Below are 57,031 nucleotides of genomic sequence, written 5' to 3' on the forward strand. Positions count from 1 at the left end.
GGACGCCACCACCGGCGAGGTCCTGCGAAAACTCACCCTCGACACCACCCACAAGTACCAACCCCAGACACCACGAAACCCCCAAACCTGACGGTTCGGGGGTTTCCGATGTCCTGAGACATCACACGGTCGGGCTGACAGGATTTGAACCTGCGACCCCTTGACCCCCAGTCAAGTGCGCTACCAAGCTGCGCCACAGCCCGTGGCTCGCCCCCTCGCGGGAGCGGTCGAAACCATATCCCACCGCGGCGGGGCCGACCCAATCGGCCGCACCCGACCACTGGGCGGGGTCAGCGCCGCGCGCGGCGCTTCTCGCGTACCCGCACCGAGATCTCGATCGGGGTCCCCGCGAAGCCGAACTCCTCGCGCAGCCGGCGTTCGACGAAGCGCCGGTACCCCGCCTCGATGAACCCGGACGCGAAGAGCACGAAGCGAGGCGGTCGGGTACCCGCCTGCGTCGCGAAGAGGATGCGCGGCTGTTTGCCGCCACGGACCGGGTGCGGATGGGCCGCGACGACCTGGCCGAGGAAGGCGTTGAGGCGCCCGGTCGGGATGCGCGAGTCCCACGACTCCAGGGCTGTGTCGAGGGCCGGTACGAGCCGCTCCAGGTGCCGGCCGGTGCGCGCCGAGACGTTGACCCGGGGGGCCCACGTGACCTGGACGAGGTCGCGCTCGATCTCTCGCTCGAGGAAGTGCCGCCGCTCCTCGTCGGTGAGGTCCCACTTGTTGTACGCGATGACCAGAGCGCGTCCGGCGTCGATGACCTGCTGGACGACCCGCACGTCCTGCTCGGCCAGCACGTCGCTGGCGTCGACGAGGACCACAGCGACCTCGGCCTTCTCCAAGGCCGTCTGGGTCCGCAGCGACGCGTAGAAGTCGGCCCCCCGGGTCTGGTGCACGCGCCGCCGGATTCCTGCGGTGTCGACGAACCGCCACGTACGCCCGGCGAGCTCGACGATCTCGTCGACGGGGTCCCGGGTCGTTCCCGCGACGTCGTCGACGACGACCCGCTCGTCGCCGGTGAGCTTGTTGAGCATCGAGGACTTGCCGACGTTCGGACGTCCGAGCAGTGCGACCCGCCGTGGCCCCCCGGGGCGGTACGCCGCGACCTGAGAGACGTCGGGCAGGACCTCCAGGAGCGCGTCGAGGACGTCCCCGCTCCCCCGGCCGTGCAGCGCCGAGACCGGCCAGGGCTGGCCGAGCCCGAGGTTCCACAGGGCCGCGGCGTCCGCCTCGGTGCGCTGGTCGTCGACCTTGTTCGCGACGAGCACCACCGGCTTGCCGGAGCGGCGGAGCAGCTTGACGACGGCCTCGTCATCGTCGGTCGCGCCCACCGTGGCGTCGACGACGAACAGCACGGCGTCCGCCAGGTCGACGGCGATCTCGGCCTGCTCGGCGACCCGCAGGTGGATGCCCGTGGCGTCGACCTCCCAGCCACCGGTGTCCACGAGGGTGAAACGGCGGCCGGCCCACTCCCCGTCGTACGCGACCCGGTCGCGGGTCACACCGGGGACGTCCTCGACGACGGCCTCGCGGCGGCCGAGGACCCGGTTGACCAGCGTGGACTTGCCGACGTTCGGACGCCCGACGACCGCGACGACCGGAACCGCAGCGGCCTGCGCCTCCTCCGCGTCGGGACCACCGTCGAGGTCGAGCAGCGAGCGGTCCTCGTCGCTCAGCTCGAACTCCTCGAGGCCGGCACGCAGGGCGCGCTCGACGGCGTCGGGGTCCTGGGTGCGGGTGGGGTCGTCGGTGCTCATCCCGCCATTCTCCCGCATCCGCAGAGATGCTCCGTCACGTCACCGGGGTCGCACCCACCGATCCGGCCCGGAGTCAGCCCTCGTCCACGGTGCTCGCCGCGACGACGTCGAGCACGGCCTCGACGCTCTCGTCGAAGCCGAGGTCGGAGGTGTCGACGAGGCTCACCCCCTCGGCGGCCTCGGTGAAGCGCGAGACCGTGGAGTCGTCCCGGTCGCGGCGGAGCACCTGGTCGCGGGTGGCCTCCACCGCGGCGGCGTCGGCAGAGCCGTGCAGCTCGGTGGACCGGCGGCGCAGCCGGGCCTCCTCGGAGGCCGTGAGGAGGACACGGACCCGGGCGTCCGGTGCCACGACCGTCGTGATGTCGCGTCCTTCGGCGACCACCCCGCCGGTCTCCTCGGCTACCCGGGCGATGAGGTCCCGCTGGAGCTGCTGGAGCACCGGGCGGACCCCCTGGTTGGTCGCGACGGCGGACACCGCGCTGCTGACCTCGGTCGTGCGGATCGCGGCGCCGACGTCGGTGCCGTCGACCGTGACCGTCGGGTCGGCGGGGTCGGTCCCCATGGCCAGGGGGAAGTCCCGGGCGGCCTGCGCGACGGCATCGTGGTCGGCGAGGTCCAGCCCGCGCTCCAGGCACCACCAGGTGAGGGCCCGGTACATCGCGCCCGTGTCGAGGTAGCCGATGCCGAGCCGCCGCGCGACCGCCTTCGCGACGCTGCTCTTGCCGGATCCGGACGGGCCGTCGATGGCGATGGTCAGCGGTGCGGTCATGGCCGATCAGCCTAGTGCCGTGGTCACCCGTGGATCCGCCAGCCCCGCTCACCCAGGGCCTCGGCGAGGGCGGCGGCGGCCGCGGGCACGACGTCGACCTCGGCGACCCCGAAGTCCTGCCCGAGCCCGTGGTCCAGCCGGAACTCCTCGACGTTGGTCCCGATCTCGCCGATGTCCGCGAACAGCCGCCCGAGCTGCCCGGGCCGGTCGGGAATGAGGACCCGGACCGTCTCGAAGGCCGTCGGCGCGGCGCCGTGCTTGCCGGGGATCCGGGCGTGGCCGGCGTTCCCCGCGGCGATGGCACCGGCGATGGCGCCCCGGGCCCCCGGTGCGTCCTCGCCCGCCTCGAGGGCCGCCAGGGCCCCGACGACGGCGCCGAGGTCCTCGGCCAAGCCGCCGAGGACCTCGCGGACCGCCGCGGCGTTGCCGGCGAGGATCTGGGTCCACAGGTTCGGGTCGCTCGCGGCGATCCGGGTGACGTCGCGCAGCCCCTGCCCGGCCAGCGCGACGGCCTCGTCGTCGAGCACCTCCAGCCGGGCGGCCACGAGGCTCGAGGCGAGCTGGGGCACGTGCGAGACGGCCGCGACGGCGCGGTCGTGCACGTCGGGGGCCAGCGCGCGGACGGCGGCCCCTGCGGACCGGGCGACGTGAGTGACCAGGGCCGTGACCTCGACGCGGGTCTCGGGTGAGGGGGTGACCACCCAGGCGCGGCCGTCGAAGAGGTCGTGGCGGCCGGAGACGGCACCGGCACGCTCCCGGCCCGCCATCGGGTGCCCACCGCAGTACCTCGTGAGATCCGCCCCCGCGGCCCGCACGGCGGCCAGGACCACCCCCTTGACCGATGCGACGTCGGTGACCCCGGCGTCCGGGAACCGCTCCAGGGCGGCGACGACACACCCCGCGGTGACGTCCGGCGGGACCGCGACGACGACGAGGTCGGGCTCCGGCTCCTCCTGCGCGCCGAGCAGCCGTCCGGCACCGAGGTCGCGCGCCAGCGCCGCGTGGGTCGGTACGGCGTCCTCGAGCGTGACGTCGTCGCCGTGCCGGGTGAGCGCCAGGCCGAGGCTCGTCCCGACGAGCCCGGTCCCGACGACGTGGACCCGCGTCACAGGCCCGCGGCCTTGTAGAGCGCGGCGACCTCCGCGGACGACAGCGCCCGCCACTTTCCCGGCTTGGTGTCGCCGAGACGGATCGGCCCGACCTGCGTACGCACCAGCGAGATGACGGGATGCCCGACCTCGGCGAGCAGGCGGCGGACGATGTGCTTGCGGCCCTCGTGGAGCACGACCTCGACCAGCGCCTTGCCCGGCTGGGAGTCCACGACCCGGAAGGAGTCCACCGCGGCCGGCCCGTCCTCGAGCTCGACCCCCTCGCGCAGTCGCTTCCCGAGGTCGCGCGGCAGTGGTCCGGGAACCTGCGCCAGGTAGGTCTTCAGGACGCCGTAGCGTGGGTGCTGGAGCCGGTGCGCGAGATCGCCGTCGTTCGTGAGGAGCAACAGCCCCTCGGTGTCGGCGTCGAGCCGCCCGACGTGGAACAGCCGCTCCTTGCGGGCACCGAGGTAGTCGCCGATGTCGACCCGGCCGAGGTCGTCGCTCATCGACGTCACGACGTTCAGGGGCTTGTTGAACGCGAGGTAGACCCGCGACTCGTCGAGCTGCACCCGCTCGCCGTCGACGTGGACCACCTGGGTCGCCCGGATCCGCACGCCCAGCTCGGTGACGGTCTGGCCGTCGACCTCCACCCGGCCCTGGGCGATGAGGTCCTCGCACACCCGGCGCGACCCGACCCCGGCCGCCGCGAGGAGCTTCTGCAGCCGCACGCCCTCGGGGTCGTGGACGTCGACGACCGGTCGCTGGGGCTCGCGCTTGGGCTGGGTGGGCTGGCTCCGGCGGGTGTTCCCTGCGCCGCGCTCACGCTGCTGGCGGCCTCCGGCACGGCGTCCACCTCGCCCCTTCGGCGGGGTCATCCGCGGCCTCCTTCGGCGATCTCGTCGAGGACGTCGACCTCGGGCAGGTACGGAGCGAGGGCAGGCAGCTCCTCGATGGACCGCAGCCCCAGCCGCTCGAGGAAGTAGGAGGTCGTCCCGTAGAGCGTGGCCGTGGACTCCTCGTCCTGCCCGACCTCCTCGACGAGGCCGCGGGTGAGCAGCGTGCGGATCACGCCGTCGACGTTGACCCCACGCACGGCCGCCACCCGGGAGCGGGACACCGGCTGCCGGTAGGCGATGACGGCGAGGGTCTCGAGCGAGGCCTGGGTGAGCCGGGCCTGCTGCCCGTCGAGGACGAACTTCTCGACCACCGGCGCGTACTCGTGCCGGCTGTACATCCGCCACCCACCGCCGACCTGGCGCAGCGTGAACCCGCGGCGCTGCTCCTCGTAGCCCGCCTCGAGGTCGGCGAGGGCACTCTCGACGTCCGCGACCGGCTGCTCGACGGCCGACGCGAGGGAGGTGGTCGTCACGGGCTCGTCGACGACCATGAGGACGGCCTCGAGCGCGCCATGGATGCCGCCCGGGAAGTCCGCGACGTCGAAGGCGAGCTGGTCCTCGGGGCCGGCGGTCTCCGGGGTGTCCGGCGCGCTCTGCTCCGGCTCACTCATCGGGGGTCTCCTCGGGGGTCGGTGGGGTCTGGGGGTCGTCCGGCGCTGCGGTGCCCTGGGCTGCCGCGCCGTCGTCCGGGACGGGCAGTGGCTCGTCGAACTCGTCGGTGACCTCGATCTCGCCCTCTTCGGGGCCGGTCCAGCGCACCGTGAGCTCGCCGAGGGCCTCGGCCTGCTCGAACCCGATGGCGGCCTCACGGAAGAGCTCGAGGAGGGCGAGGAAGCGGGCGACCACCACGAGCGTGTTGTCGGCGTCCGCGACGAGGCTGCGGAACGACGCCACCCGGTCCCGTCGGAGGCGGGCGCCGATGACACCCGCCTGCTCCCGCACGCTCACCTGCGGGGCGTGCAGGTGGGTGAGCCCCACCGTGGGCGGTGCCTTGGGCGTCATCGCGGTGGCCGCGATCATCGCGAGCTGCTCGGGCGTGACGGTCATGACGAGCTCGGGCAGGAGCGCGGCCAGGTGCGGCTCGAGCGCCACCGAACGGGGCTGACGACGGCCGGCGGTGGCCATCCGCTGCCCGAAGGTGTGCGCGATGTCCTTGAAGGCGCGGTACTGCAGCAACCGCGCGAAGAGGATGTCCCGGGCCTCGATGAGCGCGAGGTCGTCCTCGTCCTCGGGCCCGCTCTGCGGCAGGAGCCGCGCGGCCTTGAGGTCGAGCAGGGTCGAGGCCACGACGAGGAACTCGGTGGCCTGGGAGAGGTCCCATCCGCCCTCGGTGCCACGGGCGGCCTTGATGTGGGCGACGAACTCGTCGGTGACCGCCGCGAGGGCGATCTCGGTGATGTCGAGCTTGTGCTTGCTGATCAGGCCGAGGAGCAGGTCGAACGGGCCGGAGAAGACGTCGAGATGGACCTCGAAGGGGGTCGCGGCCGCCCGTCGGGTGATGACCCCGCCCGGGACCATCTCGGTGTCCGGGGCGGCCACCGCTCCCCCGGTGGCGTCGGGGGACGTCGTCACCGGATCAGGCCGCCCCGCCGCGGGCCACGAGCTCGCGGGCGAGCCGGCGGTAGGAGTCCGCGCCCTTGTGGCTCGACTCGTACGTCGTGATGGGCTCGGCGGCGAGCGTGGCGTCCGGGAACTTCACCGTCCTCGAGATGACCGTGTGGAAGACGCGGTCCCCGAAGTGGTCGACGACGCTGGCCACCACCTCGCGGGAGTGCAGCGTCCGGCCGTCGTACATCGTCGCGAGGATGCCGTCGACCTGCAGGCGGGGGTTGAGCCGGTCGGTGATCTTCTCGATCGTCTCGACGAGCAGCGCGACACCGCGCATCGCGAAGAACTCGCACTCGAGAGGGATGATGACGCCGTGCGCCGCCGTGAGGGCGTTCACGGTGAGCAGCCCGAGCGAGGGCTGGCAGTCGATGAGGACGACGTCGTAGTCGTCCATGACCGGCCGCAGCACCCGGGCCAGGATCTGCTCGCGGGCGACCTCTCCGACGAGCTGCACCTCGGCGGCCGAGAGGTCGATGTTCGCCGGGATGACGTCCAGGCCGGACACCCGGGTGTGCTGGACGACCTCACGGACGTCGTGCCCGCGCTCGGTGAGGAGGTTGTAGACGGTGACGTCGAGGTCGTGCGTGGGGATCCCCAGACCCACGGACAGCGCGCCTTGGGGGTCGAAGTCCACCAGGAGGACCTTGCGACCGAGCTCGGCCAGGGCTGCACCGAGGTTGATGGTGGTCGTCGTCTTGCCGACGCCCCCCTTCTGGTTGCACATGGCGATGACCCGGGCCGGGCCGTGGGAGGTGAGCGGCGCGGGCTCGGGGAACTCGGGCATCGGCCGACCGGTGGGTCCGACCTGCCCGTCCGTGCGGATATCGAACGCCGCCTCGGTCTCGCCCAACTCTCTACTCCCGGTGCCTCTCGTGCGTCGGTCGGCCTCGCGCCGATCGCGGACGACCTTATCAGCGCGGCACCCCCGCTTCGGGGTCAGCGGGCCCGCGGGTGGCTGTGGGCGTAGACCTCACGCAGCTGCTGCACGGTGACCCTCGTGTAGATCTGCGTGGTCGTCACGGAGGCGTGGCCGAGGAGCTCCTGGACCACCCGCACGTCCGCCCCGCCCTCGAGCAGGTGGGTCGCGAAGGAGTGCCGCAGGGTGTGCGGCGAGACGTGCCCCGAGAGGTCGGCGCGCTCGGCGCCCGCGCGCAGTACCGCCCAGGCGCTCTGCCGCGACATCCGGGCACCACGGACGCCGAGGAACACCGCCGGGGTCCCCCGGCCCGCGGCGGCGAGCTCCGGCCGTCCACGGACGAGCCACGTCTCGAGCGCGCGGCCCGCGTAGGACCCCAGCGGCACGATCCGCTCCTTACCGCCCTTCCCCCGCAGCCGGACGACCGAGGCGTCGTCGTCGAGGTCGTCGACGTCGAGCCCCACGGCCTCGGAGATGCGCGCGCCGGTGCCGTACAGCACCTCGAGGAGCGCCCGGTCGCGCAGCGAGACCGGTGTGTCGCCGAGCGAGACCGCCTCGAGCAGGCGCTCGACGTCGCCGAGCGGGATGGCCTTCGGGAGTCGGTCCGGGGTGCGCGGCGGGGCGACGTCGCGCGCGGGGTCGGCGTCCAGGACACCCTCGAGGGCGAGGAAGCGGTGCAGCCCGCGCACCGCGACGAGGGTCCGTGCGGCGGACGACGCGGCGAGCGGCCGGTGCTCGTCGTCGCCCTCCCGCAACCGAGTGAGGAACTCGGTGACGTGGGCCGACGTGACGTCCTCGGGACGCCCGACCTCCTCCGTGGCGAGGAACGCCTGCCAGCGGCCGAGGTCGCGCCGGTACGCGGCGAGCGTGTTGGCGGACACCCCGCGCTCGACGTCCAGGTGGGTCAGCCACGCGTCGACGGCCCGGCCCACGGCGGTGGGGCGCGCGGTCGACCGCCGGCCCGCCTCGCTCAGGACAGCGCCTCGTCGAGGGGGATGCTCTCCAGGTCGAAGGCGTCGGCGACCCCGGCGTGGGTGATCCGCCCGGCGTGCGTGTTGAGGCCGCGGGCCAGCGCGTCGTCGGCTCGCAGTGCAGCCTGCCAGCCCTGGTCGGCGATCTTCGTCGCGTACGACAGCGTGGCGTTGGTGAGCGCCCAGGTGCTCGTGTGCGGCACCGCACCGGGCATGTTGGCGACGCAGTAGTAGATGGAGTCGTGGACCTCGAAGATCGGGTCCGCGTGGGTCGTCGGCCGGCTGTTCTCGAAACAGCCGCCCTGGTCGATCGCGACGTCCACGAGCACCGACCCGGGCTTCATCCGGCTCACCATCTCGTCCGTGACGAGCTTGGGCGCCTTCGCCCCCGGGATGAGGACGGTCCCGATGACGAGGTCCGCCTGGAGCACCTGGTCGCGCACCGACATCGCCGACGAGGCGATCTGGGCGACCCGGTTGTCGTACCGCCAGAAGCTCATCCGCAGCTTGTCGAGGTCGGTGTCGAGCAGCGTGACGTCGGCGCCCATGCCGAGCGCGATGTTCGCGGCGTTCTGCCCCGCGACGCCGGCACCCAGCACGACGACCTTGGCGTTCGCGACACCGCCGATGCCGCCCATGAGGACGCCGCGCCCACCCTGCGCGCGCATCATCGAGTGCGCACCGACCTGGGGCGCGAGGCAGCCCGCGACCTCGGACATCGGGTAGAGCAGGGGCAGCAGCCCGGACGGCAGCTGGACGGTCTCGTACGCGATGGCCGTGACCCGCTTGTCGACGAGCTCGGTGGTCAGCGGCTCGTCCGCGGCGAGGTGCAGGTACGTGAAGAGGGTCAGCCCTTCGCGGAGCCGGTGGTACTCCTCGGCGACGGGCTCCTTGACCTTCATGACCATGTCGGCCTCGCCCCACACGTCGTCGGCGTGGCCGACGATGCGTGCCCCCTGGGAGACGTACTCGTCGTCGGAGATGGACGACCCGAGCCCGGCGCCCTTCTGGACGAGCACCTCGTGACCGCGCCGCGTCAGCTCGTTGACGCCGACCGGTGTGATGCCGACCCGGAACTCGTTGTTCTTGACCTCGGTGGGGATGCCGACCTTCACGGATATCAGTCCTGTCTGGAGTCGAGGTCCGGGGCGCCGTCGCCCACGGGAGCCCCTCCGGGTGGAGGGCGATGGAAGTCTAGTGTCGGCCCGACACGTGCCCGATCCAGGGAGGACCTCCGTGAAGCTCTACAGCGACATCCCGACGCGCCGCGTCGCCCAGGTCGTCGCGGACCTCGGCGTCGTCCTGTGGGTCTGGCTCTGGGTCGAGGTCGGGACGCGGGTGTACGACACGACCCTCCGGCTGGCCGAGCCGGGCCGACAGCTGGAGTCCGCGGGCACCGGCTTCCGGGGCAGGATGACCGAGGCGGGCGACTCCGTGGACGACCTCCCGCTGCTCGACGACCGCATCGCCACCCCCTTCCGCAGCGCCGCCGGGGTGGGCACCGACATCGAGGCGGCGGGCCGCGACCTCGTCGACGCGGTGGAGCGCACCGCGCTGGTCCTCGGAGTCACGCTGGCCGCCGCACCGATCCTCCTCGTCGCCGGCACGTGGCTGGTCCTGCGCTGGCGGTTCGTCCGCAGGGCCACCGCGGCCCGGCGGTTCGTCGACTCCGCCCCGGACCTCGACCTCTTCGCGCTGCGCGCCATGGCGAACCAGCCCATGCCCCGGCTCGCCCGGATCAGCGACGACCCGGCCGGTGCGTGGCGCCGCGGGGACTCCGAGGTCGTGCGCGCGCTGGCCGTCCTCGAGCTCAAGGAGTCCGGGCTGCGTCCGCCGCCGGTGGACGACGGCCGGGAGGTCAGCCCGCGCGGGTGACGACCGCGGGCCGCAGGTCGTCCGCCGGGCACTCCCACGTCGTGGCGTCCGCATCGAGCTGCTCCCCGGACCGGATGTCCTTGACCTGGTCGCCACCACCGTCGCCGGCCCCCGGGAACCAGACGTACGGGATGCCGCGCCGGTCGGCGTAGCGGATCTGCTTGCCGAACTTCGCGGCCGACGGTGCGACCTCGCACGGCACCCCACGGGCCCGCAGCGCCGCCGCGACGGCACCGGAGCGCTCCCGCGACTCCTCGTCGACGACGGCGACGAGCACGGCCGCCGGTGTCGAGCGGGATGCGGTGAGGCCTCGCTTCGTGACGAGGAGGTGGACCAGCCGGGTGAGCCCGATCGAGATGCCGACACCCGGGTAGGTCGTGCGGCCGTCCGAGGCGAGCGAGTCGTAGCGTCCCCCGGAGCACACCGACCCCCAGTCCTCGGAGCCGACGAGCTGGGTCTCGTAGACGGTGCCGGTGTAGTAGTCGAGCCCCCGCGCGACCGAGAGGTCCGCGACGAGCGTGCCGGGAGCGCGCCGCGCGCCGGTGTCGATGACCGCCGCGAGCGACTCCAGCCCGGCGTCGAGGGTCGGGTGGGAGATGCCCAGGGCGCGCACCTGCTCGACGAACGACACGTCGTCGGTGCGGATCGCGGCCAGGGCGAGGGCCTGGGCGGCCTGCTCGTCGGTGGCGCCGGCCTCGACGAGCTGGGCGGCCACCTTGTCGGGTCCGATCTTGGCCAGCTTGTCGACGATGCGCAGGGTTCCCGCGACGTCGGTGAGGCCGATCCCGAGGTAGAACCCCTCCGGGATCCTGCGGTCGTTGACCTGGATGCGGAACTCCCCGACCGGCAGGCGGCGGAACGCCTCGGCGATGACGAGCGGCATCTCGGCCTCGACGTGCGGGGCGAGCTCCCCGATGTCGACGACGTCGATGTCGGCCTGGGTGAACTCGCGGAACCGACCCTCCTGCGGCCGCTCACCACGCCAGACCTTCTGGATCTGGTAGCGCCGGAAGGGGAAGGAGAGCCGTGCGGCGTTCTCGAGGACGTACCGCGCGAACGGGACGGTGAGGTCGAAGTGCAGGCCGAGCTCGCCGTCGGACCCACCGCGCTCGTCGGCGCGGGCCGCGAGCCGGTGGATCCCGTAGGTCTCCTTGTCGGCGTCGCCACCCTGGCCGCGGAGCCGCTCGACGGGCTCGACCGCCCGGGTCTCGACCGGGGTGAAGCCGTGCAGCTCGAAGACCTCGCGGACGGTGTCGAGGAAGTGCAGCTCGACGAAGCGCTCGGTGGGCAGGAGCTCGGGGAAGCCCGAGACGGGGGTCACCTTGACGGCGGGAGGGGTCACGCCCCCAATCCTCTCAGGTACGGGTTCGTCGCCCGCTCCCGGCGCATCGTCGTCGCGGGGCCGTGGCCGGTGAGGACGAGGGAGCTGTCCGCCAGTGGCAGGACGACCTCCCGCAGGGACCTTTGCATGGCGGCGTTGTCACCGCCCGGGAGGTCCGTCCGGCCGATCGAGCCCGCGAACAGCACGTCGCCGGAGACCACCGTGCGGTCCAGCTGCTCCTCCTCGGGCAGGCCGTCCGGCACGGTCTCCAGGGCGAACATCACCGACCCCTCGGTGTGCCCGGGGGCGTGCAGGACGTCGAGGGCCAGGCCAGCCACCTCGAGCCGTTCGCGGTCGGCGACCTCGACGACCCGCTCGGGCTCGCGCCAGGTGGCGCGCTGTCCGAACTGCGCCTCCATCATGGCCAGCGTGGCGGGGTCGATCGTCGACAGCGGGTCGGCCAGCCGGTAGCGGTCGTGGCCGTGGACGTACGCCGCGGTGTCGCCACCGCAGACCGGCGTCACGGAGTAGACGTGGTCGAGGTGCCCGTGTGTGAGGAGCACAGCGGCAGGGCGGAGCCGGTGCTCCTCGAGGACCGTCCTCAGGGTGTCCTCGACCCCGATGCCCGGGTCGACGACGACGCACTCCTCCCCCGGAGCGGGCGCGAGGACGTAGCAGTTGGTCCCGAAGGCGGCGGCGGGGAAGGCGACGACGAGCACGCCAGCGAGAGTAGTCGGAGGTGGCGTGCCTAGACTGACCGGCGCCGGACGACCAGGAGGGACACCCGGGGTGACCAAGAAGCAGGAGCGGGCCCGCGCCCGCCGTCGCTGGGAGAAGCAGCAGGCGAAGATGGCCCGTCGCGAGGCCGACCGCGCACGCCTCCAACGGCTCGCAGCCGTCCTCGGGGTCGTCGTCGTGGTCGTCGGGCTCCTCGTCGTGCTGGGGCTCACCCTCCAGGACGACACCGACGACGACGCCGCGGCCCCGGACGCCTCGCCCAGCCCCTCTGCGTCCACGTCGGTGGAGGGGTGCGAACCCCCACCCGCCCCGCTCGGAACCAGTGCCGAGCTCGAGCTGCCCGACAAGGCCGTCGCCGAGGGGAAGACCTACGAGGCCACGATCGCCACCAACTGCGGCGACATCGTCGTCCGGCTCGACGGCACGAAAGCGCCGCAAGCGGTCGCGTCCTTCCTCGAGCTCGCGCGGCAGAGCTACTGGAAGGACTCACCGTGCCACCGGCTCACGGCGACAGAGGGCCTCAAGGTGCTCCAGTGCGGTGACCCGACCGGCACCGGGCAGGGCGGCCCCGGGTACGGGTTCGGGGTCGAGAACGCGCCGGAGGACGGCACGTACCCGCGCGGGACGCTCGCGATGGCCCGTACCTCCGACCCCGAGCAGGGCAACGGCGGCCAGTTCTTCGTCGTCTACGGCGACACGAGCCTCCCGGACCCCGACGGCTACACCGTGTTCGGCACGGTGACCTCCGGGTTGGATATCGTCGACAAGGTCGCCGCCGCGGGGATCGTCCCCTCCGACCGGGGCCCCGACGACGGCACACCTGCCGCACCGATCAGCATCCTCAGCGTTGCTGTCACCGAGGAGAAGTCCTGACCGTGTCCGAGGACCAGCCCACACCCCGCCCGCCCGTCCCCTCTCCCGCCTCGCTCGCCAAGCGCGTCCCGCCTCGCCCCACCGCCCCCGCGGTGCGGGAGTCGCACTCGGAGTCCGCCCGGTTCGGCCGCGTCGACGACGACGGCCGGGTGTTCGTGCAGGTCGGTGGCGTGGAGCAGGAGGTCGGCTCCTACCCCGGCGCCAGCCACGAGGAGGCGCTGCAGTACTTCGCCCGGAAGTACGACGAGCTGCACGCCTCGGCCGAGCTCCTCGAGGCGCGCCTGGGGAACCCGGAGGTCTCCGCCAAGGAGGTCTCCGACGGGTTGAGGACGCTCAAGGAGCACATCGCCGAGGCGCACGTCGTCGGCGACCTCCCCGCGCTGCACGCCATCGTCGAGCGGGTCGAGGCCGGCCTCGGCGAGAAGCGTGCGGCCGAGGCCGAGCACCGGCAGGCGGCCAGGCTCACGGCCACCACGGAGCGCGAGGCGATCGTCGTCCAGGCCGAGGAGATCGCGGCACAGCCGGCCGAACGCACCCAGTGGAAGCAGAGCGGGGAGCGGATGCGCGCCCTGCTCGACGAGTGGAAGCAGCACCAGCGGTCCGCGGCCAAGCTCGACAAGGCGACCGAGACCGAGCTGTGGCACCGGTTCAGCAAGGCCCGCAACACCTTCGACAAGGGCCGCCGCGCCTGGTTCGCCGAGCTCGAGACCACCCGGGCCGACGCCAAGCGCACGAAGCAGCGGCTCGTCACCGAGGCCGAGTCCCTCGCGTCGAGCACGGACTGGGGCCCCACCGCGCGGGCGTACAAGCAGCTCATGGACCAGTGGCGGGCCGCCGGACGGGCCAGCCGGTCCGACGACGACGCCCTGTGGGAGCGGTTCCGCGCGGCCCAGGACGCCTTCTTCACCGCCAAGGACTCCGCCGCTGCGGCCGAGGACGAGGCGTTCCGCGGCAACCTCGCCGTGAAGGAGGAGCTCCTCGTGGAGGCCGAGGCCCTGCTCCCCGTCCGTGACCTCGAGGCGGCCAAGACGTCGCTGCGCTCGATCCAGGACCGTTGGGACGCCGCCGGGAAGGTGCCGCGCGCCGACATCGACCGCGTCGAGAAGCGCATCCGCCGGGTGGAGTCCGCGGTCCGTGAGGCCGAGGACGCCAAGTGGCAGCGCACGAACCCGGAGGTCGCGGCCCGGGCCAGGTCGATGGTCGACCAGCTCGAGGCCTCCGTCTCCGCCATCGAGGCCGAGGTCGCGGCGGCCGAGGCCGCCGGGAACGAGACGAAGGCCGAGGCCGCGCGAGAGCGCCTGAGCGCCCAGCAGGACTGGCTGGCCCAGGCCCGGGCCGGGCTCGACGAGTTCGGAGGCTGAGCCCGGTCCGGTCGCCCACGCGCACGACACGACCCCGCGGGCGGGAGGACATCGTGCGTTCGGCCGTGGCCGCCCGCCGTACGGACTCCGCCACCTGCCTCGCCCCGACTCCCTGAGCACGGATCGTTCCACAATCGCCGAATCCAAGGCAGGATTGGGGCCGCTGTGGGCCGGCAGGGAGGACGTAACGTCATGGGCCGACAACAGGGTCGCGCGCGCGGTGCGCGAGTTCTCGTGGCGATCGCGGTCGTCGTCACACTGGCGCTGGGCACCGTCGCCTGGACGGTCATCTGGCCGCGGCTGAGCGGGCAGGTGCAGACCGTCTTCGTCAGTGAGCCCGACTGCGCCACGCCCCGCGAGGTCCTGGTGACCACGACCGAGGCCATGCGTGACGCGGTGCGCAACGTCGCGGAGACGGTGCCGGACCCGTGCGTCGTCTACGACGTCTCGGCCGAGGCGTCGTCGGTGACGACGCAGAAGATCCAGGACGGGGCCGAGGACGCTCCCAGCCTGTGGGTGGCCGACACCTCGCTCGTGGCCCAGGAGGCCACGACCGGCAACGACGCGGCTGCCGTCGGGGAGCAGCTCGCCTGGACGCCGCTCGTCGTCGCCGTCCCGGACGGCGCCACCGCTCCGGACCCACTGTCCTGGGCCTCGGTGATGCTCGACGACGACAGCAGGCTGCCCGACCCCAGCAGCTCCACCGTCGGACAGCTGGCGCTCGTGCTCGGGCTCGGCGAGGTCGACGCCCTTCCGGACGGGGAGCGCGCGACGGCCCTCACCGGCATTGGCGGGATGCTCAGCCGGGTCACCGACGAGGGTGACCTCCTCACCCGCTACGCAGGCCAGGAGTCCGCCGCGCTGTTCCCCACGACCGAGCAGCAGGTCTTCGCTGCCGACGTCGGGAACCTCACCGTCGCCGTCCCCGAGCCGGCCACCGGGGTGCTCGACTACACCCTCGTCACCAACGGCAGCACCGACGCCGAGCCGGTGGCCGCGCTCGTCGCGGCGCTGCGGTCGGAGGCCGGCCAGGCCACCCTGCGGGACGCGGGGTTCCGCACCCCCGGGGACCCCAGCCCGGTCGTCGCGGACGGCCCCCCGGCCGATGTCGTCCGGGCCACGGCATCCGCCCAGGACGTCCAGTCCGCGGAGGCCATGTGGCAGGCCATCGTCAGGCCGACCCGGCTGCTCAACATCGTCGACGTCAGCGGCTCCATGCGCCTGCCTGCCGTGGACGGGGGCGCCTCCAGGATCGAGGTCGCGGCGACGGCGTCGACCGGTGCGAACCGGCTCCTCGCCGACCACAACGCCGTCGGGCTCTGGACGTTCTCGACGGACGAGAGCGGCGGGCAGGACTACGCCGAGGTCGTCCCCGTCGAACCGCTCGGGGAGAGCGGCCAGCGGGACGCGCTCGCCGAGGCCCTGGCCGAGCTCCCCGGCCGGCTCTCCGGGGACACCGGCCTGTACGACACGATCGACGCCGCCTACCGCGCGATGCTGGGCTCCTACGACCCCGAGGCCGAGAACATCATGGTCGTCTTCACCGACGGCCTCAACGACGACCCCGGTGGCGGGCTCGACCTCGCGAGCCTGAAGTCGCGGCTGGACGGAGCGGCGAACGAGCAGCGCCCCGTGACGGTGCTGCTTATCGGGATGGGTGGCGTCGACGCCGAGCAGCTGAAACAGGTCGCGGCGGTCGTGCCGACCTCCGGCGGTGGTGGCGGAGCGGTGTTCACGATCGACGAGCCCCAGGACATCGGCGACGTGTACGTGTCGATGCTGCTGCGCCGGCTTCCGGGCCAGGGCTGAGGCCCACCCGCTCCCGACGAGACGCGAACCGCTCAGGCCGGCCGTCGACCGCCGGTGACCCGCTCGGCGTCCAGCACGCCGTTGACCTTGCGGACCGCGCGGATGACGTGGCCGAGATGGGCCGGGTCGCCCATCTCGAAGGTGAACCGCAGCACGGCGACGCGGTCGCGCGAGGTCTGCACCGAGGCCGACAGGATGTTCACGCCGTGGTCGGAGATGACCCGGGTGACGTCGGAGAGCAGCCGGGACCGGTCGAGGGCCTCCACCTGGAGCTGGACGAGGAACAGGCTGCCCGCGGTGGGTGCCCACTCGACGTCGATGATCTTGTCGGGCTGCGCGAGCAGGGAGGACGCGTTGGTGCAGTCGCGGCGGTGCACCGAGACGCCGTTCCCGCGCGTGACGAACCCGAGGATGTCGTCACCCGGGACCGGCGTGCAGCACCGTGCGAGCTTGACCCACACGTCCGCCATGTCCTTGACGACCACCCCGGGGTCGCCGGAGCGGCGGCGCGGCGGGCGGTCGAGGACCGGGCTGGCGGCCTCGGCGATGTCCTCGTTCGCGCCCTGCTCACCCCCGAGCGCGGCGAGCATCCGGGACACCACGTGCTGCGCCGAGACGTGGCCCTCCCCCACGGCGGCGTAGAGCGCGTCGATCCCGGGGTACCGGAGCTCCTCCGCGATGCCCGTGAGGCTCTCGACCGAGGTGAGGCGCTGCAACGGGAGGCCCTGCTTGCGCATGACCTTCGCGAGGTCCTCCTTGCCCTCCTCGATCATCTCCTCGCGGCGTTCCTTGGTGAACCACTGCTTGATCTTGTTGCGGGCCCGGGCCGAGCGCACGAAGCTCAGCCAGTCCCGGGACGGGCCGGCCGAGTCGGCCTTGGAGGTGAGGACCTCGACGAGGTCACCGTTGTCGAGCCGGCTCTCGAGGGGCACGAGGCGGCCGTTGACCCGGGCCCCGATGCAGTGGTGCCCGACCTCGGTGTGCACGGCGTACGCGAAGTCGACAGGGGTCGCGCCCGCGGGCAGCCCGACGAGCTGGCCCTTGGGGGTGAAGACGTAGACCTCGCTGGCGTTGATCTCGAAGCGCAGCGACTCGAGGAACTCACCGGGGTCGGCGGTCTCCTTCTGCCAGTCGAGCAGCTGGCGCAGCCATGCCATGTCGTTGACCGGGCCGGTCTGGCCGTCGCGCAGCTGCACGCCGGGGGCGCCGTCACCGCCCTTGCCCTGGCCGCCCTCCTCCTTGTACTTCCAGTGCGCGGCGACGCCGTACTCCGCCCGGCGGTGCATCGTGTGCGTCCGGATCTGGATCTCGACGGCCTTGCCGCCGGGGCCGATGACCGTCGTGTGCAGCGACTGGTACATGTTGAACTTCGGCATGGCGATGTAGTCCTTGAACCGCCCCGGCACCGGGTTCCACCGGGCGTGCAGCGCACCGAGCGCCGCGTAGCAGTCCCGGACGGTGTCGACGAGGACCCGCACCGCGACCAGGTCGTAGATCTGGTCGAAGTCCCGACCGCCCACGATCATCTTCTGGTACACGGAGTAGTAGTGCTTGGGCCGCCCGGTGACGGTGGCCTTGAGCTTGGCCGCACGCAGGTCGGAGCCGACCTCCTCGCGGACCCCCGCCAGGTACTCCTCGCGGGCCGGGGCGCGCTCCGCCACGAGCCGGACGATCTCGTCGTACACCTTGGGGTAGAGCGCCTGGAACGAGAGGTCCTCGAGCTCCCACTTGATCGTGTTCATGCCGAGCCGGTGGGCCAGCGGGGCGTAGATCTCGAGCGTCTCCTTGGCCTTGCGCTGGGCGCTCTCCTGGGAGACGTACCGCCAGGTGCGAGCGTTGTGCAGCCGGTCCGCGAGCTTGATGACGAGGACCCGGATGTCGCGGGCCATCGCGACGACCATCTTGCGCACGGTCTCGGCCTGGGCGGCCTGCCCGTAGGTGACCTTGTCGAGCTTGGTGACGCCGTCGACGAGCATCGCGATCTCGTCGCCGAAGTCACGCCGGAGGGCCTCGAGGCTGTAGGCCGTGTCCTCGACGGTGTCGTGCAGCAGCGCGGCCGCGAGGGTCGTGGGCGTCATGCCGAGCTCGGCGAGGATCGTCGTCACCGCGAGCGGATGGGTGATGTAGTCGTCGCCGCTGCGGCGCTTCTGACCCTCGTGGGCACGCTCGGCGACCGCGTACGCCCGCTCGACGAGGGCGATGTCGGCCTTGGGATGCGTGGAGCGGACGACCTGCAGCAGCGGCTCGAGGACGGGGTTGGTCGGCGGCTTGGAGCGCCCCACGCGCGCCAGGGCGGCCCGCGCCCGCGCGCGAGACCCCGCGCTCGGCGGCGGTGCCCCCGAGGCGGCGGTGGTCGAGTGCTCCGCCATGGACCGAGTCTAGTCTCGGCTCAGGCCACCCGGTGCAGCGACCGCACGGGGCGGTCGCCGAGGCGTGCCCGCCCACCCAGGGCGGTGAGCTCGACGATGCAGTCGAAACCCACGACGTCGGCACCGACGCGTCCCAGCAGCTCCCACGCGGCGTGCGCCGTGCCACCGCTGGCGAGGACGTCGTCGACGAGCACCACCCGCTCGCCCCCGGCCAGCGCGTCCTCGTGCACCTCGATGGTCTCCGCGCCGTACTCGAGCTCGTAGGACGCCGAGACCGTCCGGCCCGGCAGCTTCCCGGCCTTGCGGATGGGGACGAACCCGATCCCGAGGTGGTGGGCCAGTGCCGCGCCCACGACGAAGCCGCGGGCCTCGACCCCGGCGACGAGGTCGACGACACCGCGGCGGGGCGCCGCCAGGGACTCGACGACCGTGGCGAACGCCCCGGGGTCGGCGAGCAGGGGCGTGATGTCCTTGAACACGATCCCCGGCCGCGGGAAGTCCGGGACGTCGCGCAGCGTCCGGGCGACGACCTCGGCGACGGGCTCCACGGCCGCTACCGCTTCGACTTGGGCGTGCGCTTCGGCTGGTTCCGCGGACCCGAGCGGGCGTACTGGTGAACGGCGCGCCCCGTGAGCGTCGCACCCTCCTCCCGCGGACCCGCCTCGTCACGCGGTCCGGAGACCGCGGCGGCCCCGACGGGCTCGCCCGCCTCGAGCTCCCGGGCGGCATCGCGCTCCCGCTTGATCGCGCGGTTCTGGTAGGCCTGCGCCTTCTTCGCGAGGTCGACGACCCTGGCCTCCTTGCTGCGCAGCGAGACGAGCAGCGGCGTCGCGATGAAGATCGAGCTGTACGCACCGGCGAGCAGGCCGATGAACAGCACGACCGAGAGGTCGGTCAGCGTGCCCGGGCCGAGGAGCAGCACACCGACGACGAGGACGGCGGTGATCGGCAGCAGCGCGACGACGGTCGTGTTGATCGAGCGGACCATCGTCTGGTTGACCGCGAGGTTGGCGGCCTGCGCGTAGGAGCGGCGGCCGTTCGCGAAGGCTTCCGTCGTGTTCTCGCGGACCTTGTCGAAGACGACGACCGTGTCGTAGAGCGAGTACCCGAGGACGGTGAGGAAGCCGATCATCGTCGCCGGCGAGACCTCGAACCCTGTCCAGGCGTAGATGCCCGCGGTGATGACGAGGTCGTGGCCCAGCGCCACGAGGGCCGCGAGGGACATCTTCCAGGTGCGGAAGTACAACGCCATGACGAGCGAGACGAGCACGAGGAAGATGACGAGCGCCTGGAGCGCCTTCTGGCTGACCGTGGCACCCCACGACGGGCCGACGAAGGTGGCCGAGACGTCCTCCGTGGGAACCCCGAACTCCTGGGCGAGTGAGGCGCGCACGTCCGCCGAGTCGGCGTCGGACAGCCGCGAGGTCTGCACCCGGATGGTGTCCGCGCCAACGAGGGTGACGTTGACGTCGGCCCCCGACTCGAGCGTGGCGGCGTCCCGGGCGCGGGACTCGTAGCCCTCGGTGTCCGTCGTCCCGCTGACCCGGAACTCCGAGCCGCCCTTGAACTCGAGGCCGAGGTTGAGCTGCTGGATGCCGAGGCCGAGGAGCGCGACGACGATGACGGCGACCGAACCCAGGTAGAACCGGCGACGCCGGGCGACCACCGGGACGGACCGGGTGCCGCTGTAGAGGTCGTTACCCAGCTGGGCGAAGCTGAAGCTCATGCGTGGCTCCCTTCCGGCTCACGGGCCGCGGGCGGGGCGGAGGTGAACCGTCCGCGTCCCGCGTAGCGGGTGGTCTTCACACCGAGCCGGCGCGGGTCGAGACCGGACCACGGGTGGCCGTCGCGGAAGAACGGGCGGCGCGCGAGCAGCGCGACGACCGGGTGGGTGAAGAGGTACACGACGACGAGGTCGATGAGCGTCGTGAGGCCGAGCGTGAACGCGAAGCCACGGACGTTGGACGTCGCCAGCGTGTACAGGACGAGCGCGGCGAGGAAGTTGACGCCGTCGGCGGCAAGGATGGTCCGCCGGGCCCGTGCCCAGCCGGTCTCGACCGCGGCGGCGAGCGACCTGCCCTCGCGCAGCTCGTCACGCACCCGCTCGAAGTAGACGATGAAGCTGTCGGCGGTGAAGCCGATGGCGACGATCAGACCCGTCACGCCCGCCATGTCGAGCCGGTAGTTGTGCGACCAGCCGAGGATCGTCACGACGAGGTAGGTCATCCCCGCGGCGGTGGCGAGCGAGAAGATCGTGACGAACCCGAGCATCCGGTACTGGAAGACCGAGTACACGACGACGAGCAGGAGGCCGATGAGGCCCGCGATGAGGCCGTAGCGCAGCTGCTCGCTGCCGAGCGTCGGGCTGATGTCGGTGGAGGTCTGCAGGTCGAAGGACAGCGGCAGCGCACCGAACTTCAGCTGCTCGGCGAGGTTGCGGGCCTCCTCCAGGGTGAAGCCACCGGTGATGCTCGCGTTGCCGTCCGGGATCGCGGAGGTGAACCGCGGCGCCACGATGACCCGCGAGTCGAGGACTGTCGCCATCTGGTTCTGCGGCTCGGGCAACGCGACCATCTCGCGGCTGATGTCGGCGTACCTCCTCGTGCCCTCACCGTCGAAGCTCAGCGCGATCTCGACCTCGCTGGTCAGCGCGCCCTGCTGGTTGGTGCGGTAGCCCGCCGTGGCATCGCTGATCGACGCGCCGGAGACCGCGACAGGCCCGAGGACGTACTTCGCCACGCCGTCGTCGGAGCACGTCACGAGGGGCTTGGTGTCGTCGTCGACGAGGTCGTCGAGTGCGGCCGGGTCGGTGCACTCGAGCGCGTCGAACTGCTGCTGCACCTCGGGCGTGACCCACGCGAGGTCGGTGGGGTCGGTGGGCGTCCCGCCCTCGGCGCCGGTGTCGCCACCGTCGGTGTCCCCGGACGGCGACGGGCTCGGGGACGGCGACCCGCTCGGGCTGGGGCTCGGGCTCTCGGCGGTGAGGACCTCGTTGAGGGCAGAGCCGCTCGTGGACGTGGGCGTCGGGCTCGGCGAGCCGGACCCCTCCTGCGCGGTGGCCGTCGGGCTCGGGCTGCCGGCGCCCTCCCCACCCGATGCGGAGGCGCTCGGGGACGGCGAGGCGGTCGGGGCCGGAAGGCCGGAGCCGACCTGCAGCACCGGGCGGAACTGCATCTGCGAGGAGCGCTGGATGTTCTGCTTGGTCTCTTCGCTCGGTACCTCCGGGATGCTCACGACGATGTTCCGGTCGCCCTGCGTGGTCACCTCGGCACCCGAGACACCGCCGCTGTCGACGCGCTGGACGATGATGTCGCGCGCCTGGGCGAGCTGCTCCGGGGAGACCGTCTGGCTCCCGGTGAGGCGGGGCTCGAGAACGAGCTGGGTGCCGCCCTTGAGGTCGAGACCGAGCTTGGGGGTCAGGCCGCCCGAGGACCAGATGTTGGCGCCGGCGAGCAGCGCCCCCAGGCCGACGACGAGGACGACGAGCCCGATGAGCGACCGTGCCGCGACGGAGCGCTTGGCACCGCGAGCCATGTCAGCCCACCTCCGGGGCGCGCATGCCGACCGCCCGGCGGTCGAAGCGCAGGTGCGTGCCGTCGCCGGTGTCGAGGGTCACCACGCGTTCGTCGAGGGCGGTGATCGTCCCGTAGAGCCCCGAGGTCGTCACGACCTCCTCCCCCACCTGGAGGGACTCCTGCAGGGACTGTGCCTGCTTGCTGCGCTGGCGCTGGGTGAAGAACATCCAGGCCAGGAGCAGGAACGGGAGCCCCAGGATGAGGAGGTAGCCAAGGCCGGAGCCGGAGCCGTCTGACATCGGTGTGTGGTCCTTCGAGCGGGTGTGTCCCGCGGTGGCGGGCAGTGGTTCGGCCCGGACGCGCCGGGCCGAAGGACCACTGTAGGCGAGAGCGGGACACGTCACCAACGAAGGACGCGCCGCCGGAGTGCCCCCGTGCTCAGCCGAGACGCCCCGGACCGTCGTCGAGCGGCAGGGGCACCTGCTGGGCGTCCCGCGGCGGCGTGAGCCCCAGATGCGCCCAGGCGGTCGGGCTCGCGGCGCGGCCCCGCGGGGTCCGCACGAGGTAGCCCTCGCGGACGAGGTACGGCTCCGCGACGGTCTCGACGGTGTCGGACTCCTCCCCGACCGCGACCGCGAGTGTGGAGAGCCCCACCGGGCCGCCGGCGAACCGTCGGCACAGGGCGTCGAGCACGGCGCGGTCGAGCCGGTCCAGGCCCGCCTCGTCGACGTCGAACAGCGCCAGGGCCTCGCGGGCGGCATGGTGGTCCACGGCGCCGTCACCGTGGACCTGAGCCCAGTCCCGCACCCGCCGCAGCAGCCGGTTGGCGATGCGCGGGGTGCCCCGGGAGCGTCCGGCGACCTCGGCGACGCCGGCCTCGTCCGCCTCGACCCCGAGCAGCCCCGCAGAGCGGCGCAGGATGGTCACGAGGTCGGCCGTGTCGTAGTAGTCGAGATGACCGGTGAAGCCGAACCGGTCGCGCAGCGGCGCCGGGAGCAGCCCGGCGCGCGTGGTGGCTCCGACCACGGTGAACGGTGGGAGCTCGAGGGGGATGGCCGTGGCCCCGGGCCCCTTCCCGACGACGACGTCGACCCGGAAGTCCTCCATCGCGAGGTAGAGCATCTCCTCGGCGGACCGGCTCATCCGGTGGATCTCGTCGAGGAAGAGGACCTCCCCCTCGTCGAGGCTGGACAGCACCGCGGCGAGGTCGCCCGCGTGCTGGATGGCCGGGCCGCTCGTGACCCGGATCGGCCGCTCCAGCTCGGCGGCGACGATCATCGCCAGGGTGGTCTTGCCCAGTCCGGGTGGGCCGGAGAGCAGGACGTGGTCCGGCGGGCTGCCCCGGCGCCGCGCGGCCTCGAGGACCAGCCCGAGCTGGTCGCGGACCCGCGGCTGTCCCGGGAACTCGGCGAGGCGCCGGGGACGCAGCGCGGCCTCGACGACCCGCTCGTCGTCGGCGCCGCCGGCGTCGACGATCCGGGCGGTGGCGTCGTACGAGCCGTCGCCCTCGCTCACCTCGCTGCGGAAGCCCTCGGGCTGCGCCGCGCTCACCGCCGGAGCTCCCGCAGGGCGAGGCGCAGGTAGGCGGCGACGTCGGCGTCGGCGGGTGCGCCCCCGGCGACGGCCTCGACCGCGTCGCCCGCCTGCTTGGTCGTCCAGCCGAGGCCCACGAGGGCCTCGGTGACCTGCTCGCGCCAGGGCTCCGCGCTCGGCGCGGCGGGCCCGGCCGGCGCCGGGCCTCCCCCGGTGCCGTGGATCGCGGCGACCTTGTCCTTGAGCTCGAGCACGAGCCGCTGCGCGGACTTGGCGCCGATGCCCGGCACCGCCGTGAGGGCCTTGGTGTCGCCACGGGTCAGCGCCCCGGCGAGCTCGTCCGGCCCCATGACCGAGAGCATCGCGAGGGCGAGGCGTGGACCGACCCCGGAGACCGTCTGCACGGTCTCGAACATGTCCCGCTCGGACCGCTCGTCGAAGCCGTAGAGCGTGAGCGAGTCCTCGCGGACGACGAGGCTCGTCGCGAGCGTCGCCTCCTGGCCACGGTGACAGCCGGCGGCGGTGGCCGGCGTCGTGTGGACCAGCATCCCCACTCCCCCGACCTCGACGACGACGTGGTCCAGGCCCACGTGGCCCACCGGGCCGCGGACCGAGGCGATCACCGCCGGGCCCCCTCGGCGAGGGCGGCCAGCCGGGAGCTCTGCGCACCGCGCCACGCGTGGCAGACCGCCAGCGCGAGGGCGTCCGCGGCGTCGGCCGGCCGGGGCGCGGCGTCGAGGCCGAGGATGCGCGCCACCATCGCCCCCACCTGGGCCTTCTCGGCACGGCCCGACCCGGTGACCGCGGCCTTGACCTCGGTCGGGGTGTGGAAGGCGACGGGCACGCCGTGGCGGGCAGCGACGAGCAGCGCGACGGCGGTCGCGTGCGCGGTGGTCATCACGCTGGCGACGTTGACGTCGGCGAAAACGCGCTCGACGGCGACGACCTCGGGCTCGTAGCGCGTGACCCAGGCGGTCATCTCCTGCTCCAGGTAGAGCAGCCGTTCCCCGGGCTCGGCGCTGGTGGGGGTCCGCACGACCCCCACCGCGACCATCGCCGCGCGGCCGGGACGGCCGTCGACGACACCGAGGCCGCACCGGGTCAGGCCCGGGTCGACGCCGAGGACACGCACGCTGGGCTCCTTGCATCCGGACGACGGTTAGAACACCTGTTCGGTGGCCACGCTACGGGAGGAGGACGACACCCCTCCGGAGCGACACGCGCGGGTCAGGGCCGGGCGAGCAGGAGATAGCGCTCGTCGTCGGTCTCGCGCCCCCACAGCACGGGGTCGGTGAGCGGCCGGACCTCGACGTCCGCCGCGTGCGGTCGGACGAGCGCCCGCGCGGCGCCCGCGGTGAGGCCCGCGCCGGTGGACCAGTCACCCTCGACGAGCACGAGCAGCCCGCCGGGGCGCAGTGCCCGCACCCAGCGGCGCAGCGCGACGTCGGGCTCGGGCAGGGCCCACAGGACGTGACGGCACAGGACCGCGTCGAGGGACGCGTCGGCCAGGCCCGGGTCGGCGGCGTCACCGACCCGAGGCGTCACACCGGTGCGCCTCAGCTTGTCGCGGGCGTGCCGAACCATCTCGGGTGAGAAGTCGAGAGCGTCGACCCGGTGTCCGGCGTCGGCGAGCAGCAGGCTCAGCGTCCCGGTGCCACAGCCGAGGTCGGCCACGGCCGCGGGCGGCTCCGGCAGGAAGCCCGACAGCAGGTCGGCCCACGCCGCACGGGTGACGGGGTCGAGCAGACCGTGGTCGGCGGCCTCGTCGAAGGTGGGTGCCTCGGCGTCCCAGGTGGCGGGGTCGGCCGCCGCCGTCACTGGTCGACGCTCTCCAGCTCGGCGAGGACGTCGTCGGGGATGTCGCCGTTGGCGAAGACGTCCTGGACGTCGTCGGAGTCCTCGAGGGCCTCGACGACGCGGATCATCTTCTTCGCGCCCTCGGCGTCGAGCGGGACCTGGAGGTTGGGCACCCACGCGGCCTCGGCCGAGTCGTAGTCGACGCCGGCCTCCTGCAGCGCGGTACGCACGGCGACGAAGTCGGTGGCCTCGGAGACGATCTGCCAGGCCTCGCCGTAGTCGTTGATCTCCTCGGCGCCGGCCTCGAGAACGACCTCGAGCAGCTCGTCCTCGGACTTCTCGCTCTTGGGCACCATGACGACGCCCTTGCGGTCGAACACGTAGGAGACCGAGCCCGGGTCGGCGAGCTGGCCACCGTTGCGGGTCAGCGCCGTACGCACCTCGGCCGCCGCACGGTTGCGGTTGTCGGTGAGGCACTCGATGAGGATGGCGACGCCACCCGGCGCGTAGCCCTCGTAGGTGATGGTCTCCCAGTCCGAGCCGCCCGCGGTCGCACCGGAGCCGCGCTTGACGGCGTTGTCGATGTTCGTGTTCGGGACCGAGGACTTCTTGGCCTTCTGGATGGCGTCGTAGAGCGTCGGGTTGCCGGCGGGGTCACCGCCGCCGGTGCGGGCTGCGACCTCGATGTTCTTGATGAGCTTGGCGAACAGCTTGCCGCGCTTGGCGTCGATCGCCGCCTTCTTGTGCTTGGTGGTCGCCCACTTGGAGTGGCCGCTCATGAACGCTCCCTCAGACTCTGTCTCACGATGTCGACGAACAGCTGGTGGACCCGGTGGTCACCGGTCACCTCGGGGTGGAAGGACGTGATCAGCAGGTTCCGCTGACGCGCGGCGACGATCCTACCCGCGGCCGGACCGTGCTCCACGCGGGCGAGGGGCTCCACCGCGTCCCCGGCGTCCTCGACCCAGGGGGCGCGGATGAAGACCGCGCGTACCGGCTCACCCCCGAGCTCGCGGACGTGTAGGTCGTCCTCGAAGGAGTCCACCTGCCGCCCGAAGGCGTTGCGCCGGACGGTGATGTCCATCCCGCCGAGGGTCTGCTGGCCGGGGGCGCCGTCCAGCAACCGGTCGGCGAGCATGATCATCCCGGCGCAGGAGCCGTAGACCGGCAGGCCGGCCGCGATGTGGTCGCGCAGGGGCTGCTGCAGCTCGAAGATCCGCACGAGCTTGTCCATCGTCGTCGACTCACCCCCGGGAATGACGAGGCCGTCGACCGCGGCCAGCTCCGCGGGTCGACGAACGGTCGTCGCGGTGGCACCGCCGTGCCGCAGGGCCGCGAGGTGCTCGCGGACGTCGCCCTGGACGGCCAGCACACCGATGGTGGGGGTCGTGGTCACGGCCGCGATGCTACGGGCGTCCGCGCGCCGTACCCGCGGCGGGACCGTCAGACCGAGACGCCGTCGCGTCCTCGCATCTTGGTGCGGTAGAGCGCCTGGTCCGCGCTCTCGCGCAGGTCCTCGAGAGCACCGAGGCTCCCGGAGGCCAGTCCGATGCTCACCGTGGCACGCAGCCCGAGGGAGAGCTCGTCCCAGTCCTCGGAGCGGATGACGTCCGCGACCTCGGCACAACGGGCTCGTGCCGCCTCGATGTTGTCCGTGTCGAGCAGCAGCAGGAACTCGTCACCGCCCCAGCGCACCGCGAGGTCGCTCGCCCGGACCACGCGCCCGAGCGCAGCGGCCACCAGGACGAGCACCGCGTCACCGACCCCGTGCCCGTGGGTGTCGTTCACCGCCTTGAAGTGGTCGATGTCCACGAGCACGATGATGACGTCACGTGCGGGCGAGCCGGCCCGGTCGGCACGCAGGGCGGCCACGTGCGTGGCCAGCCCACGCCGGTTGGCCAGCCCGGTCAGCTCGTCCACCTCGGCCGCCATCCGCAGCCGGTCGTGCTCGGCGACCATCTGCTCCTTCTCGATGAGCGAGGCCATCGACTGTGCGGACTCCGCGCGCGCCTCCAGCCTGCGGCACGACAGCTCCCGACCGAGGCGCAGGCCAGCGGTCTCACGACCGGTCTCGAGTGCCTCGAGCTCGGCGTCCCGGGTCAGCGTGAGCAGGTGCAGCTCGGGCTCGTGCTTCCGGTTCCAGGAGCGCAGGGCCCGCATCAGGTGGCGCCGAGCCAGGCTGGGGTCGGGCTCGGTGAACCCCGCCGCCAGGTGCAGGAGGCTCGCGAACTCGGCCCCGTGGGGGTCTGCGGGCTGCCGTGGTGGCCCGCTGGGCGGGGCGAGCGCGTCGACGACGTTCTCGAGGATGTGCAGGTCGGTGTACCAGGTGTCCGGGAGGAGGTTCTCGGGAACCCGCCGGATGGCGGTCCGCGCGGACTCCCCCAGGGCGGCCAGCTCAGCTGACGGCCCGCTCTGGCGGCGGACGCACAGGCGCCGCACCTCGATCTCCGCCCGGTTGTACATGGCGGTGGCCCGGCGCGACGCGTCGCGTTCCGCGGTGAGCAGGTCGGCCGCCGCCGAGGTGTGCTCGAGAGCGAGGTCCCACAGCTCGCGGTCGAGGTACGCCGTGGCGCACTGGCCGTGCGCGGACGGCAGCATCGCGTGGGTCTCCTCGGCGTCCCGGAGGAGCACCGTCGCGCGGGCGAGGTCACGGTCTGCGGCCGGGCCCGGGCGACCGATCTTCTCGGCGTGCGTTGCGCGCATCCCGAGGACCAGCGCCTCCCACACCACCTCGCCCTCGGACCGGGCCCGCTCGAGGATGCGCGAGAGATGGAACTCCTCGTCCAGACCGGAGTCGTACTGCGACGCGAGGACGAGGACGTAGTCGGCGGTCATGACCACGTCCCACCAGCCGCTCTCCTCGGCCCGACGGACGATCTCCGCGACCCGGTCGAGGTCGACCGAGCCCGGCGTCTGGGCGGGCAGGATGAGCGCGCTGGCCTCGTCCAGGAGCACCGCGTGCTCGTCCGGACGTCGCGGTGCCCCGGTTCGAGACCGGGTCTTCACCGTCATGTGGCGATTGTGAAACGGTGAGGCTGTCGGGGCGAGCGGCAGGCGCGATTCTCGTCCGGACGGCCGATCCCCGACTCGTCGACGGGACGACCGCCCTCCTGCGCCTCCGTTACGGTCGGGCGCATGTCCGCACCTCTGGCCGAGCGCGCCGCAGCCCTCGACTCGGAGCACGCTGCGACGGACCTGCGGTCCCGGTTCCGGCTCCCGGCGGGCGTGGTGTACCTCGACGGCAACTCGCTCGGCGCGCTTCCCGCCGGGGTCCCCGAGGCCGTCGCCGACGTGGTCCAGCGCCAGTGGGGAACCGGGCTCGTCTCGAGCTGGAACGACGCCGGATGGTGGGACACGCCCGCCCGGGTGGGTGACCGCATCGGGCGGCTCGTCGGCGCGGCCGAGGGACAGGTCGTCTGCACGGACTCCACGACCGTCAACCTCTACAAGTGCGTGGTCGCCGTGGCCCGGATGCGCCCGGGCCGCCGGGTCGTGCTCACCGACCCGGCGTCCTTCCCCACCGACCTCTACGTCACCGAGGCCGCCGCACGGGACGCAGGTCTCGTCGTCGAGCGGGTGACCCCGTCAGGGGCACCGGCACGGATCGCGGAGGTCGGCGAGGACCTGGTCCTCGCCGCGTACAGCTCGGTCGACTACCGCACCGGGGAGCTGTGGGACCTGCCCGGCATCACGAGGGCGGCGCATGCCGTCGGCGGCCTCGCCTGCTGGGACCTGTGCCACTCGGCCGGGGTCCTCGACGTCGGGCTCGACAAGCACGGCGCCGACCTCGCCGTCGGCTGCGGCTACAAGTACCTCAACGGCGGCCCCGGCGCTCCGGCCTTCCTCTACGTCGCCCGGCGGCACCAGGACGGGTTCGACCAGCCGCTGTCGGGGTGGAACGGCCACGCCACGCCGTTCGCGATGGCACCGGAGTACGAGCCGGCACCGGGCATCTCCCGCGCCCGCGTCGGCACTCCCCCGCTGCTGTCGATGCTCGCGCTGGACGCCGCTCTCACCGTCTACGACGACGTCACGGTCACCGACCTGCGCGCGCGTTCGCTCTCGCTCACCGGCTTCTTCCTCGAGTGTCTCGACGAGCTCGTGCCGGACATCGAGCCGGCGACTCCCCGCGACCCGACGCGACGCGGCTCGCAGGTGAGCCTGCGCCATCCCGACGCCTACGGCGTCGTCCAGGCCCTCATCGCGCGGGACGTCGTCGGGGACTTCCGGGAGCCGGACGTCGTCCGGCTGGGCTTCGCGCCGATGTACCTGACCCACGCGGACGTCCTGCACGCGGCCGAGCAGCTGAAGGCCGTCCTCGACGCCGGCGAACAGGGCCGCCCCGAGTTCACGACCCGCTCCACCGTCACCTGACCTCGGCTACCGGCGCGCCGTCCCTACCCGACAGTCACTCAGCCGTCGGCCAGCCGCTCCTGTTCGTCGGCGTCGAGGACGGCCTCGATCGTCACCCGGGCACCGGCAGCCCTCAGGGCCAGTACGAGGTCCAGGGCGTAGGCGTCGAGGATCGGCCGGTGGTACGGCATCGCCAGGGCGACCATCGGGAACCGCTTGTCACGGCTCACGGCGAGTCGCACCACCTCGCCCATGTGCTCGACGACGATGGTGCGCTGGTTGTCCCAGCTCCGCCGCTGCAGCCTGACGTCGAGCGCTGCCGAGGGTGCTCGCCAGAGCGTCGTGCTCCGAGGGCGCCGGAACTCGAACGTCGTGCCGTCGAGCGCAACGGCCGCGCGACGGATCACCTGACCACTGCGGCTGACCGTCCACGCCAGCCAGTACCCCGGCGGATGTGTGGGACTGCCCGGAAGCCCCCCGGGTCGGCCGATCATCTGGCGGTGTTGCTCGCGAGCCTTGTGAACACGCCATTGCCCCAACGCGAATCCGCCACTCATGAAAAGCGCACCAAAGAACGCCCCGAGGACGATGGTCAGAGCTTCCTCGCTCACCCGGTCACGGCGCCTTCCCGACGTCCCGGCGACTCACCAGCCGCGCTCGGCCAGCCGGTGCGGCTGCGGGACGTCGTCGACGTTGATGCCCACCATGGCCTCACCGAGGCCACGCGAGACCTTGGCGACCATGTCGGGGTCGTCGTGGAAGGTCGTCGCCTTGACGATCGCCTCGGCCCGCTCGGCCGGGTTGCCCGACTTGAAGATGCCCGAACCGACGAAGACGCCCTCGGCGCCGAGCTGCATCATCATCGCGGCGTCCGCGGGCGTCGCGATACCCCCGGCGGTGAAGAGGACCACCGGCAGCTTCCCGGTCTCGGCGACCTCCTTGACGAGGTCGTAGGGGGCCTGGAGCTCCTTCGCCGCGACGTAGAGCTCGTCGCCCTCCATCGAGCGCAGCCGGTTGATCTCGGCCCGCAGCGACCGCATGTGCGTCGTCGCGTTCGAGACGTCGCCGGTCCCGGCCTCGCCCTTGGACCGGATCATCGCCGCGCCCTCGGTGATGCGCCGCAGCGCCTCGCCGAGGTTCGTCGCACCGCAGACGAAGGGGACGGTGAAGGCCCACTTGTCGATGTGGTTGGCGTAGTCGGCCGGGGTGAGCACCTCGGACTCGTCGACGTAGTCGACCCCGAGGCTCTGCAGCACCTGGGCCTCGACGAAGTGACCGATCCGGGCCTTGGCCATGACCGGGACCGAGACGGCCTCGATGATGCCGTCGATCATGTCCGGGTCGCTCATCCGGGAGACCCCGCCCTGGGCGCGGATGTCGGCGGGGACCCGCTCGAGGGCCATGACGGCGACGGCGCCGGCGTCCTCGGCGATCTTGGCCTGCTCGGGCGTGACGACGTCCATGATGACGCCACCCTTGAGCATCTCGGCCATCCCCCGCTTGACGCGGGTCGTACCGGTGCCGGGGGCGCTGTTCTGCTCGGTCATGGCGCCGATTCTAGGTCCGCCCGGGGACGTGCCCGACCACCGGCCACTCAGCGGGCCAGGGCCGCCGGGAGCTCGTCGTCGAACTCGACCCTCTCGGGTAGGGCGGCGTGCCCCGCGAGGCGGAACCATCGCACCACCCACTTGGCCCGGACCCTGCGCACCTCCCGGACCGCGTCGTTGTGGAACTGCCGGGCCATCCGGGCTCGCAGCGCGCTGGAGGCGATCCGCGACAGCGCGTCGTCGACGAGCTCGTCGTCGTCCTCGCGCAGGTGCGACACCGTCTCCTCCGTGAGGGTCGCCGCGAGCGCCTCGGAGAGCGCCGCCTCGACGTCCTCCCGCCCGCCGAAGTGCTGGCCGTCGAGGAGGTCGTCGTCGAGCGGGTGTTCGGTGACCCGCTCGAGCGACTCGGTGGCGGCGTCCGCGAGCAGCAGGGCCGAGGCCGGCTCGAGGACCCCGCTGTTGGCGAGCTCGAGGGTCGCCTCGGCCCTCCTGACGAGCTGGGCGTCCAAGGCGGACATGGCGCCCTCGACCTTCGCGTGCAGGCGGTCGAGCCGGGCTGCGCTGTACGAGAGGTACCAGGCCAGCGCCACCACGAGGATGACCACGAAGGTCGTCACCTGGAGGACGTCGATCTCGACCATGCTCACCGCTGACCGTTCGTCGAGGAGCCGCCGACGAGCCGACCCCAGAGGCCGCCCCGCGACTCCGGGTGATGGACGCCCACACCCGCGAGGACGGTCTCGTACACGGCCATGACCTGCCGGGACACCGGGCCCCAGTCGAACTCCGGCGCCCGCTCACGGCCCCGTAGGCACAGCAGGTCGCGGCGTGCCGGGTCGGCGAGGAGCTCGACCACGGCCCCGCCGAGGGCGGTGGCGTCCCCGGTGCGCACCACGACGCCCGCCCGCCCGCCGTCGAGCACCCGGGAGAAGGCCTCGAGATCGGAGGCGACGACCGGGGCGCCCGCGGCCATCGCCTCGACGAGCACGATGCCGAAGGACTCGCCGCCGAGATGGGGTGCGAGATAGAGGTCGACCGAAGCGAGCAGCGACGCCTTGTCCACGTCGGACACCGCTCCGAGCAGGGTGGTGGCGGCGACCGCACGGGGGTCGGCGTGGGCGAGAATCTCGCCGGCGTCGCCGGGACCGGCGACGAGCAGACGCACACCCGGGTGCTGGTCGAGCACGCCCGGGAGCGCGTCGAGCGCGACGTGCAGGCCCTTGCGCGGCTCGTCGACCCGGCCGAGGAAGGCCAGCGTCGGGGCGCCCGGCACGCCCTCCCACTCCTGGCGCACGGCGGCCTGCGCGAAGCGCCGGACGTGCACACCGTTCGGGATGATGTAGGTGTCCCCGCCGAGATGGCTGCGCACGGTGCCGGCCGCCGCCTCGGAGACCGCGATCCGCGCCCGGATCTTCTCCAGCGAGGTCCGCAGCAGGGGCTGGGCGGCGTGCATCGCCCGCGAGCGTGTCGTCGAGGTGTGGAACGTCGCGACCACCGGCTCCTCGGCGGCCCACAGGGCCATGAGCGAGACCGACGGGGTGACCGGCTCGTGGAGGTGGACGAGGTCGAAGCCCCCTGACTCAAGCCACCGGCCGACGCGGGCCGAGGTGACCGGGCCGAACGTCAGCCGGGCCACCGAGCCGTTGTAGCGCACCGGGACCGCCCGGCCGCAGGACACCAGGTACGGCGGGAGGTCGCCGTCCTCGTCGGCCGGGGCGAGCACGGAGACCTCGTGGCCCTGGGCGAGGAAGACCTCCGCGAGGTCCCGGACGTGGAACTGCACCCCTCCCGGGACGTCGAACGAGTAGGGGCAGACCATCCCGATCCTCACGTCGGGCTCCCGACGCGGACGGGGTCGAGGTCCTCGACGAAGACCCGCTGCAGCATGTGCCAGTCCGTCGGGTGCTCCCGGATGGCCCCGCCGAGGGCGTCGGCACAGGCCTGGGTCATGGCCAGCACCTTCTCGCGCGTCGGCCCCGCGGTCGGCACGGGCACCTGCGGGTGGAAGGTGACGACGATCCCCCATCCGCTCCCCCGGCGCTCGTGGCGGATCGACACGGGGACCAGCGGGCGGCGCTCGGCGAGGGCGAGCGCGGCAGGTCCCGGCGCCATCCGGGCAGGGAGCCCGCAGAGGTCGACGGTCACCCCGCGCCGGGTGATGTCGCGGTCGGCGAGCAGCGGGAGGAGCCCCGGGCGCCGGGCCGCCTCGCGCAGCGCCGCGAAGACGTCCGGGCCTCCGGTGAGCGGCAGGATGGTCATCCCGAGCCCTTCCCGGAACTCGAGGAACTCGCGGAAGACCGCCTCGGGCTCGAGCCGTTCGGCGACCGTCGTCACGGCCCCGAGGTGCTGGGTGCACCAGGCCCCGGCGAGGTCCCAGTTGCCGAGGTGCCCGAGGAAGCACACGACCGACCCGCCCTCGGCGAGCACCCGGCGCACCGGCGCGTCCCCCTCGGTGCGGACCCGGTCGGCGAGCTCGTCGCGGGAGAGCACGGGAAGCCGGAAGGCCTCGCAGTAGTACCGCAGGTAGGAGCGCATGCCCTCGCGGACCAGGGCGTCGAGCGTCGCCGCGTCGGTGCCGGGCCGAACCCGGGCGTAGTTCGCGCGCATCCGCTCCGCGCCACCGCGCGCGACCGTGAGGTCGGCGACGGCGTCGAAGGTGCGGTAGGCGACCCGCTCGGGCATCCGGCGGACCACCGCGAACCCCAGGCGGTGCGCGGCGACGGTCGCGGCGTCCGCCATCCCGGACGGGAGGAGGCTCACCGCGGGACCAGGGCCTGGCGCCGGACCTCCAGCATCCGCTGGACGACGGTGACGAGGCTGGCCAGCGCGAGGAGGGCGAGCACGACCCCGAGGAAGACGGTCGGCAGCCCCAGCAGGCCGGTGAGACCCGTGGCGACGAGGACGGCGACGAGCCGGTCGGCGCGCTCGGCGATGCCGACGTCAGCCGTCATGCCGAGACCCTCCGCCCGGGCCTTCGCGTACGACACGACGCTGCCGAGGATGAGGCACCCCAGCGCCAGTGCGGCCATGTAGGCGTTGCCGCCGTCGCCGGCGTACCAGAGCACGAGCCCCCCGAAGATCGCCGCGTCACCCACCCGGTCCAGGGTGGAGTCGAGGTAGGCGCCCCAGCTGCTCGAGCGGCCGAGACGCCGCGCCATGATGCCGTCGACGGTGTCGGAGAAGACGAACGCCGTGATGACCAGGGTCCCGACGAGGAACTGTCCCCGCGGGTAGAAGACCAGGGCACCGGCCGCGACCCCGACGGTACCGATGATCGTCACGACGTCCGGGCTCACTCCGAGCCGGATGAGGAGAGATGCGACCGGGGTGAGGATCTTCGTGAAGAAGGCGCGCGCGTATCGGTTGAGCATGGTGCTGCCAGCGTAGTGGGACGCTCGCCGCGTCCCGGGCACCCGGCCTCCGAACCTGCCCCTCCCCTTGTGCTGCGGGGTCGGCAGGAGTTGATTGGGGGCATGAGCGGCAGCGTGGCCCAGGCACCTCCCGTCCACGACGTGTCCCGGCTGCGGACCGTCGTCCTCGTGGGACCGGGCGGTGCGGGCACGTCGAGGCTCTTCGACCACGTCGTGGGCACCCTCTCCCCGCGCCGCAGCGGGTCCCGGCGCACCGAGGTGTCACCCGGCCTCCGCGTCGCGACCCTGCCGCTCGGGAAGGTGGTGCTCACTCTGCTCGACGCACCGGGCAACCCCGACTTCGTCGGTCAGGTACGGGCGGGTCTGCGGGCCGCGGACGCCGCCCTCTTCGTCGTCTCGGCCGCGGACGGCGCGGACGCCCGGTCCCGTGCGCTGTGGCACGAGTGCGCGCTGGTCGGGATGCCGCGCGCTGTGCTCGTGACCCAGCTCGACACACGGGACGCCGACTTCGTCGCGACGCTCGAGGACTGCCGCGCGCACTTCGGGGGCGGCATCCAGCCCCTCGGGGTGCCCGTCCCCGGGGTGGACGGCGCCGTGACGTCGGTCGCCGACCTGCTCCTCGGCGAGATCCACGACTACTCGGGCGGCGAGCGGAGCGTCCGCGCCGCGGGTCCGGAGCACGCGGAGGTCTTCGACACCCACCGGCCCGGGCTCGTCGAGGGGATCATCGAGGAGTCCGAGGACCCCGACCTCATGGAGCGCTACCTCGCCGGTGACGCGCTCGACCTCCCGACCCTCGAGGGGGACCTCCTGGCAGCGGTGTCCCGTGGCGCCTTCCACCCGGTCCTGCCGGTCTCCGGCGAGACGGGGGCCGGTGTGGACGTCGTGCTCCACCTCGTCGAGGCGGCACTCCCCCACCCCGGCCTGCACCCGCTGCCCACGGTCACCCCGGTCGGTGGGGGTGACCCGGTCGAGCTGGCTGCCGACCCGGACGGCCCGCTGGTCGCCGAGGTCGTGCACACCGAGTCCGACGCCTACGTCGGGCACCTCTCCCTCGTGCGGGTGTTCTCGGGCACGTTGCGCGCGGACCGGCCGGTGCACGTCTCGGGCCACCTCGAGCTCCTCGACGGCCCCACCGGCGAGGGGCACGAGGCCCACGACGACGACGTGCGGCCCGGGTCGGTCGCCGCTCCGCTCGACGGTGAGCTGATGGCGAAGGACCACGCCGTCGCCGGCGAGGTCGTCGTCGTCACGAAGCTGACGGGTGCGCAGACCTCCGACACCCTCTCCGACCCGTCCCGGCCACTGCTCGTCACGCCGTGGGCCCTCCCCGACGCGCTGCTGCCCGCGGCGGTGCGCGCCGCGAGCCGGGCCGACGAGGACCGGATGCCCGTGGCGTTCCGCGAGCTCGCGGCCGAGGACCCGTCCCTGCGCATCGACCACGACGGGGACACGGGGCAGGTCGTGCTGTGGACCACCGGGCCCGCGCACCTCGACCTCGTGCTGCACCGGATGCGAGACCGGTTCAACGTCGGTGTCGAGCAGGTGCCGGTGACGGTCGCGCTCAAGGAGACCGCGACGGGTCGCTGCGAGGCCCAGGGGCGGCATGTCAAGCAGTCCGGCGGGCACGGGCAGTACGCCGTGTGCCACCTCGTGCTCGAGCCGCTGCCCCGCGGGTCCGGGGTGCGTTTCGACGAGGTCGTCGTGGGCGGTGCCGTGCCTCGGCAGTTCATCGGCAGCGTCGAGAAGGGTGTGCACGCGCAGCTCGCCAAGGGCCTCCTCGCCGGTTGGCCGGTCACCGACGTCCAGGTCACCCTCACCGACGGCAAGGCGCACAGCGTCGACTCCTCCGACATGGCCTTCCAGACGGCCGCCGGGCTCGCGCTGCGCGAGCTCGCCTCACCGGCGACGCTCTGCCTTCTCGAACCGATCGACACCGTGCACGTGACGGTCGACGACGAGCACCTCGGTGCCGTGATGACCGATGTCAGCACCCGGCGCGGCCAGATCCTCGGCTCCGAGCCCGCGCCCGAACCCGGTCGTTCGGTGCTCACCGCCGCCGTGCCACGGCTCGAGCTGCTCGACTACGCGGTCGCGCTGCGCTCCCTGGCGCACGGGACCGGCACCTTCCACCGTGAGCCCCGGGGCTACGAGGAGCTGCCGGAGCGGATCGCCCGCGAGCACCTCGGGGCACGGGCCACGGTTCCCTGACCCTCCCTCAGGCGGGCCAGTGCTCGGCGAGCCGCCCGCGGACGTCCTCGAGGAGCATCGGCATCGCCTTGGTCCGCGCGACGATCGGGAGGAAGTTGCTGTCGCCACCCCACCGTGGGACGACGTGCTGGTGCAGGTGCGCCGCGACGCCCGCCCCGGCGACCGCTCCCTGGTTCATCCCCAGGTTGAAGCCCATCGGCGCCGACGCCGACTCCAGCGCCCGGACGGCCCCCTTGGTCAGGGCGGTGAACTCAGCGGTCTCGTCGTCCGTGAGGTCGACGTAGAGGGCCACGTGCCGGTACGGGCAGACGAGGACGTGACCCGGGTTGTACGGGAAGAGGTTCATGACGACGAAGCAGTGCTCCCCCCGGTGCACGACGAGGCCCTCCTCGTCGGGCTTGCCGGGCGCCGCGCAGAAGGGGCACCCGTCCCCGCCCTCCGGGTCCGGCCGGTCGCCCTGGATGTAGACCATCCGGTGCGGCGTCCAGAGCCGCTCGAAGCCGTCCGCGTCGCCGGTGAAGTCGGCAGGGTCCTCGGACTGGGGCATGCTCCCGATCCTAGGGGCCGGACGAGGAGGCTCGTCGGTGGCGGCGCGTGGGTCGAGCAGGTCCGGCAGGTCGCCGCTCTCGGTCAGGCCTGGGCGTGCGGCCCGAGACGCAGCTCCATGAGCCGCTCCGACGGGGGCCGGAAGCCGGCCCTCTCGTAGAGCGTGCGGGCCTCGGTGTGGGCGTGGAGCTGGATCCGGGTCACGCCGTCCGACCCGGCCCACTCGACGACGGTCCGCAGCAGCTGCTCGCCGATGCCCTGCCCACGGGCGTCGGCGCTGACGAAGAGCAGGCCGACGTGGAACCACGCCGTGGCCGGGCGGCGGGTGCTCGGCAGCTTCTGCACCCGGGTGCCGTGCACGACCCCCAGCGGCCGCCCCGAGGGGTCCTCGGCGAGCCAGGTCCGTCGGGCCCGGTCGCGCAGCCAGGCGTCCGCGAGGTCGTCGAGGAAGCCGGGACGGACGACGCCTCCCTGCTCGCGCTCGTCCTGGATGTGCAGCGCGGCGACGGAGAACGCGTCCCGGGGCTCTGCCGGGCGCACCCGCACCGCCTGGGTCGTGTCCACGACCCCCAGCATGGCGGACGCCGACCCGTCGCGGCACCCGCTCGGGCGAACCACCGGGCCCGGACAATAGGCGAGGCCCCGGGAAGTATGAGTTCCCGGGGCCTCTGGTGACCCGGTGTGATGCTCCGCGTCTCACGAGTCGCTCTCCGGCCACCACCACCCTCATCACAGGCTGGCTCCTCGCGGCAGAACCGCGTGGCCTGGTGGCCTTCCTTCGTCTCGATCCCTCCGCCACCGAAGTGGTGGAGTGGGTTATTTCTAGTCCGCCCGCGCGGGTCTCCGCAAGGGGTTCGGGCGACCGATCTCGGGTCGCCCGGCTGCGCTTGGCGTGTCGTCGGTGTGTCGTGTGACGGACGTGACCGGGGCTCGTCCTCCGGTCATGCCGTCCCGGCATGCGGACCTACTCGAGGGTCATCGCGTAGACCTCGAACCGGTCGTCCCCGGGAAGCGTCACCGCCTGCAGCTCGCGGTCGGGGTCGACCTCGACGCTCACCCCGAAGATCTGCACGGGCGGCCCGTCGACGCCGGCTCCGGCCTTGATCCGGTGGTCCATGGCGACGGCCACCTCGTTGCCGTGGTGCCCACTGCCGGCGGCCCAGTCGGTGAGGGCCACCGGCACCGAGTCGACCGTGCCGTCGGTGTAGGTGAGCCGCAGCCGGGTCGAGACGTCGCCGTCGTGCGTCGCTCCGAGCACGCGCAACCGGCTGCGGGAGGCGGCCGGGACCAGCAGCGTCCGGCCGTCCGCCTCGACGAAGCTCGGGGTGGTCCCCGCGGTCTCGGGCAGCGAGAACGTCGAGCCGTCCCACTCCCACAGCCCCGGCGCCGGGAGGAGGTCGGCGTCGTAGCTCCAGCCGGAGCCGTCGAAGTCCCCGTCGCCGGGAGCGTCGACGGTGGCGGTGCCGTCGTGCGTCCGGACCCCGTCGAGGTCCACCGGGCAGGTGTCGGCGTCCGTTGCCGCACAGCGCAGGGGCTCGCGCACCTGCACGGTCACGGTGCGGACGACGTCCTCGATGCCCGGCGCACTCGCCCGGACCGTCACCTCGTGGTCACCCTCGCCGAGATCCTCCGGGAGACGCAGCGTCACCGGCACCTGCTCGGTCGCGGGCGCCTCCTTGCTGCGCAGCACGACCCGGTGGCCGTGGTTCCCCACGCGGGACCTCCAGCCCTCCGGCGTGGTCACGTCCAGCTCGACCGGGAGGCCGCGCGGCGCCTGGCCGACGAGCTCGACCGTCAGGGTCGCGCGGTCGTCACCGACCGGGACGACGAGCGGGTCCGGGCGGACCGCCATGGACAGCCGTACCCGAGGGTCGCGGCGGGCCGGCACGACCGAGGGCGGCACGTCGGAGGACCGGGTGCCCCACCGGCTCGGTCGCGTGCCGACCGTCTGGGCGATCGTCCCGCCGTCGCGCACCGCGTCCCACGACACCCAGCTCTTCGTGCTCCGGCGCCCGTCGACGGCGAGCGTGCGCACGTAGCGGGCGTCGTCGGAGACCCCGGGTGCCGTGATCGTGAGGTGCCCGCCCTGGCCGGTCCGGACACCGGTCGGCCGCTGCACCGTGATATCGACCCGCTCGAACTGGGGCGAGGAGACCACGAAGAAGTCGCCCCCGCTCATCGTCGGGTAGAGACCCCACGAGGAGAAGACGTACCAGGCGGACATCGTGCCGAGGTCGTCGTTGCCGGTGACGCCGTCGGCGCCGTCGGTGAAGAGCGTGAACGCGGCGCGGGTGACCGTCGCGGTCTTCGCGGGCTCGCGCACCCAGGCGTACATGTACGGGGCGAGCAGGTCGGGCTCGTTGTTGGGGTTGTACGTCGGCTTGCCGTAGTAGTCGTACGTCTCGACGATCCACGTCGACCGGGCCGTGCCCGCGGGGTCGGCCAGCAGGTCGTCGTAGGCGAAGAAGTCGTCGAGCCGCTGCTCGGCGCTCCGGCGGCCGCCCATGAGCCGGACCAGGCCGGCGGGGTCGTGGGGCACGAGCCACTGGTACTGGTAGGAGCCGCCCTCGTGGAAGGCGTGCGAGGCCTCGACCGGGTCGTAGGGGTCGAGCCAGGTGCCGTCCTCCAGGCGCGGGCGGAAGGTCTCCGTCCCCGCGTCCCACAAGGTGCGGTACCAGCCGGCGCGTTCGGTGAGGGTCCGCGCGTCGGCGCGGTGGCCGAGCCCGGCCGCCATGAGCGCGAGCGAGGCGTCCGCCGCCGCGTACTCGAGGGTCGCCGACGCCGGGTGCGAGCAGTCGTTGTCACCTCCGTGGCTCACGCAGTCGGTGCCGACGTCCAGTCCGTACGGCACGTAGCCGAGCTCCTCGTAGTAGTGCTGACCGGAGCGCCCGTTGTAGGGGCTGTCGGCGGGCGGGCGGCTCGTGGCGTTCGCCAGCAGGAGCGCGTACGCCTCGTCCTCGTGCCCCGCGAGGAAGCCCTTGCTCCAGCCCTCGACGAGGAAGGGCGTCACCGGGTCTCCGGTCATGATGTTCGTCTCGCTGTCGACCAGGGCCCACCGCGGGAGCCATCCGCCCTCGCGCCCGGTCGCCAGCACCGAGAGGTAGGAGTCCCGCGCGACGTCCGGGGCGAGGATCTCCAGCAGCTGGTTCTGCGGGCGGTAGGTGTCCCACAGCGAGAAGTTCTGCCGCGGCGTGTACCCGTCCGCGACGTGCACCTCGCCGTCCCGGCCGAGGTAGCTGCCGTCGGCGTCCGCGGCGAGGTTGGGGTGCAGCAGGGAGTGGTAGAGCGCCGTGTAGTAGGCCGTCCGTCGCTCGTCGGTGCCGCCGGTCACCGGTGCCAGGCCGAGCTGGTCCTCCCAGCGCTGCGCGAGCCGGGTGCGCACGGCGTCGAAGTCGAACCCGTCGCCGGTTTCGGCGAGGAGGTTGGCCCGGGCGCCCTCGGCACCCGTGTAGCTCAGCGCGACCTTGACGGTGACCTCGGAGGTCCCCTCCGGGAAGGTCACCGCCGCGCCGTTGCGGCCGCCGGACGTCTCGGCGTCGCGCCGGCCCGGGGTGAGCGTGCTGCCGCTCCACGTCGCGAAGGAGGAGAACGGGGTGCTGAACTCGGCCCGGAACCAGACGGTGTGCTCGTCCTTGCCGGCGCAGAAGTTGCCGTCGTGGATGCGGCCCTCCACCGCGTGCTCCCCCACGACGTGCACCTCGGAGTCGAAGACGCGCATGTTGGCCTTTCCGGTGTTGAGCAGCACGTTGGCCTGCTCGCCTGCAGGGAACGTGTAGCGCTGCCAGCCGGTGCGGTCCGTGGCGGTCAGCTCGGCCTCGACGTCGTACGTGGCGAGCCCGACGCGGTAGTAGCCGGGGCTCGCCTCCTCGTCGTCGTGGCTGAACGTCGAGCGGTACTCGTCCGGGTCGGTGGAGGTCACCTCTCCCGTGGTGGGGAGGACGGGGAGCTCGCCGACGACCGGACAGCCGACACCGGACAGGTGGGTCTGGCTGAAGCCGTGGATGCGGTTCTGCGAGTAGTCGTAGCCGCCCTCGCCCCCGGTGTCCGGGCTCACCTGCACCATGCCGAACGGCGCGCTCACCCCGGGAAAGGTGTTGCCGTTGTCCTGGGTCCCGACGAACGGGTTGACCCACGAGCCGAGGGGTTCGGCCGCCGAGGCGGAGGTGGAGGCACCGCCGGTGCCGGTGATCAGCACGACCCCGGCGACGACGCCGCCGACGAGACCAGGACGGTACGGCCGGCGCATGGGTCGCTCCTTCGGGTGACGACGCTGTCGGCACCCGACTGTCCTGGGCGGTCCGGTCCTCGGCAACAGGTGGACGAGGTCCTGTCCGCTCCGGACAGGCCGCGGGACAGATGGCCCGGGTCTGCGGCCACCGCAGGCCCGGACGGTCAGACCTGGCGCTTCTCCCGGACGGCGGCGGCGATCTCCTCGACGGCCTCGGCGACCGGCACCCCGTTCTTCTGCGACCCGTCGCGGTAGCGGAAGGACACCGCGCCGGCGGAGCGGTCGTCCTCCCCCGCGATGAGGACGAACGGCACCTTGGCCTTGCTCGCGGTGCGGATCTTCTTCGGGAAGCGGTCGTCGGACTCGTCGAGCTCGAAGCGCAGGCCGGCGGCCCGCAGCTGCTCGCCGACCTCGCGCAGGTACGGGACGAACTCGTCGGCCACCGGCACCCCGAGGGCCTGCACCGGCGAGAGCCAGGGCGGGAACGCGCCGGCGTAGTGCTCGACGAGCACCCCGATGAAGCGCTCGATGGAGCCGAACTTCGCCGAGTGGATCATCACGGGCTGCCGCCGGGAGCCGTCAGCGGCCTGGTACTCGAGACCGAAGCGCTCCGGCGAGGGCTGGTTGAAGTCGTACTGGATGGTCGACATCTGCCAGGTCCGCCCGATCGCGTCCCGGGCCTGCACCGACACCTTGGGCCCGTAGTACGCGGCGCCGCCCGGGTCGGGGACGAGCTCGAGCCCGGACTGGACGCAGACGTCCTCCAGGACCTTCGTCGCCAGCTCCCAGTCCTCGTCCGAGCCGATGAACTTGTCCGGCTTGGAGTCGTCCCGCGTGGAGAGCTCGAGGTAGAAGTCGTCGAGCCCGAAGTCGCGGAACAGCCCTAGGCAGAAGTCGAGCAGGTGCTGGATCTCGGCCGGCGCCTGCTCCGGAGTGACGTAGGAGTGCGAGTCGTCCTGGGCGAAGCCGCGCACCCGGGTGAGCCCGTGGACGACGCCGGACTTCTCGTGCCGGTACACGTGCCCGAACTCGAAGAGCCGCAGCGGGAGGTCGCGGTAGGAACGCTGCCGGGAGCGGTAGATCAGGTTGTGCATCGGACAGTTCATCGCCTTGAGGCGGTAGTCCATGCCGTCGACGTCCATGGGAGGGAACATCCCCTCGCCGTAGTACGGCAGGTGGCCCGAGGTGTGGAAGAGGCCCTCTTTGGCGATGTGCGGGGTGCCGACGTACTCGAAGCCCTCCTCGATGTGCCGGCGACGGACGTAGTCCTCCATCTCCCGTTTGATGACCCCGCCCTTGGGGTGGAAGACCGGCAGACCGGAGCCGATCTCGTCGGGGAAGGAGTAAAGGTCGAGCTCTCGCCCCAGCGTGCGGTGGTCGCGACGCTCGGCCTCCGCGAGCCGGTCGAGATAGGCCTTGAGCTCGTCCTTGCTCGGCCACGCGGTGCCGTACACGCGCTGCAGCTGCGGGTTCTTCTCGGACCCGCGCCAGTAGGCGGCCGCGCTGCGCATGAGCTTGAACGCGTTGCCGAGCACCTTGGTCGACGGCACGTGCGGGCCGCGGCACAGGTCGCCCCAGGCGACCGAGCCGTCGCGGCGGACGTTGTCGTAGATCGTCAGCTGGGACCCGCCGACCTCGACGCTCGCACCTTCGGCGGCGTCCTCGGCGGCGCCGCCCTTGAGGCCGATGAGCTCGATCTTGTAGGGCTCGTCGGCGAGCTCGACGGCGGCGTCTGCGTCGGCGACCTCACGGCGGTGGAAGGTCTGGCCCTCGTTGACGATCTTCTGCATCGCCTTCTCGAGCGCCTTGAGGTCCTCGGGGGTGAACGGGGTCTCGACGTCGAAGTCGTAGTAGAAGCCGTCGCGCACGGGCGGGCCGATGCCGAGCTTCGCCGACGGATGCAGCTGCTGGACGGCCTGGGCGAGGACGTGGGCCGCGGAGTGGCGCAGGACGTCGAGGCCGTCCTGCTCGGCGGCGGTGACGGGCTCGACGACGTCGCCGTCGGCAACGGACAGGTGCAGGTCGCGCAGCTCGCCGCCGACGCGGGCGACGAGGACGCTGCGGTCGCCGTCGAAGAGCTCGGCGTAGGTCGTGCCCTGGTCCACCTGTCGCTCGCTCCCGGCGATGTGGACGGTGACCTGGGCAGACATGACGGCGGCTCCTCGGATGGGCTGACGCACCGGGACCGGCGCGCCCCGATCGTATCGAGCGCGCCGGTCCCCGCTCGCGGCGGTTTCGCCGGACCCGGCCGGCCACTCCTCAGAGCTCGAAGGTCAGCCGGACGAGGTAGCTCGAGTGCTCCTCGCGGGACCGGTAGCGACGAGCCGCCCGCAGCAGCGCGCCGACCCGGTCCCAGGTGCCCTCGACGGACAGGCCGGGGACGTCCCCGCTCGGCTCGTCGCGTTCGACCGGCGGGACCGCCGGGCCGCGGACGTCGGCGGCGGTCACCCGGAACCTGTCGAGCATGATGACGTCGTCCTGGAGGACCCGGCGCGCCAGCGGCGGCACGAGCAGCACCCGGGCCGCGGTGCGGGCCGGGCGGCGACGCAGGGCGAGTCCCCGGTCGGAAGCGGTCACCGACTGCCGGAAGTCCTCGAACTTGGCGGCGGCCAGCTTCTCCGTCGAGCCGCGGCCGTCGATCTCGTACCCCACGACGGTGACCGTGACGTCGTCGGTGGACCCGGCCGCGTCGAGCACCGTGTGGCGGACGACGAGCAGGTCGTCACTGTCGACGCCGGTCCGCACCCAGTGGTAGGTCGTCAGCAGGTCCCCGGTGTCGGTGTCGTGCACCGCGAGGAACACCGCCACCTCGTCCGACCCGCGCCGGCGGCGCCGGGCCCGGCGCTGCGCCGTCCGCCCCGCTGCGGTCTCCACCTCGCACAGCACCGACTGCAGCTCGACTCCCACACCCATGACGTCTCCTCGATCGTGTCCTCGGCGGTCACAGTGCAGGAGGAACGAAGGCGTCGTGTGATACCGGGGACGGTCAGGCGGCGGGCGGGTCGAGAACGAAACGGCCCGTGGTGAGCCAGTGCCGCAGCCGCTCGACGGTGCGCGCGAGGTACTCGGGAGCCATCGCGCGGTACTCCGGGGTGCTCGTCGTGAGCAGCGAGTTCGCGAGGATGAGCTGCCGGGAGGCGATGAGCGTCTCGAAGCGCTCCGGCGGGACGTCGGGCCACTCGACGACCTCGCCGTAGCCGGCGCGCAGCGCGGTCTCGACCTCGGGCGGGTCGCCCCGTAGGTAGTACGTCGCGACCGCGAGATCGAGCGCCGGCGTGGCGAGACCGGCGTCGTCGAAGTCGAAGACGGCGAGCCGGCCCTCGTGCCACTTGAGGTTCCCGCCGTGCAGGTCCCCGTGCACCACCACGGGGGTCGTCGTGGCGACGTCCGCGGCGAACGCCTGCCGGGTGCGCTCGAACGTCTCGGCGACGACCTGGCTGCCGCTGTCGTCCAGCAGCTCGCTGGAGGACAGCCGGTCCTCGTCCCCGCACAGCGGCTCGTCGAACACCGGCAGCGACGTCCCGGAGGGTGGGCTCCAGGTGGAGGCGTGGACGTGCAACGTGGCCATGGCGCGGCCCAGCGCACTGGCCTGGTCGAGGTCGCAGTCCCCGACGTCCTCGCCGTCGAGCCAGGTGTTGACGACGACCCTGAAGTCACGCTCGGGCACGGCGGAGCGGACGATCGTGAAGGGCTCCCCGTGGCGCGTCGGCACGGGATCGGGGACGCGGACGTCGGTGTCGCGGGCCAGCGCGTGCACCCAGGCGAGCTGCGCCGCGAGGTGGGTGTCGTCGGACAGGGAGTTGACGTTGACCCGCAGGGCGACCCGCCGACTGTCGCTCGTGGCGACCTCGAAGGTCGTGTTGAAGCCGTGGAGCACCAGCTCGAGGCGCGCGACCTCCAGCCCGAACCGCGGTGCGGCCTCCAGGGCGACCCGGCGCAGCGCGTCGACCTGGGCCTGCTCGTCGAGGTCCTCGTACCGGGTCGCTGCGTCGTGGGCGGTCACGCGGGCAGCCAAGCACAGCCCGTTCGTGGACCGCGAACGTTTTCCCGCGAGTGAACAGGCGCGACGCGCGCACGTGTCGGGACCCACGACGGGCCGCACCGCGACCCGTTCAGCCGCGCCTCAGGCCTCGAGGGAGAGGACGAGGTGCGTCGTCGACGGGTCCTTGCGGGAGCGGAGCGCGGCGACGTCGCCGCCCGCCGTCGTGGCCCGGACCAGCTCGACGCTCGACGGGAGGAACACCGGCTTGGTGAACCAGACCCGGCTCGTGGAGGGTCCGAGCGAGGTGCGGCCGAGCGCGGCAAGCGTGCGCGCGTAGGTCCACATGCCGTGCGCGATGTGCCGGCGGAAGCCCATGGCGCGTGCCGCGAGAGGGTGCAGGTGGATGGGGTTGACGTCACCCGAGACCGCGGCGTACTCACGGCCGAGGTCGTCGGGCAGCCGCCACACCACGGTGGCGGGGCCCGCCGGGGCGTCGGGTGCCGTGTCGCCCCGCGGTGCGTCGTCGGTGCCGTGTCCGCGGGACAGGTAGACGCTGTCGCACTCCCACACGAGGTCCTCGCCGACCTGGGCCTCGAGCCGGACGTCGAGCGTGCGACCGCGCCGGTGCGGCTGCAGCGAGCCGGCCGTGACCGACAGGGTGAGCGGGTCGGCGGCGTCGAGCGTCCGGTGGGTGGTGACCCGGTTCTCGAGGTGGACCATGCCGGGCAGGGCGAGTGGGAAGTCCGGCCGGGTCATCAGCTCGCACTGCACGGCGAAGGCGAGTACCCACGGGTACGGCTGCGGCACGGCGTCGGACACCGCGTACCCGGTGAGGCGCTGGTAGGCCGCGAGCCGGTGCCGGTCGACGCGGACGTTCTCGACGCGCAGCGTGCGGCCCGGCACCTCGCTCCCCCGGCGCCCGCGGGCGGTGAGGGCGGCCCGGGCGAGCAGCGGCCCGATGGTCGGCAGCGACGGCAGGGTCTCGGTGGTCATCGTCACGCCCCGAGCAGGCTCTGCCCGCAGACGCGGACGACGTTGCCGGTCACCGCGGCCTGGGCATCCGCCGCGAAGTAGGCGATGGTCTCGGCGACGTCGACCGGGAGCCCGCCCTGGGACAGGCTGTTCAGGCGCCGACCGACCTCGCGGGTGGCGAACGGGATCTTCGCGGTCATCTCGGTCTCGATGAAGCCCGGCGCCACGGCGTTGACGGTGATCCCCCGGCGCCGCAGGGCCCTGTCGGCCGCGTAGCCGTCGACGAGCCCGATGACGCCGGCCTTCGACGCCGCGTAGCTGCTCTGCCCGCGGTTGCCTGCGATCCCGGCGATCGAGGACACGAGGACCATCCGGCCGCCGTCGCGCAGCCCGTCCTTGGCGAGCAGGGCCTCGTTCATCCGCAGGATCGACAGCAGGTTGACCTGGAGCACCGAGTCCCAGCGGTCCTCGTCGGTGTTGGCCAGGAGCTTGTCCCGGGTGATGCCGGCGTTGTGCACGACGAGGTCGAGCCCGCCGTGGCGGGTGCGGGCATGCTCGGCGATGCGCGCGCCGGCGTCGGTGGCGGTGACGTCGACCTGCAGCGCGGTGCCGCCGACCTCGTTCGCGACGTCGGCGAGGGAGGCGCCGGCCGCCGGGATGTCGACGCACACGACGGTGGCGCCGTCACGGGCGATGGTACGGGCGATGTCGGCGCCGATCCCGCGGGCGGCCCCGGTGACGACCGCGACCTTCCCGGCGAGGGGGTGCTCGGCGTCGGCCGGGGCGTCCACGGCACCGCCCTCGCCGACCCGGAACACCTGGCCGTCGACGTAGGCGGACCGGCCGGACAGGAGGAACAGCACCGTGCCGAGCGCCGCGCCCTCCGACCCCTCGGTCACGAGGACGAGGTTCGCGGTGGCACCGGCGCGCAGCTCCTTGCCCACCGAGCGGGTGACGCCCTCGAGCGCGCGGCGTGCCGCCTGCTGGGCGACCGAGCCGGAGGTTCCTGGGCGCCGGCCGACGACGACGACCCGCGCGCACCGGCCGAGCCGCTTCAGCGCGGGCGCGAGGGTGGCACGGAGCGACTCGAGGTCGGCGGGGGTCTCGGCGGCGGTGAGGTCGACGACGACACCGCCGAGGCGGGCGCCGTCCGGGACGACCTCGGTGAGCGTCGCGCCCGCGGCCGTCAGCCCGGCCCGCAGGGCGGTGACGGCCGGGGTGTCGGCATGGCCTCCGACGAGTACCGGCCCGTCGACGAGCGGCCCTCCCGGCACGTACCGGCGCAGCGGCACCGGCTGCGGCAGGCCGAGGGTGGTGGCGAGCTTCTTCCCGAAGCCGCTGCTGACGAACGTGGTGTAGCCGTCGGCGCGCGCCACCTCAGGCCGCCTCGAGGATCGCCACGACGCCCTGGCCGCCGGCCGCGCAGATGGAGACGAGCCCGCGCGCGCCGGAGCCCTTCTCGTGGAGCAGCTTCGCCAGGGTGGCGAGGATGCGGCCGCCGGTGGCGGCGAAAGGGTGCCCCGCGGCGAGCGAGGAGCCGGTGACGTTGAGGGTGTCGCGGTCGATGCTCCCGAGGGGGGCGTCGAGGCCGAGTCGCTCGCGGCAGAACTCCTCGTCCTCCCAGGCCTTCATGGTCGACAGGACGGTGGCGGCGAAGGCCTCGTGGATCTCGTAGAGGTCGAAGTCCTGGAGGGTCAGGCCCTGGCGGGCGAGCATCCGCGGCACGGCGTAGGCCGGCGCCATGAGCAGGCCCTCGTCGCCGGAGACGTAGTCGACCGCGGCGGTCTCGCCGTCGACGAACCACGCGAGCGGCTTCAGTCCGTGCTCCTCGGCCCACTCCTGCGACCCGAGGAGCACCGCGGAGGCGCCGTCGGTCAGGGGGGTGGAGTTGCCGGCGGTCATCGTGGCGCCCGGCCCGTCGCCGAAGACGGTGCGCAGCGAGCCGAGCTTCTCGATGGTCGTGTCGGCCCGCAGGTTCTGGTCGCGGGTCAGCCCGAGGTAGGGCGTCATCAGGTCGTCGAAGAACCCGGCGTCGTAGGCGGCGGCGAGGTTCTGGTGGGAGGCGAGAGCGAGCTCGTCCTGGGCCTCGCGGGTGACGCCCCAGCGCTCTGCGGTGAGCGCCATGTGCTGGCCCATCGACATCCCCGTGCGCGGCTCGGTGTTGGCCGGGACCTGGACGCCCAGGTCGGTGGGCCGGATGGTGACGGCGGCCTTGGCACGCTCGGCCGCTGTCTTGGCACGGTTCAGGCGCAGCAGCTTGCGACGCAGCCGCTCCGGCACGACGATCGGCGCGTCGGAGGCGGAGTCGACGCCTCCGGCGATGCCCGAGTCGGCCTGCCCGAGGGCGATCTTGTTGGCGACGAGGACGGCGGCCTCGAGCCCCGTTCCGCAGGCCTGCTGGACGTCGTACGCCGGGGTGTCCGGTGACAGGCTCGAGCCGAGGACGGCCTCCCGGGTGAGGTTGAAGTCCCGGCTGTGCTTGATCACCGCACCGGCGACGACCTCGCCGAGCCGCTCCCCCGCGAGACCGTGCCGCGCCACGAGGCCCTCGAGCGCGGCGGTGAGCATGTCCTGGTTGGAGGCCTCGGCGTACGGGCCGAACTGCCGGGCGAACGGGATGCGGTTGCCGCCGAGGACGGCGGCGCGGCGGTGGGTGGTCACCGGTGGCTCCTGCGGGTGCGTCGGTGGCGGCGGCCGGTCGGCTCACCGCCCTTATCCGGTACGGACGGTATCAGGTACTACCGGTCCCTGCTACCGTCGGTGACCGTGACCTCCCCCGCACCGTCCACCGACGGCCGCAGCGCCCGGTGGGACGAGCACCGTCTCGCCCGCCGCCGAGAGCTCGTCGAGGCCACGCTGCGGGCCGTCCGCCGCCACGGTCCGGGAGCGGGGATGGACGAGATCGCCGCCGCGGCCGGAACCTCGAAAACCGTCGTCTACCGGCACTTCGCCGACCGTGCCGGGCTGTACGCCGCCGTTGCCGACCGCGTGGACGGCACGATCATCCGCGGCATCACCCGAGCGGCCGGGGACCCGCACTTTCCCGCGCGCGAGCCCCGCGACGTCGTACGCGCCGTCATCGGGGCCTACCTGCACCTCGTCGAGGACGACCCGGAGGTCTACCGGTTCATCGTCAACGCGCCGATCGTCCCGCCGGGCGAGCGCCCGCAGGGCGACGTCGCGGCCGGCATGACCGGGCGGATCGCCGACCACGTCGCGACCATCGTGGCGGCCGGGCGCGACGACGGGGTCGACCCCGGCACGGCCCACCTGTGGGGGGTGGCGCTGGTCGGGATGGTCCGGGCCGCCGCGGACGCATGGCTCGCCGAGGGTGCAGCCGGCGGTGGCGGCAGCGCCGACGACCTCGCCGACGCGCTCACCACGCTCGCGTGGGACGGGCTGCGTCCGCGCCGCTGACGGCTCTCAGGCGACCCACCAGGGCCGCAGCGGCAGGCCGTGCCGGCCCTGCTCGTCGAGCTTGACGCCGAGCACGTGGTGCAGCTGGACGTCGTCGCGCTCGAAGCCCAGCCGGGAGCCCGCCATGTAGAGGCCCCACACCCGCGCAGTGCCCTCCCCGACCTCGGCCACGCACTCGTCCCAGTGCGCGACGAGGTTGCGGCACCACGCGGCGAGGGTCAGCGCGTAGTGCGGGCGCAGGTTCTCCTCGTGCAGCACCTCGAGCCCACTGTTCTGGGCCTCGGTGATGATCCGCCCGGAGCCGGTCAGCTCGCCGTCGGGGAAGACGTACCGGTCGATGAACGGCCCGGTCTCCTGCCGCCGGTTGTGCGGCCGGGTGATGCAGTGGTTGAGCAGCAGCCCGCCTGTGCGGAGCCGCTCGCGGACGAAGCCGAAGTACGCCGGGTAGTTGCGCACCCCGACGTGCTCGGTGAGCCCGATCGAGGAGACCGCGTCGAACCCCGTCTCGGTGACGTCGCGGTAGTCGGCGTGCCGGACCTCCGCGTGGTCGGCGAGCCCTTGGTCCGCGATCGACTTCTGGGCCCAGAGCGCCTGCTGCCGCGACAGCGTGACCCCGAGCACCGACACCCCTCTCCGGGCGGCATAGCGCACCATGCCGCCCCACCCGCAGCCGATGTCGAGCAGCCGGTCGCCGGGCCGGAGCCCCAGCTTGTCGAACACGAGCCGGTACTTGTTCTCCTGTGCCTCCTCGAGGGTGGCATCGGGGCTCGGGTAGCACGCGCACGTGTAGGTCATGGACGGACCGAGCACCATCTCGTAGAAGCGGTTGGAGACGTCGTAGTGGCGCTGGATGGCGTCTGCGTCGCGGGTCAGCGAGTGCCGGACCCCCTCGGCGATGCGCCGCCACCGCGGGAGCGCCTCCTGCGGTGGTGGCGGCGGCGGGGTGAGCCCCCGGGCCCCCAGCAGCCGAGAGAGCTGGAGGACCGTGGCTCTCGTCGGGCGGCGGAAGCGCAGGTCGGACATCGCGACGAGGAGCGAGTACGGGTCGCCCGGGTGCGACCCGCTGACCGTGAGGTCTCCCGTGACGTACGCGCGGGCGAGCCCGAGGTCGCCGGGAGCGGTCGCGAGGTACGACAGCCCCCGGGGTGTCTCGATGCTCAGCCCGTGGCCGGCGTCCTCCGGGCCGGCGGACGAGCCGTCGTAGGCCCTCACCCGGACGGTCAGCGGGTGCTCGACGACGGAGGCGACGATGTCGGCGATGCTCACGGTCGTGTCCTTCCTGCGGGCTCAGGCGCCCCGCACGGCCTTGGCGTACAGGTCGGGCAGCCTGTGGGCCGGGTCGTAGCGGGCCTTGACCGCACGGTAGGCGGAGCCGCCGTAGTGCGACCAGAAGGTGTCCTCGTCGTAGAACGCCTCGGAGTAGAGCGACTTGTGGCCCCCGTGGGCGCTCACGGCGTCCTCGATGCGCCGGTTCGTGCTGCCCGGCTCCCCCGGAACGGCGGGCACGGTCGACCAGAAGCCGACGTTGACGTAGGTCTCGCCCGGTCGCAGCGGGTAGAGCGTCCACGGCAGGTCGTCGCGAAGCCGCAGCGGACACAGCCAGACGGGCTCGATCGGGACCTCCGCGAGGAACCATCGCAGGAACTCGGCCGTACGCCGCAGCGGGACCTCGACGTCCTGGACGACGCGCTCCCGTGGCGGCCTGCCCTGCCGGGTCTCGAGGCGGTCGGCGACACCGAAGCGGCGGTCGAGGGCGACGAGCCTCCAGTAGACGCTCGAGCGCAGGTACCGCCTCGGCCAGAGTCTCCGGACCGCGGGGTGCTGGGCGCCGAACGCGCGGCTGCACCAGAACCAGTCGGTGTCCCAGCGCCACAGGTAGTCGTGGGTCGTGAGGGTGTCCCGGGTCGGCCGTGGGCCGTCGTGCCGGATGCTCCGGTAGAAGATCCCGGAGCCCGTGTAGTCGCTCGTCGGGCCGGGGTCGTCGGTGCGCCGGCCCAGCACCAGGTAGGACTCGTCGGCGCTGAACACGACGCCGTCGAGGTAGTCGGCCGCCTCGCCGTCGTACTCCCCCGCGGCGACGACGTCACCGAGGGTGTCGACGAGGGCGTCGAGGTCGTGGAACCGGACGTGCCGCAGGGACACCGTCCGGCCGACGGGCTCGAGCGCGATCCGCAGCCGGGTGGCGTACCCGAGCGTCCCGTAGCTGTTCGGGAACGCACGGAAGAGCTCGGTGTGCCGGCCGTGGCCGTCGGTGGTGACGACCTCGCCCGCGCCGGTCAGGACGTCCATCTCGAGGACCGACTCGTGCGGCAGCCCGCTACGCCACGAGGCGGACTCGATGCCGAGCCCCGTGACCGCCCCGCCGAGGGTGATCGTGCGCAGCTGCGGCACGACGAGCGGGGTGAGTCCGTACGGGAGGGTGGCGTCGACGAGGTCCTCGTAGGTGCACATGCCCTGGACGTCGGCCGTCCGACCGGCGGGGTCGACCCCGACGACGCCGGTCAGCCCGCTCGGGTCGAGACGGGGGGTATCGACGGCGGTCCGGGCGCGGAAGAGGTTGCTCGTGCGCTTCCCGAGCCGCACCGGCGCGCCCTCCGGGATGCCGCGGTAGCTGGCGACGAGCCGCTGCACGCCGCGGTCATGGAGTCTCCCCCCGGCGGTCGCCGGGGTCGTGCCCGCGCTCACTCGGTGTCCCCGACGACCTCGACGACGTCACCGGACCGCACGGTGCCGGCCGCCCCCACCGAGGCGTACAGGCCGGCGCAGTGGTTGCCGGTGGGCTCGACCGCCAGGAGCACCTCCCCCACCCGCAGGACCTGCCCGGCCAGCGCCTCGACCACGGACGTGGGGGCGTCGAGGACGAGGTTGGCACGAGTGTGGGGTGAGTCGTGGCCGACGAGCGACACCGCGGCCTTCTTGGGCCGGTCCCCCTCGACGCCGTGGGCGTCGACCCGGGCCGTGTCGTGCAAGACGCCGTCCTCCCCCCGCTGGGGGAAGGTGTGGATCGTGCGGACCCTCATCACGGCCATGCACTACACATACACCCAGGGACCGTCGACGCGGCACCGTCCTGCGCGACGGACGCGGGACGACATGAGAAGGGCGCGACACTGGTTGAGCCGGGCCGAGCGGTTCGGCGTGCACCGTCGCAGGGCGGCGGTCGACCTTTGCCCCCGGTCAGTCCCGATCCGCGCGCGAGGTCTGGATGAACGGCACCTCCCCGAAGCAGGCGAGGTGTACTCCGACGGCTTGACGCTCATGGAGGTGCGGTTGCGCTTCGGGGTCAGCCGGCAGACAGCGCGCCGTGCGCTTGTGACCGAGGGGGCGATCCGTCCGAGCGGCTGTCGTTCCATGATAAAACATGTCTTATAGATGTCTGGATATGTTTTAAGGAGGTTTGTGATGGCGAAGCGCACGGTTCCGCTGCGCCCTCACGTGCAGGACGCCCTGAGCGTGTGGGGTCAGCTCATCAGGCGGGGTCGGCTCGACCGAGCCTGGACTGCCAAAGACCTCGCCGCCCGCGCGAACGTCTCGGAGCAGACCGTGCTCTCAGCAGAGGCCGGCCACCGTGGCACCGCCGTCGGCACCATGATGGATCTGGCCGACCTCGTTGGCATCCCCATCTTCGGGATCGAAGACCGTTCCGAGATCGCGATCCGTCGTCAGCGCGGCGAGGAGATGCTCGCTCTGCTCCCAAGCCGCGTACGCCGGACCAAGGCAGGAACCATCGATGACGACTTCTGAGGAGCTCTACGTCTGGACGTGGCTACCGAGCCAGACCGAGCCCGTCCTGGCCGGAAGGGTGGACCGGGCTGGGCCGCTCTTCACCTTCATCTACGCGCTGAGGTACCGATCGCGGCCGGATGCCATCAGTCTGTTCGCGCCTGAGCTTCCGCTGCGCCCCGGCATCCACGAGCCGGCAGACGGACTGACCATCGCGGGTGTCCTGAGGGACGGGAGTCCCGACAGGTGGGGGCGGGGTGTCATCGAACGCCGACGAGGGGCCGCACCTAACTCCCTCAGCGAAATCGACTACATGCTGAGCTCAAGCTCGAATCGCTTCGGAGCGCTGGACTTCCAAGCCAGTCGTGAGAACTACGTTCCGCGGGATGACTCGGCGACCCTCGATGAGCTGCACCGGGCCGCGATCATCCTCGATGAGGGCGGAGAACTACCGGCGGGCCTTGACGCTGCGCTGATCCATGGCACGAGCCTGGGAGGCGCCCGGCCGAAGGCGACCCTCACCAGTAACGACGGGAGTCAGTGGCTCGCGAAGTTCGCGTCATCCGGCGACCGCGTGTTCTCAGTGGTGAATGCCGAGGGCGCGATGCTTGAGCTTGCACGCCGGGCAGGGATCAACGTCCCCGAGAGCAAGGTCGTCCCGTCTCTTGGCAAAGAGGTCCTTCTCGTCCGGCGGTTCGACCGAGATGCCACAGGAGGAAGGCGCCACGTGGTATCCGGTCTGACCATGGCGCAGACCGACGAGATGTACGCGCGGTACGTGTCCTACCCGCAGATCCTCGATGTGCTTCGTCTGTACGCGAAGGATGCGTCTCAGCCCGGGCCTGAGCTCTTCCGGCGCATCGCGATGAACATCGCCATCAGCAACAACGATGACCACGCCCGGAACCACGCCGCATTCTGGGACGGGAGGCACCTGGAGCTGACCCCGACTTACGACCTCGCGCCCGGGCCAAGGTCCGGGGATACATTCGAGCAGGCCATGGCTTTTGGGCGAGGCGACCACGGCGCGAAGGTGTCCACCTTCGCGGCTCTGGTTCGTGAGTCGGAGACCTACGGGCTCAGCGCGGCACAAGCTCGGGACATCATCGACGATCTCGTGTCAGCCATCCGTGACAACTGGAATGACGCTGCGGAGGTCGCGCGCTTGAGCGCCGCAGACAAGCAGAACCTTCGCGAGAGGCAGATCCTTCCGAGGGCGGCCTTCTTCGACTATGAAGACACACAGCTCTGACGGCGCCTGTGCAACCAGGCCTTCTTCACCAAGGTCTCCATCGAGGAGGACGACCAGCTCCGCGTCGAGGACAACCGGCCTTCGAGATGCTGCTCGACCCCGAGGTCAACGCCAACGCCCTCAACTGGGCTCAGAACGCCGACGAGGCTCGGACCCCAGCCAACAATTCTGTTGGCCAGGGTCGAGCCTCGTGCGCGGGGTGGATGTGAAGGGACTCGAACCCCTGACCTCTCGCGTGTGAAGCGAACGCTCTAACCAGCTGAGCTACACATCCGGGTGCCGTGCGGCGTGCCGAGGATACCCGGCGGCGGCGGAGCGGCGGAAATCGGCCCGCGGTCCCTCAGCGGGAGAGCCCCGCGTACTGGGTCAGCCACTGCGTGAGTCCCTGCGGGAGGAACTCCGGCAGACCCATGAGGCGCAGCGACAGCCACACGACGCCCGCGACGAACGCGAAGGTCGCGAGCCCGATGAGGACCTGCACGACACGTGGCTGCGCCATGACCCAGTGCTCCCACGCCCGCACGTGGCGCTTGACGAACTCGAGCAGCCGCTGCGCCCGCTCGAACTCCGTGGCCCACACGGCGATGCCGAGGATGACGATGAACCATCCCGGACCCGGGAGCGGGACGAGCACGAGCCCGCCCGCGACGAGGACCAGGCCCAGCACGCCCACGCCGTACCGGTAGACGCGGTGCGTCGCCGCGTTCGACCTCACCCGTCGGCGCCAGGCCCAGTCCTGCGATGTCTCGTCCAAGGTCGCGTCACCCTCCGCCGTGGTCATCCGCTCGTCGGTCACGGGTCGACACCTCGCGCGGCGTGCCGGGCCCAGACCTCCTGGACCTTGGTCGTGACCGGTCCCGGTGTGGGCCGCGTCCGGCCGTCGACCGCGGAGACGGGCATGACGTCCTTGATCGACGAGGTGAGGAAGACCTCGTCCGCGTCGCCCAGGGCGCTCGTCGGCAGCGGCTCCTCGCGGACCTCGATGCCGTCGGCGCGACACCACTCGAGGACCAGCTCGCGGGTGACGCCGGCCAGGCAGCCGCTGTCGAGCGGCGGGGTACGTACGACCCCGCCCGAGACGACGAACACGTTGCTGCCGGTGCCCTCGCACAGCTCGTCGCGGGTGTTGCCCAGGACCGCCTCGACGGCGCCCCGCTCGTGCGCGTACGCGAGGGCGACGACGTTGTCGGCGTAGGAGGTGGTCTTGAGCCCCGCGGTGGCCGCGCGTTCGTTGCGCACCCAGGGCACCGTGACGACGGCTCCCACGGCGGCCGGCCGGGCGTGGGGCACTGCGGTGACGATGTACGTGAGCTCCGAGCCGAGCCGGTCCGAGCCCAGCGGGCCTCGCCCGCCGGTGACGGTCCAGCGCAGCCTCCCGAACGGGACGGAGGCACCGGACAGCACCGCCCGCACGCCCTCGAGGATGCGGTCGTGGTCGGCCCGCGGCAGCCCCAGCCCCGCCATCGTGCGATCCATCCGCGCCAGGTGCCGGCCCAGCGCGAACGGCGTGCCGTCCTCCACCTTGAGGGTCTCGAAGGCACCGTCGCCGACCGTCACGCCGTGGTCGACAGCACTCACGGCGGGGCCGTCCGGCGGGACGAGGGCGCCGTCCACCCACACCCGGATGTCCGTCATGCCTCACAGCCTCCCAGACGTCTGCACGCTTCCCGTGGCAAGTCCGACGAGACGCGCCGCCTTGAGCGCCGTCTCGTCCCACTCCCCAACGGCCGAGCTGCCCCAGGTGATCCCGGCCCCGGTGCCGAACCTCAGGACCCGGAGCCCGTCGTCGCGCCGGGCCGCCCAGAAGGTCCTGATGCCGACCGCGAGACGGGCGGTCCCCCGGTCGGCGTCGACCCACCCCACGGCCCCGCAGTACGGCCCGCGCGGCACCGGCTCGAGGTCGGCGACCGCCTGGAGAGCGGTGTGCTTCGGGGCGCCGCTGACCGACCCCGGCGGGAAGGTCGCCCCGAGCACGTCCGTCCACGCGACCCCGGCGCGCAGGCGGCCGCAGACCTCCGAGACGAGGTGCACCAGCCCCGGATGCTCCTCGAGCCGGCAGAGGGCGTCGACCGCGACGGTGCCCGGACGGCTCACGTGCCCGAGATCGTGGCGCACGAGGTCGACGATCATGACGTTCTCGGCGTAGTCCTTCGCCAGCAGCCCCCCGACGTCGGACGCGGTCCCCTTGATCGGCCAGGACGACAAGTGCTCGCCGTCGCGGAGCAGG

General features: G+C 72.7%; 53 protein-coding genes and 2 tRNA genes (1 of these 55 cut by a window edge). 9 read left to right on the top strand and 46 right to left on the bottom strand.

Annotated features, from left to right (window positions below; all coding sequences use genetic code 11):
- Positions 1–129: 129 nt before the first annotated feature.
- From JQN72_RS06475 to ald, 10 genes are all read right to left on the bottom strand, one after another.
- A tRNA-Pro gene (locus JQN72_RS06475) sits at positions 130–203 on the bottom strand.
- A gap of 87 nt (positions 204–290) precedes the next feature.
- A complete protein-coding gene (der, locus tag JQN72_RS06480; RefSeq protein ID WP_239100244.1) occupies positions 291–1,760 on the bottom strand; it encodes a ribosome biogenesis GTPase Der in 1,470 nt (489 codons plus the stop codon).
- A gap of 73 nt (positions 1,761–1,833) precedes the next feature.
- Positions 1,834–2,529 (bottom strand): (d)CMP kinase, encoded by a 696-nt coding sequence (gene cmk, locus JQN72_RS06485; protein ID WP_204134360.1) that lies wholly within the window; start codon positions 2,527–2,529, stop codon positions 1,834–1,836.
- Positions 2,530–2,552: 23 nt separating this feature from the next.
- Entirely contained in the window at positions 2,553–3,638 is a 1,086-nt protein-coding gene (locus tag JQN72_RS06490) for a prephenate dehydrogenase (RefSeq protein WP_204134361.1), read from the bottom strand.
- Positions 3,635–4,495 carry a pseudouridine synthase gene (locus JQN72_RS06495; RefSeq protein WP_204134362.1) on the bottom strand — a complete coding sequence of 287 codons (861 nt, stop codon included), beginning with the start codon at positions 4,493–4,495 and terminating at the stop codon, positions 3,635–3,637. Before JQN72_RS06495 ends, JQN72_RS06490 begins: the two co-directional genes overlap by 4 nt.
- Positions 4,492–5,127 carry an SMC-Scp complex subunit ScpB gene (gene scpB, locus JQN72_RS06500; protein WP_204134363.1) on the bottom strand — a complete coding sequence of 212 codons (636 nt, stop codon included), beginning with the start codon at positions 5,125–5,127 and terminating at the stop codon, positions 4,492–4,494. The genes JQN72_RS06495 and scpB overlap by 4 nt, the downstream gene beginning before the upstream one ends.
- Positions 5,120–6,034, bottom strand: a complete 915-nt coding sequence (locus tag JQN72_RS06505) for a ScpA family protein (RefSeq protein ID WP_204134436.1) — start codon at positions 6,032–6,034, stop codon at positions 5,120–5,122. The genes scpB and JQN72_RS06505 overlap by 8 nt, the downstream gene beginning before the upstream one ends.
- A 58-nt stretch (positions 6,035–6,092) precedes the next feature.
- Positions 6,093–6,974, bottom strand: a complete 882-nt coding sequence (locus JQN72_RS06510) for a ParA family protein (RefSeq protein WP_374190878.1) — start codon at positions 6,972–6,974, stop codon at positions 6,093–6,095.
- Positions 6,975–7,060: 86 nt separating this feature from the next.
- Positions 7,061–8,014: a site-specific tyrosine recombinase XerD gene (gene xerD / locus JQN72_RS06515; protein ID WP_204134437.1), complete on the bottom strand. Its 954-nt coding sequence runs from the start codon at positions 8,012–8,014 to the stop codon at positions 7,061–7,063.
- Positions 8,011–9,126: an alanine dehydrogenase gene (gene ald / locus JQN72_RS06520; protein WP_204134365.1), complete on the bottom strand. Its 1,116-nt coding sequence runs from the start codon at positions 9,124–9,126 to the stop codon at positions 8,011–8,013. The genes xerD and ald overlap by 4 nt, the downstream gene beginning before the upstream one ends.
- A gap of 121 nt (positions 9,127–9,247) precedes the next feature.
- On the opposite strand from ald, the gene JQN72_RS06525 reads away from it, so the two are divergent.
- Entirely contained in the window at positions 9,248–9,886 is a 639-nt protein-coding gene (locus tag JQN72_RS06525) for a hypothetical protein (RefSeq protein WP_204134366.1), read from the top strand.
- Here JQN72_RS06525 and hisS read toward each other — a convergent pair.
- Positions 9,870–11,228: a histidine--tRNA ligase gene (hisS, locus tag JQN72_RS06530; protein WP_204134367.1), complete on the bottom strand. Its 1,359-nt coding sequence runs from the start codon at positions 11,226–11,228 to the stop codon at positions 9,870–9,872. The genes JQN72_RS06525 and hisS overlap by 17 nt on opposite strands.
- A complete protein-coding gene (locus JQN72_RS06535; protein ID WP_204134368.1) occupies positions 11,225–11,926 on the bottom strand; it encodes an MBL fold metallo-hydrolase in 702 nt (233 codons plus the stop codon). The genes hisS and JQN72_RS06535 overlap by 4 nt, the downstream gene beginning before the upstream one ends.
- A 70-nt stretch (positions 11,927–11,996) precedes the next feature.
- Here JQN72_RS06535 and JQN72_RS06540 point away from each other — a divergent pair, with 70 nt between their 5' ends.
- From JQN72_RS06540 to JQN72_RS06550, 3 genes are all read left to right on the top strand, one after another.
- Complete coding sequence (locus JQN72_RS06540; protein ID WP_204134369.1) at positions 11,997–12,818, top strand: peptidylprolyl isomerase; 822 nt, start codon at positions 11,997–11,999, stop codon at positions 12,816–12,818.
- Positions 12,819–12,820: 2 nt separating this feature from the next.
- Complete coding sequence (locus tag JQN72_RS06545) at positions 12,821–14,179, top strand: DUF349 domain-containing protein (protein ID WP_204134370.1); 1,359 nt, start codon at positions 12,821–12,823, stop codon at positions 14,177–14,179.
- Positions 14,180–14,371: 192 nt separating this feature from the next.
- Positions 14,372–15,988 carry a substrate-binding and VWA domain-containing protein gene (locus JQN72_RS06550; protein WP_204134371.1) on the top strand — a complete coding sequence of 539 codons (1,617 nt, stop codon included), beginning with the start codon at positions 14,372–14,374 and terminating at the stop codon, positions 15,986–15,988.
- A 32-nt stretch (positions 15,989–16,020) separates the two neighbouring features.
- On the opposite strand, the gene JQN72_RS06555 is transcribed toward JQN72_RS06550, so the two are convergent.
- The 12 genes from JQN72_RS06555 to JQN72_RS06610 form a co-directional block, all read right to left on the bottom strand.
- A complete protein-coding gene (locus JQN72_RS06555; RefSeq protein WP_204134372.1) occupies positions 16,021–18,357 on the bottom strand; it encodes a bifunctional (p)ppGpp synthetase/guanosine-3',5'-bis(diphosphate) 3'-pyrophosphohydrolase in 2,337 nt (778 codons plus the stop codon).
- A gap of 20 nt (positions 18,358–18,377) precedes the next feature.
- On the bottom strand, positions 18,378–18,905 hold the full coding sequence (locus JQN72_RS06560; protein ID WP_204134373.1) for an adenine phosphoribosyltransferase: 528 nt from the start codon (positions 18,903–18,905) through the stop codon (positions 18,378–18,380).
- 5 nt (positions 18,906–18,910) lie between these two features.
- Complete coding sequence (gene secF / locus JQN72_RS06565; RefSeq protein WP_204134374.1) at positions 18,911–20,083, bottom strand: protein translocase subunit SecF; 1,173 nt, start codon at positions 20,081–20,083, stop codon at positions 18,911–18,913.
- Positions 20,080–21,891: a protein translocase subunit SecD gene (gene secD, locus JQN72_RS06570; RefSeq protein ID WP_204134375.1), complete on the bottom strand. Its 1,812-nt coding sequence runs from the start codon at positions 21,889–21,891 to the stop codon at positions 20,080–20,082. Before secD ends, secF begins: the two co-directional genes overlap by 4 nt.
- A gap of 1 nt (position 21,892) precedes the next feature.
- Positions 21,893–22,171 (bottom strand): preprotein translocase subunit YajC, encoded by a 279-nt coding sequence (gene yajC / locus JQN72_RS06575; protein ID WP_204134376.1) that lies wholly within the window; start codon positions 22,169–22,171, stop codon positions 21,893–21,895.
- A 139-nt stretch (positions 22,172–22,310) separates the two neighbouring features.
- Positions 22,311–23,423 carry a Holliday junction branch migration DNA helicase RuvB gene (gene ruvB, locus JQN72_RS06580; RefSeq protein WP_204134377.1) on the bottom strand — a complete coding sequence of 371 codons (1,113 nt, stop codon included), beginning with the start codon at positions 23,421–23,423 and terminating at the stop codon, positions 22,311–22,313.
- Entirely contained in the window at positions 23,420–24,028 is a 609-nt protein-coding gene (gene ruvA, locus JQN72_RS06585; RefSeq protein WP_204134378.1) for a Holliday junction branch migration protein RuvA, read from the bottom strand. The genes ruvB and ruvA overlap by 4 nt, the downstream gene beginning before the upstream one ends.
- Positions 24,025–24,537, bottom strand: coding sequence for a crossover junction endodeoxyribonuclease RuvC (ruvC, locus tag JQN72_RS06590; protein WP_204134379.1), 513 nt, complete (start codon positions 24,535–24,537; stop codon positions 24,025–24,027). The genes ruvA and ruvC overlap by 4 nt, the downstream gene beginning before the upstream one ends.
- 95 nt (positions 24,538–24,632) lie before the next feature.
- A complete protein-coding gene (locus tag JQN72_RS06595) occupies positions 24,633–25,223 on the bottom strand; it encodes a class I SAM-dependent methyltransferase (protein WP_204134380.1) in 591 nt (196 codons plus the stop codon).
- Entirely contained in the window at positions 25,220–25,981 is a 762-nt protein-coding gene (locus JQN72_RS06600) for a YebC/PmpR family DNA-binding transcriptional regulator (protein ID WP_204134381.1), read from the bottom strand. The genes JQN72_RS06595 and JQN72_RS06600 overlap by 4 nt, the downstream gene beginning before the upstream one ends.
- Positions 25,978–26,607: a pyridoxal 5'-phosphate synthase glutaminase subunit PdxT gene (pdxT, locus tag JQN72_RS06605; RefSeq protein WP_204134438.1), complete on the bottom strand. Its 630-nt coding sequence runs from the start codon at positions 26,605–26,607 to the stop codon at positions 25,978–25,980. Before pdxT ends, JQN72_RS06600 begins: the two co-directional genes overlap by 4 nt.
- 38 nt (positions 26,608–26,645) lie before the next feature.
- Positions 26,646–28,214 (bottom strand): GGDEF domain-containing protein, encoded by a 1,569-nt coding sequence (locus JQN72_RS06610; protein WP_204134382.1) that lies wholly within the window; start codon positions 28,212–28,214, stop codon positions 26,646–26,648.
- A gap of 123 nt (positions 28,215–28,337) precedes the next feature.
- Between JQN72_RS06610 and kynU the strand changes: the two genes are divergently transcribed.
- A complete protein-coding gene (gene kynU, locus JQN72_RS06615; RefSeq protein ID WP_204134383.1) occupies positions 28,338–29,576 on the top strand; it encodes a kynureninase in 1,239 nt (412 codons plus the stop codon).
- A gap of 38 nt (positions 29,577–29,614) precedes the next feature.
- Here kynU and JQN72_RS06620 read toward each other — a convergent pair whose 3' ends face one another.
- The 6 genes from JQN72_RS06620 to pgsA form a co-directional block, all read right to left on the bottom strand.
- Entirely contained in the window at positions 29,615–29,962 is a 348-nt protein-coding gene (locus JQN72_RS06620; protein WP_204134384.1) for a hypothetical protein, read from the bottom strand.
- 237 nt (positions 29,963–30,199) lie between these two features.
- A complete protein-coding gene (pdxS, locus tag JQN72_RS06625) occupies positions 30,200–31,102 on the bottom strand; it encodes a pyridoxal 5'-phosphate synthase lyase subunit PdxS (protein ID WP_204134385.1) in 903 nt (300 codons plus the stop codon).
- A gap of 47 nt (positions 31,103–31,149) precedes the next feature.
- Positions 31,150–31,743 carry a hypothetical protein gene (locus JQN72_RS06630; protein ID WP_204134439.1) on the bottom strand — a complete coding sequence of 198 codons (594 nt, stop codon included), beginning with the start codon at positions 31,741–31,743 and terminating at the stop codon, positions 31,150–31,152.
- A gap of 2 nt (positions 31,744–31,745) precedes the next feature.
- A complete protein-coding gene (locus JQN72_RS06635; protein ID WP_204134386.1) occupies positions 31,746–32,933 on the bottom strand; it encodes a glycosyltransferase family 4 protein in 1,188 nt (395 codons plus the stop codon).
- Positions 32,930–33,862, bottom strand: coding sequence for a phosphatidylinositol mannoside acyltransferase (locus JQN72_RS06640; protein ID WP_307812469.1), 933 nt, complete (start codon positions 33,860–33,862; stop codon positions 32,930–32,932). Before JQN72_RS06640 ends, JQN72_RS06635 begins: the two co-directional genes overlap by 4 nt.
- The gene (gene pgsA, locus JQN72_RS06645; protein ID WP_204134387.1) at positions 33,859–34,473 is read right to left on the bottom strand and encodes a phosphatidylinositol phosphate synthase; all 615 of its coding nucleotides are present in this window, start codon (positions 34,471–34,473) and stop codon (positions 33,859–33,861) included. The genes JQN72_RS06640 and pgsA overlap by 4 nt, the downstream gene beginning before the upstream one ends.
- A 102-nt stretch (positions 34,474–34,575) precedes the next feature.
- Here pgsA and JQN72_RS06650 point away from each other — a divergent pair, with 102 nt between their 5' ends.
- A complete protein-coding gene (locus JQN72_RS06650; RefSeq protein WP_204134388.1) occupies positions 34,576–36,684 on the top strand; it encodes an elongation factor G in 2,109 nt (702 codons plus the stop codon).
- A gap of 7 nt (positions 36,685–36,691) precedes the next feature.
- Here the strand turns inward: JQN72_RS06650 and JQN72_RS06655 are convergent, their stop codons facing one another.
- The 9 genes from JQN72_RS06655 to JQN72_RS06695 form a co-directional block, all read right to left on the bottom strand.
- Complete coding sequence (locus JQN72_RS06655) at positions 36,692–37,231, bottom strand: HIT domain-containing protein (RefSeq protein WP_204134389.1); 540 nt, start codon at positions 37,229–37,231, stop codon at positions 36,692–36,694.
- Positions 37,232–37,314: 83 nt separating this feature from the next.
- Positions 37,315–37,794: a GNAT family N-acetyltransferase gene (locus JQN72_RS06660; protein WP_204134390.1), complete on the bottom strand. Its 480-nt coding sequence runs from the start codon at positions 37,792–37,794 to the stop codon at positions 37,315–37,317.
- Positions 37,795–38,194: 400 nt separating this feature from the next.
- Positions 38,195–41,476 carry a GH92 family glycosyl hydrolase gene (locus JQN72_RS06665; RefSeq protein ID WP_204134391.1) on the bottom strand — a complete coding sequence of 1,094 codons (3,282 nt, stop codon included), beginning with the start codon at positions 41,474–41,476 and terminating at the stop codon, positions 38,195–38,197.
- Positions 41,477–41,622: 146 nt separating this feature from the next.
- Positions 41,623–43,608, bottom strand: a complete 1,986-nt coding sequence (gene thrS, locus JQN72_RS06670; RefSeq protein WP_204134392.1) for a threonine--tRNA ligase — start codon at positions 43,606–43,608, stop codon at positions 41,623–41,625.
- A gap of 109 nt (positions 43,609–43,717) precedes the next feature.
- A complete protein-coding gene (locus JQN72_RS06675; RefSeq protein WP_204134393.1) occupies positions 43,718–44,371 on the bottom strand; it encodes a hypothetical protein in 654 nt (217 codons plus the stop codon).
- 73 nt (positions 44,372–44,444) lie between these two features.
- Positions 44,445–45,461, bottom strand: coding sequence for a phosphotransferase enzyme family protein (locus JQN72_RS06680; protein ID WP_204134394.1), 1,017 nt, complete (start codon positions 45,459–45,461; stop codon positions 44,445–44,447).
- Positions 45,462–45,581: 120 nt separating this feature from the next.
- Positions 45,582–46,433 carry a MaoC/PaaZ C-terminal domain-containing protein gene (locus tag JQN72_RS06685; protein ID WP_204134395.1) on the bottom strand — a complete coding sequence of 284 codons (852 nt, stop codon included), beginning with the start codon at positions 46,431–46,433 and terminating at the stop codon, positions 45,582–45,584.
- A 2-nt stretch (positions 46,434–46,435) separates the two neighbouring features.
- Positions 46,436–47,788 (bottom strand): 3-oxoacyl-ACP reductase, encoded by a 1,353-nt coding sequence (locus tag JQN72_RS06690; protein WP_204134396.1) that lies wholly within the window; start codon positions 47,786–47,788, stop codon positions 46,436–46,438.
- Position 47,789: 1 nt separating this feature from the next.
- Positions 47,790–49,073 carry an acetyl-CoA C-acetyltransferase gene (locus JQN72_RS06695; protein WP_204134397.1) on the bottom strand — a complete coding sequence of 428 codons (1,284 nt, stop codon included), beginning with the start codon at positions 49,071–49,073 and terminating at the stop codon, positions 47,790–47,792.
- 105 nt (positions 49,074–49,178) lie between these two features.
- On the opposite strand from JQN72_RS06695, the gene JQN72_RS06700 reads away from it, so the two are divergent.
- The gene (locus JQN72_RS06700; RefSeq protein WP_307812473.1) at positions 49,179–49,829 is read left to right on the top strand and encodes a TetR/AcrR family transcriptional regulator; all 651 of its coding nucleotides are present in this window, start codon (positions 49,179–49,181) and stop codon (positions 49,827–49,829) included.
- 6 nt (positions 49,830–49,835) lie between these two features.
- Here the strand turns inward: JQN72_RS06700 and JQN72_RS06705 are convergent, their stop codons facing one another.
- From JQN72_RS06705 to JQN72_RS06715, 3 genes are read right to left on the bottom strand one after another with little or no spacing between them, the layout of a single operon-like run.
- Complete coding sequence (locus JQN72_RS06705) at positions 49,836–51,095, bottom strand: class I SAM-dependent methyltransferase (RefSeq protein WP_307812474.1); 1,260 nt, start codon at positions 51,093–51,095, stop codon at positions 49,836–49,838.
- A 21-nt stretch (positions 51,096–51,116) separates the two neighbouring features.
- Entirely contained in the window at positions 51,117–52,460 is a 1,344-nt protein-coding gene (locus JQN72_RS06710) for an FAD-binding oxidoreductase (RefSeq protein ID WP_307812475.1), read from the bottom strand.
- A 50-nt stretch (positions 52,461–52,510) separates the two neighbouring features.
- The gene (locus JQN72_RS06715; RefSeq protein ID WP_204134400.1) at positions 52,511–52,858 is read right to left on the bottom strand and encodes a hypothetical protein; all 348 of its coding nucleotides are present in this window, start codon (positions 52,856–52,858) and stop codon (positions 52,511–52,513) included.
- A gap of 373 nt (positions 52,859–53,231) precedes the next feature.
- Here JQN72_RS06715 and JQN72_RS06720 point away from each other — a divergent pair, with 373 nt between their 5' ends.
- Together JQN72_RS06720 and JQN72_RS06725 are read left to right on the top strand one after the other, a co-directional pair.
- Positions 53,232–53,573, top strand: a complete 342-nt coding sequence (locus JQN72_RS06720; RefSeq protein ID WP_204134401.1) for a helix-turn-helix transcriptional regulator — start codon at positions 53,232–53,234, stop codon at positions 53,571–53,573.
- On the top strand, positions 53,560–54,804 hold the full coding sequence (locus tag JQN72_RS06725; RefSeq protein WP_204134402.1) for a type II toxin-antitoxin system HipA family toxin: 1,245 nt from the start codon (positions 53,560–53,562) through the stop codon (positions 54,802–54,804). The genes JQN72_RS06720 and JQN72_RS06725 overlap by 14 nt, the downstream gene beginning before the upstream one ends.
- Positions 54,805–55,004: 200 nt before the next feature.
- Here JQN72_RS06725 and JQN72_RS06730 read toward each other — a convergent pair.
- From JQN72_RS06730 to JQN72_RS06745, 4 genes are all read right to left on the bottom strand, one after another.
- A tRNA-Val gene (locus JQN72_RS06730) sits at positions 55,005–55,078 on the bottom strand.
- Positions 55,079–55,144: 66 nt separating this feature from the next.
- Entirely contained in the window at positions 55,145–55,600 is a 456-nt protein-coding gene (locus JQN72_RS06735; RefSeq protein WP_307812476.1) for a TIGR02611 family protein, read from the bottom strand.
- Positions 55,597–56,439, bottom strand: coding sequence for an aminotransferase class IV (locus tag JQN72_RS06740; protein ID WP_204134403.1), 843 nt, complete (start codon positions 56,437–56,439; stop codon positions 55,597–55,599). Before JQN72_RS06740 ends, JQN72_RS06735 begins: the two co-directional genes overlap by 4 nt.
- Positions 56,440–56,442: 3 nt before the next feature.
- Positions 56,443–57,031 carry the 3' portion of a chorismate-binding protein gene (locus JQN72_RS06745; protein WP_307812478.1) on the bottom strand. Its footprint extends 443 nt past the window's final position, so only the last 589 of its 1,032 coding nucleotides appear in the window; its start codon lies off the right edge, out of view — the gene reads right to left on this strand; it ends in the stop codon at positions 56,443–56,445.

The sequence above is a fragment of the Phycicoccus sp. CSK15P-2 genome, from assembly GCF_016888005.1.
Classification (GTDB): Bacteria; Actinomycetota; Actinomycetes; order Actinomycetales; family Dermatophilaceae; genus Phycicoccus.

Excerpts from the sequence above, each read along its gene's own strand:
- JQN72_RS06685 (WP_204134395.1), bottom strand. The coding sequence starts at position 46,433 with ATGACCACCGAGACCCTGCCGTCGCTGCCGACCATCGGGCCGCTGCTC.
- pgsA (WP_204134387.1), bottom strand. The coding sequence starts at position 34,473 with ATGCTCAACCGATACGCGCGCGCCTTCTTCACGAAGATCCTCACCCCG.
- JQN72_RS06725 (WP_204134402.1), top strand. The coding sequence starts at position 53,560 with ATGACGACTTCTGAGGAGCTCTACGTCTGGACGTGGCTACCGAGCCAG.
- JQN72_RS06740 (WP_204134403.1), bottom strand. The coding sequence starts at position 56,439 with ATGACGGACATCCGGGTGTGGGTGGACGGCGCCCTCGTCCCGCCGGAC.
- scpB (WP_204134363.1), bottom strand. The coding sequence starts at position 5,127 with ATGAGTGAGCCGGAGCAGAGCGCGCCGGACACCCCGGAGACCGCCGGC.
- JQN72_RS06715 (WP_204134400.1), bottom strand. The coding sequence starts at position 52,858 with ATGGCCGTGATGAGGGTCCGCACGATCCACACCTTCCCCCAGCGGGGG.
- JQN72_RS06720 (WP_204134401.1), top strand. The coding sequence starts at position 53,232 with ATGGCGAAGCGCACGGTTCCGCTGCGCCCTCACGTGCAGGACGCCCTG.
- secD (WP_204134375.1), bottom strand. The coding sequence starts at position 21,891 with ATGGCTCGCGGTGCCAAGCGCTCCGTCGCGGCACGGTCGCTCATCGGG.
- JQN72_RS06650 (WP_204134388.1), top strand. The coding sequence starts at position 34,576 with ATGAGCGGCAGCGTGGCCCAGGCACCTCCCGTCCACGACGTGTCCCGG.
- JQN72_RS06655 (WP_204134389.1), bottom strand. The coding sequence starts at position 37,231 with ATGCCCCAGTCCGAGGACCCTGCCGACTTCACCGGCGACGCGGACGGC.
- JQN72_RS06665 (WP_204134391.1), bottom strand. The coding sequence starts at position 41,476 with ATGCGCCGGCCGTACCGTCCTGGTCTCGTCGGCGGCGTCGTCGCCGGG.
- JQN72_RS06630 (WP_204134439.1), bottom strand. The coding sequence starts at position 31,743 with ATGGTCGAGATCGACGTCCTCCAGGTGACGACCTTCGTGGTCATCCTC.
- pdxS (WP_204134385.1), bottom strand. The coding sequence starts at position 31,102 with ATGACCGAGCAGAACAGCGCCCCCGGCACCGGTACGACCCGCGTCAAG.
- JQN72_RS06550 (WP_204134371.1), top strand. The coding sequence starts at position 14,372 with ATGGGCCGACAACAGGGTCGCGCGCGCGGTGCGCGAGTTCTCGTGGCG.
- der (WP_239100244.1), bottom strand. The coding sequence starts at position 1,760 with ATGAGCACCGACGACCCCACCCGCACCCAGGACCCCGACGCCGTCGAG.
- JQN72_RS06600 (WP_204134381.1), bottom strand. The coding sequence starts at position 25,981 with ATGAGCGGCCACTCCAAGTGGGCGACCACCAAGCACAAGAAGGCGGCG.
- yajC (WP_204134376.1), bottom strand. The coding sequence starts at position 22,171 with ATGTCAGACGGCTCCGGCTCCGGCCTTGGCTACCTCCTCATCCTGGGG.
- JQN72_RS06675 (WP_204134393.1), bottom strand. The coding sequence starts at position 44,371 with ATGGGTGTGGGAGTCGAGCTGCAGTCGGTGCTGTGCGAGGTGGAGACC.
- cmk (WP_204134360.1), bottom strand. The coding sequence starts at position 2,529 with ATGACCGCACCGCTGACCATCGCCATCGACGGCCCGTCCGGATCCGGC.
- thrS (WP_204134392.1), bottom strand. The coding sequence starts at position 43,608 with ATGTCTGCCCAGGTCACCGTCCACATCGCCGGGAGCGAGCGACAGGTG.
- JQN72_RS06505 (WP_204134436.1), bottom strand. The coding sequence starts at position 6,034 with ATGGTCCCGGGCGGGGTCATCACCCGACGGGCGGCCGCGACCCCCTTC.
- JQN72_RS06610 (WP_204134382.1), bottom strand. The coding sequence starts at position 28,214 with ATGACGGTGAAGACCCGGTCTCGAACCGGGGCACCGCGACGTCCGGAC.
- secF (WP_204134374.1), bottom strand. The coding sequence starts at position 20,083 with ATGAGCTTCAGCTTCGCCCAGCTGGGTAACGACCTCTACAGCGGCACC.
- JQN72_RS06555 (WP_204134372.1), bottom strand. The coding sequence starts at position 18,357 with ATGGCGGAGCACTCGACCACCGCCGCCTCGGGGGCACCGCCGCCGAGC.
- JQN72_RS06495 (WP_204134362.1), bottom strand. The coding sequence starts at position 4,495 with ATGACCCCGCCGAAGGGGCGAGGTGGACGCCGTGCCGGAGGCCGCCAG.
- kynU (WP_204134383.1), top strand. The coding sequence starts at position 28,338 with ATGTCCGCACCTCTGGCCGAGCGCGCCGCAGCCCTCGACTCGGAGCAC.